We start from the raw sequence: 47,361 nt of genomic DNA, 5'->3' as shown, positions 1-47,361 counted from the left end.
ATGAGCTCCTCCTGCATTCGGATCAAGGCTGGCACTACCAGATGAAGCAGTATCAACATGCTTTGAAGGAACGGGCGATTATCCAGAGCATGTCACGCAAAGGAAATTGTTACGATAACGCAGTAATGGAGAACTTCTTTGGCATTATGAAGTCAGAATTTCTCTATCTTAATGAGTTTGAAAGTCTAGATGACTTCAAGCAAGAACTAGCACAATACATCGATTACTACAATCACAAACGCATTAAGTCAAAATTAAAAGGCATGAGCCCGGTACAATACCGAATTCATGCCATACAGGTTGCATAAAAATATTTGTCTAACTTTAAGGGGTCACTTCACGATACGTCTGGTTTTATTTTATGAAGGGCGAAATAAACACGTCTAGTTCACGTATAAATACATGAAGTACTTGTTCCCTGTTTACAGATCAGCCGTACACAACTGCATTCCACTTAAATGGTGAGAGCGAATGCTTAACAGACGTGTGACTTGTTCCACTTCGTCGAATGGAATCCACAGGCTTCCGTGGACTGTCCGTAAGGAGAGAATGGAAGCATCGGCTGTACGTTCCGGAAATCCAGTTACCGTTTGTCCACTTGTATTACGAACGATGATTTGTTGTTTGCGTCGAATGGCAATTTCTACCTCTTTTTTCATATGTCATTGCTCCTGGTTATGGAATAGTAATTCGATATGTCAATAATTTCAATGGTTAATTTGTCTTCTTTATCTAGTCTATCAGAACTAGGTATAGATTTCCAGATCAGAAATTAAATTTTACATAGGTGAAAGGACTTATTATGTGCTCTGCGTTTTTGAAGAAGCAACCAGGGTTATATAAGGGTAAAAGGAGGGGGATGTATAATGACACAATTGCTGATCGGACTCGTACGCACGGAGAATGAAGCCATTATCATGTTAAATAAATTGAAAGAGGAAGGTATAGCAGATAAATATTTGGGTGCGGTAGCCAAAGAACAGGTTAATCTCGAAGTGGTAAGCGAGAAGACTGGTTTGCCTATGCCTCTGAAGGGCGCAGGATCAGACGGTGCACTAGGCGTGCTTAAAGGGGTGCTTGCTGGTCTGGGCAAGCGGATGGATCAGACGATATCCATCGGAAAAGCGGTACGCAAACTTGCAGGCAACGAGATTGGAAATGAGACGGATGATCTGGTGCTTACCTTAACAGAAGCAGGGGTCTCTGAAGAAGATGCTAATTACTATGAAGATTGGCTGGTGCAGGGGCATATCCTGGTGGTTGTGGAGTGCAGCGAGGAAGAGGCAGCCCGAATTGAACCTATTCTTCTTTTTTAGTTTAATTTAAGCCTGATTTTAGGTTTCTTTAATGTTGGGGAGGTATTCTTATTTCACACCTCCCTTAATATAGATGGTTTAAAGAAAGTTCGGGACCGCAACTCGATCTTTCTAGGCACTGCTCGCTAACGCTGGCAGTGCCTGTTTCATTTTTTTTGGATAATTTTATATTAAGGTATTGCAAAGCTATAAATTTCATGGTAAGATATTTCTTGTCGCCAAGAAATACATACCCATGCCGGGGTGGCGGAATTGGCAGACGCACAGGACTTAAAATCCTGCGGTAGGTGACTACCGTACCGGTTCGATCCCGGTCCTCGGCATCTTAAGAAAAGATCGCATGACACTTGTTAAACAAGTTGTTCATGCGATCTTTTTTTTGTTTGGAAATTTTAATTTTTATGATTTTCTGCTGTACCATTCAGTTCATAAACATTAAAAAACGATAATACATATCAGATGACATCTGTGGTGCTGCCCGTTAGGAAGACATGCAACGATAGTGTATACTATCCGTAGGCATAAATTACCTTTAACTTTGAACTTGAAGAACTCAAGGTTGCATATCAAACTAAACAATTTTATGGACGGAGGACTCGACCCATGTTGAAACAGCTTAAGCCCTATAAGGTGCTGCAGGAACGCAGAATCGAAGAGTTGAAGTCAGATGCGTATCTCCTGGAACATCAGAAATCCGGAGCCAAAATTGTACTCTTATCTAATCAGGATGATAATAAAGTGTTCAGTATCGGTTTCCGTACTCCTCCGGAAGACAATACAGGTGTAGCTCACATTCTGGAACATTCCGTACTGTGTGGCTCCAAGAAATTTCCGGCCAAGGATTCCTTTGTTGAGTTGCTGAAGGGTTCTCTTAATACATTTCTGAATGCGATGACATATCCAGATAAAACGATCTATCCGATTGCAAGTCGGAATGATCATGACTTCCATAACCTGATGGATATTTATCTGGATGCGGTACTCCACACAAATATTTATAATAATGAAAAAATATTTCTACAGGAGGGTTGGAATTACAACCTGACCTCAGCTGAAGATGAGTTAACCTATAACGGCGTTGTATATAACGAGATGAAGGGTGCTTTTTCTTCACCGGAACGGATTGTACGCAGGGAAGTTCTGAATTCACTTTTCCCGGATACTACATATTCCTGTGAATCAGGCGGATTTCCCGATGCCATTCCCGATCTGACTTATCAAGGTTTGCTGGATTTCCACTCCAGATACTATCATCCGTCCAACAGCTTCATTTATTTGTATGGGGATATGGATATGGAAGAGAAATTGCAGTGGTTAGATGAGAACTATCTGAGTGAATATGATCGAATTGAGATTGATTCTGCCATTCAGCTTCAACCTGCATTCGGAGAAAGAGTGGACGCAGTCAAGACATATTCTGCCGGAAGTACCGAATCAGAAGTGGATAACAGCTTTTTGACCTATAATGCGGTCATTGGAACAAGTCTGGACAAGGAATTAAACATCTCGTTTCAAATTTTGCTGTACGCATTGCTTAACGCTCCAGGAGCGGTTCTGAAGCAGGCTTTATTGGATAAGGGCATTGCGAAAGATGTATATGGTACGTATGATGACAGCCTGTATCAGCCCGTGTTCACCGTTGGATTGAAGAAGAGCAATCTGGCGAGCAAAGAAGATTTTCTGGGGACGGTAAAAGAGGTGCTTGAGCGTGTTGTGAAAGAAGGTTTTGATCCAAAAGCGCTGCTCGCAGGTATCAATTCCTATGAGTTCAACCACCGTGAAGCGGATTATGGAAGAATGCCCAAAGGATTAATCTACGGTTTCTCCTCATTGCAAAGCTGGCTGTATGATGTCGAAGCGCCATTTACTCATTTGGAAGCGAATGACGTATTCGCCGAGCTCAGAACGAAGATGACCGAGGGTTACTTTGAGAAGTTGATTGAGACGTATTTACTGCAAAATACACATACTTCTTTCGTTGCTGTCACGCCGGATAAAGGATTGAACGCACGCAAAGAGGAGGCGCTGAAAGCACATCTGAAATCAGTTCAGGCTGGACTGAGTCAGGAAGAGATTCAGCAACTCATTCAGAGAACCGAGGCTCTCGCCGAGTACCAGAATGCACCATCAACCAAGGAACAACAGCAGGTCATTCCGACGTTGTCGATAGAGGATATTGAACCGAAAGCATCGACGCTGTATCAGACGGTAAATCAGGTCGAAGGTACAACGGTACTGCACCATAATATCTATACGAATGGGATCGGTTATCTGAGACTGTTGTTCGATATTAAGGAAGTCCCACGGCGTTTGCTGCCGTATGTTGGATTGCTGAAAAGTGTGCTCGGTTACGTCGACACTCAGAATTTCTCATTTAATGAATTGTCGAATGAGATTCACATTCATTCCGGGGGCATTCATAGTGGCATCGGTACGTATGCGAACGCGCAGGAGCACCGTGATTTCAAGGCTACGTATGAATTCAACGCCAAAGTACTCTATGACAAACTTGGATTTGCTTTTGACATGATCAAGGAAATTGTGTTTACGTCCAAATTTGATGATTCGAAGCGTTTATACGAAATTATTGCCCAGTTGAAAGGTAACTTGCAGCGCAATCTGATCAGCGGAGGGCATTCAGTGGGAATTGGCCGTTCGACCTCTAAACACTCGGCTGTCGCAGACTTCAGGGAAGCGGTTAGTGGCATCGCCTTTTACCAGTGGCTTGAGGAGCTTCAGGCGAACTTTGAGGCTAGAAAAGAAGAACTGTCGACCAGCCTTCAATCGTTGACTAGCTTTATTTTCAGACCGGAAAACTTGCTGGTGAGTTACACTGCGGATGATCAGGGATATGCGGGCTTGGAGAACCAGGTATCCGATTTGAAAGCGAAACTGTTCACCCAAGATGTTGCCAAAGAAAAAGAGGCATTTACACCTGTACATCATAAAGAAGGATTCAGATCTCCATCTGAAGTCCAATATGTCGTTCAAACAGGTAATTTTATCGATAAAGGGTATTCGTACACCGGCTCGCTGCGTGTTTTGCAGGGGATTCTATCTCTGGATTACTTGTGGAATAATATCAGAGCCAAGGGCGGAGCATACGGCTGCATGTCAGGTTTCAGACGTAACGGAGACAGCTATGTAGCATCGTACCGCGACCCGAATCTCGAAAAAACATACAAAGTTTATGAAGAGATGCCGCAATACCTGAAGGATTTCAAAGCAGATAAACGGGAAATGACAAGATATATCATTGGCGCCATCCAGGACCTCGATACACCAAGGACCCCTTATGGCGAAGGATCATTCTCTCTGGAATGTTATCTGTCTAATGTCACCGAAGCCGATCTTCAGAAAGAACGGGATGAAGTGCTAAGCACAACAGAAAATGACATTGTAGGTTTTGCGGAAGTGGTATCCGCCATATTGGAACAGCAGCAACGCTGTGTTATCGGTAATGAAAACAAGATTGAGGACCAGAAGCAATTATTTGACGAAACCCTTGATTTGATCAAGAATTAATTGAATGATGCATCTAAGTCAAAGTATGAAGTAATAAACATCTGATCCCAAAGGGCGCTTTTATGAGCTGTAATAGCTTATAATTGCCGCCCTTTTCTTGTTATATAGGGGTTATTTCCCAATCAATCTGATCCATCAGCTTCTGTTGAAAATTTAGGTGACGGCGAGCATATTATAGATCTTTAACGTACGCAGATCTTCTTTAGACATTTTTAGCTCGTTATATAACTCCTGATTCTCAGGCAAGGGCGTTCGAGAGAATAGCATTTTTAAAGCGATGGGCATAAAGGGACGGAAGGATACACCTGCCATCAAACCCCACTTTTTCTCGGATTCCTGAAAAGATGCCAGAATGTTAATATACAGATTCTCCAGCGGTGTAGCCTGATTTTTCAGAATCAGCGTGGTGAGTGTGTCGTAATGCTCAGTGTGGCCCCAATACATATTTTCGCATTCCTGATAATTCTCAAAATTCTTGACGTTCATATACATCACGGTTCGATAACGATTCGCGTCCGACTGTGCCATCATGTCAATGACACAACGAATGAGGCTGTTATTGCGCCCGTCATAAAAATACGAATAAAACCGCGTGGAATTTTTGAAAAAGCTGGACGGTACCGTATTCATAAGAGGAGAGGCTTGCTTGGGTTCAATATACAGCAGCTGCTCCACCTGAATGTTCAATGAATCAGCAATTTGATGCAGCGTAACCACATCAAGTGTAATATCACCGCTCTCATATTTGGACAGAGTAGCTTTACTTTTGTGAATCTGATCCGCCAGCTGCTGGACCGTTAACCCTTTCCATTTGCGAAAATTACGGATTTTCTTGCCCACTTCTTTGTTGATGGTGTTCATATCGAATCTCCTTCTGTTAAGTTTCTTAAGAATATGAGAAAAGGTGAAACCCCTTGGTAAAATCAATCTATACGAAAAATATAACACTTTTTTCATGAAAATACCTATTATGACGAAACATTAAAGTGGATTTGTTTCTTCTGAATAGATTCTATTGCGTTTGATGTAACTTCTAAGCCATGAAATAATGTGTCTAACAGAACCTCATCCCAGGATGGAGAACAGAGAGAAAGAGGCGCAGAAGGCTATGAAGTATGATTTCGATGAGATTATTGATCGCACAGGAACCAATGCCATGAATACGGATGGTTTCCGTCAATATATTTTTAATGCAACAGAAGATATGAAATTTCCCTTTAAGGATGAAGAATTTATTCGCATGTGGATTGCAGATATGGAGTTTGCCACACCTCCCGAAATACGGGAAGCAGTTAAGGAGCGTTTGGACCGGAAAATTATGGGGTACTCCCAGGTGTTCGATCCGGCATACTACCAAGCTGTCTCCAACTGGATGAACAGATACTATGACTGGTCCTTTCCCAAGGAGCATCTGGAGACATCACATGGGATCATTCCTGCTCTATATGAATTAGTTGAATATATTTGCAAGCCAAATGAGAAGGTGCTGATTGTGACGCCCTCCTATGGTTATTTTAAATCGGCTACGGAGCATAATCATATTGAACTAGTTTGCTCAGATTTGATCAACGAGCAGGGACATTATTCAATAGACTTTGCAGATTTTGAAGCCAAAGCCAGTGATGAACAAGTTACGTTATGTATTTTTTGCAATCCGCATAATCCGTCTGGACGCGTATGGACAACAGAAGAGTTACAACGTGTGGGTGAGATCTGTCTGAGCCATAACGTGTGGGTAATATCGGATGAAATTCACTGTGACTTGCTGCGTACAGGTAAGAAGCATACGCCTCTTGCCAAGCTGTTCCCGGATACGGATCGAATCATTACCTGTATGTCTCCAAGCAAAACGTTCAATATGGCGGGCCTAATGTTCTCCAATGTGATTATTGCAAATGAAGGACTCCGAACGATCTGGCAGAAACGGCATTATGGGTTCAAAAATCCGCTGAGCATTGCAGCGACTCAAGCGGCTTACGAACATGGCGACGAATGGCTGAAACAGTTGAAAACGTATCTTGATGACAATTTTGCCTTTGTGGATCAATATGTGAAGCGTTATCTGCCACAGGCGGTATTTCATATTCCGGAAGCTACGTATCTGGCATGGATTGATATTACGGCATATGTCCCCGCAAATGTAAACCTGCCTTTATTTTTCGCTGAACAAGCGGGGGTATTACTTGAAGATGGACATATGTTTGTAGCTAATGGAGGCGGGTGTATCCGTCTAAACTTGGCATGTCCGCGTTCGTTTCTTGAAGAGGGACTCAGAAGAATAAGCACTCTATTGGTCAATAAAGATGAGGGCGTACCCGTTCAAGTCTGATTAAGTTATCTATAAACAAGGTACTGGATTGCTTTAACTCTGTTGTACAGATTCAGAGCGCATCAATTTACAACGATAGATATTCCATGCTCGGTCTGAAGTAACGTTAGTTATAGAGGCAACCCTATCCCCTGATGTACACTTCTGGTCTGCTGTCCCCGGTTATGTTAAAATGGTGGATAGTCTATGAGTCGTAGGATACGGCTCACGCAGGTGGCAGTTCGTTATGTGGACTGCACGGATATGTATTCATCAGGGAAAGGAGCCTTTACATATGTTTGGAAATGATTGGGACTCTGTACTTCAGGAAGAGACTGAAGCCGAGTATTTCAACAACATTCGTTATGCACTCGCCGCCGAGTATAAAACACAGACCATCTTTCCACCCAAGGAAGATTTGTTCTCGGCTCTTAAACTGACCCCGTATCATAAGGTCAAGGCCGTTATTATCGGTCAGGACCCTTATCACGGAGCGGGTCAGGCTCAGGGATTAAGTTTCTCGGTCAGACCGGGGGTGCGCGTTCCTCCTTCTTTGAAAAATATATATAAGGAGCTTCACGCGGATCTGGGTCTGCCGATTCCGAATCACGGATCGCTGGTTCATTGGGCAGAGCAGGGCGTGCTGCTGCTTAATGCGGTTCTGACGGTACGGGAAGGGCAGCCGAACTCCCATCAGGGACTGGGATGGCAGACGTTTACAGACGCTGTCATCCGGGCATTGAATGAACGTTCAGAACCGATGGTATTTATGCTTTGGGGCAGTCATGCCCAGAAGAAAGGGGCATTCATTAACCGGGATAAACATCTGGTGTTGGAGTCTACGCATCCAAGTCCGCTTGCAGCACATCGTGGCTTCATGGGCAGTCGTCCTTTTTCCAAAGCCAATGAATTTTTGACCTCCAAAGGTATTGAACCGATTGATTGGACGATACCGGAAAACTAGACAAACGGGGGGCGATGGCATTGCGACATTGGGTAGGACGGAAAGTAGCCGTATATCGTGCAACCGGCATACGAGAGCCACTGAAAGGAACACTGGTCGAGTGGGATGAAGAAGCGGATTGTGTACGAATCGGACCCAAGCGGATCAAGGTATCGTTCGACAATATCGCAATGATCCGGCCTCTGCCTGAAGAGAGCCTTCCCTTGAAAAAAGCGCGATCCGAGGTGCATAAGGTTGGATATGTGATGAAAAAGGCCGTACAATTTGAAAATGCCATCTATTTCAAATCACAGGTTATGATTTGGCGTCGGGCCAAAATTGTAGCATTATCCACAACGATTATACGGCATGATGATGATCAGGTTGAGCTTGCAGACGGCCGGATTCTTCGTAAGGACAAGCATATGTTTGTGGTGCGCTCACGGCGTGGAATACGATAAGTCGGTTGATATTTAATATTCATTTCATGCAAAGATCATATGGATTTAATGTTTGGCCTTTATAGTAAACATTAACAACCCCTTCTAAATGATGTGTACTAATTATGGGAGCCCGACCGGCTGCAAACGGTCGGGTGTTTTTTTATTCACTTGAGTATGATGAGTGATGTAACATAGTATTTACATTCATGTTATACACTAATGAAATAGATCATGAGAAGGAGTGAAACCCATTGAAACGTATATGTGTTTTTGCAGGCTCCAACCCGGGAAATCACCCCGATTACACACAGCAGGCTATTAAATTGGGTAAACAGATCGCCGATAGCGGGTACGCACTCGTCTATGGGGGGTCATGTATGGGATTAATGGGTGCAGTCGCGGATGCTGCTCTGGAGCAGGGTGGAGAAGTAATTGGTGTCATGCCGACTGGCTTGTTCCGGGGAGAGGTCGTACATGGAGGTCTTACGCAGCTGATTGAAGTGGGAACGATGCATGAACGCAAGGCAACGATGGCCGAGCTGTCCGACGGATTTGTGGCTCTTCCTGGTGGTATGGGTACATTTGAAGAACTATTTGAGGTTCTTTGCTGGGCACAAATTGGCATTCATCGTAAACCCGTTGGTTTGTTAAATGTAAACGGATATTACGAGCCGTTGATGAAAATGGTTGAGCATAGCGTGCATGAAGGATTTTCCAATACCTCACATCTCAGTCTATGGAGTCTGGAATCTGATCCGGCTGAACTATTGAATCGGATGTCATCCTATATTCCGGCACAGTTGACCCAGAAGTGGTCACAGCTTCAGGATAAATAACTACCCGCTCCAGCGGAAAACTTTCCGATGTGCCCAAGCAAGTTCCCTCCCCAAACATAGTCTATAGTGTACTTTCTTAAAAGAGGGGAGTGTCACTCATGAGCGAAATCAAAGGCACAGGATACGGTTACGGATACGGCGGCTTTGGTGGTGGAGCATGGACATCAACAGGCGCGATTCTGGTGTTGTTCATCCTACTCGTTATCATCTCTCGTACATTCGTTCTGTAATTCGAGCAGCCATTCCGGGACGGTGACATAATCGCCGGGGCAACGCCCGATGAAGAAATGGCCTTTCCAAAGAGACGCCGGTACGGTCGGCGTCTCAGGGGAACGGTTTTTTTCTGTCTGCAAAAAAAAGAACTCCGCCTCTATAGAAAAGAGAGACAGAGTGGGCAAGGGGAGTTAGACCGTTACCTCAGTATCACCCGGCAAACTGAGTGTTCTCCATGCAATGTATAGTCCAATTGCGGCTGCAATAAGAGCAAGGATGGCAGCGATAAAAGCCAACTTATCCAGTTGACTCTGTTCATCCAGAACGGATGATTGATTACTTGTTTTGTCGGGAACAGACAGCCCTCGAACGGATGCCTTTTTCATGTATTGGCGTGGTCTGGGGGGCGTTCTAGTTTTACTGCTGGGTTTGCCGGATCTGCTTTTGGCAGAAATTCTGGGCAAGGGAGCTTTTTTGGAGGAAGATTTGGGAGATACAGATCTGTTCTTCGTTAGGGGTTTCAATGGGCGACCTCCTTACAGCGGAGTGCAGTTGTCTATGACTGATACTATATTATGTCTGCTTTACAGATTGAGTTCACAAAATGAGTGAATCCCCAGCCCTCCAAGATGTTGCCCTATACGCGGACGGAGCATACAATTAAACGCTCTGTTAATACAGGTATGACAAACTGCGTTTATAGTGAGAATCATAGAGTTAATGTTGAACTCAGGAGGCGCTGGAATGAAAAGAATTGAAAATATCGCCCATAGGGGAGCATCTGCCGTATGCCCCGAGAATACGATGGTGGCGTTTGAACGCAGCTTGCAGCTTGGAGCGACAGGCATTGAAACGGATGTCCAGCTTTCCAGTGATGGTAGCCTGGTATTGATACATGATGAGACGTTAAGTCGTACTGCCGGAGCAGAAGGCTGGGTCAAGGATAAATCAGTTGAAGAATTACGTACTCTTGACGCAGGTGCTTGGTTCCATGCCGATTTTGCTGGAGAACGTATTCCATCTTTGGATGAATTATTTGATTTGGTTCGGGGGAAAGACATTCTACTTAACCTGGAATTGAAAAATGGTGTTATTAGTTATAAGGGAATGGAAGAAAAGTTGATACAAGCGATTCGGAATTGGGGCATGGAACAACAGGTCATTCTATCCAGCTTCAATCATGCCTCGTTAGTGAGGTGCAAACGTCTTGCCCCGGAAATTCGCACAGCAATTTTATATATGGAAAAGCTGTACCGCCCATATGATTATGCTGCCAAACTGGAAGCTTCTGCTCTGCATCCCTACAAGGTTGCTGTAACACGAGAAGAAGTTGCTGCTGCGTTGGCTCAGGGAATTGCAACACACCCGTTCACGGTGAATGATCCTGCCGAAATGCAGGAATTGATCGATATGGGTGTGAAGGGACTTATTACAGATGTGCCGGATGTGCTGGCAGCATTGACTGCTGTGCATAGTCGTTAAATCATATGTAAAACCAAGGTGCTGCATTGGAGTTCTTATACTCCATGCAGCTTTTTTTAGTACAAAAATTCATTTATGCAATAAACTTGTCCCATTTGTCCATTGCCAGAGACAGCTAGTTGACATACAATGGTCTATGGGAATGAGAATCAATATCAGTTATGTATTAATAGAGAGGTGAATGTTATGTACATAGGATCTGTCTACACCACTCATAACAAGGGTGGGGACATATGAGTTCGAAAGTTTCACCGGCAAGTCAACCTACGGAATCACCGACAGCCAAAATACACACTCGTCCCTGGGCTGCCACATTGATCCTGACAGGGGGGATTCTGCTGCTCGCGCTGGGTATGGCGCTGTCCATTTCGTTTGGGGCTGCAGATATCAAGCTGGGCGTTGTATGGGAGGCAATCTTTAACTTTAATCCTGAACTGACTCCGCATCAGATTATATGGGAGATTCGGTTACCGCGTATTCTTGGCGGAGCAATGGTGGGTGCCTGCTTCGCAGTAGCCGGTGCCATTATGCAGGGGATGACCCGTAACCCGCTGGCAGATTCCGGTTTGCTCGGATTGAATGCTGGCGCAGGATTTGCGCTCGCTGTCTGCTTTGCCTTTTTCCCAGGCATGCCATATATGTATATCATTCTGTACTCCTTCGTTGGTGCAGGACTTGGGGTTCTGTTGGTCTATGGTTTCGGTGCAGCGTCCAAATCTGGACTTACACCTCTCCGGCTGGTTCTGGCGGGGGCGGCAGTGTCAGCGATGCTTTCAGCACTCAGTGAAGGGATTGCACTGTATTTCAAAATTGGACAAGACCTTGCTTTCTGGACAGCTGGCGGTGTCGCCGGGACGAAGTGGTCCCAGTTGGAAGTCATGTTCCCTTGGGTTTTAGCTGCGCTTATTGCAGGGATTATTATCTCCCGTTCCATTACGCTGCTTAGCTTGGGAGAAGATATCGCCGTTGGGTTGGGTCAACGTACTGGCCTGATCAAGCTGGTTGGTCTGATTGTTGTACTAATCCTCGCAGGTACGGCCGTATCCGTGGTGGGTGCTGTTGGTTTTGTAGGGCTAATAATTCCCCATCTCACACGTAAATTAGTTGGGGTCGATTATCGCTGGATTATTCCATGTTCCGCAGTGATGGGCAGTCTGCTGCTCGTATTCGCGGATCTGGCTGCACGTATGATTAACCCGCCATATGAGACGCCAATTGGCGCCTTGGTTGCCCTAATTGGGGTACCTTTCTTCCTCTATCTGGCGCGTAAAGAAAGGAGGACTCTGTAACGATGGAATCCTCAACTTTGGTTGGAGCAGAACGCAAAAAGAGAACAAAAAGCACCATTGTCATGATTGTGCTTGGTGCGTTGATTATTACAGCTTTTATTATCAGTATGAATACAGGGTTCACTCGGCTTTCTCCACTTGAGGTGATGCGGACCCTGTTTGGCGGTGGGACAGCTAAGCAGGAACTGATCTTGTTTGAATTCCGTTTGCCGCGTATCGTCATTTCGGTTCTGGTCGGTGCGGGACTTGCGCTATCCGGTTGTATTCTGCAGGGGGTATCCCGAAATCCTCTGGCTGATCCAGGGATTCTCGGTATCAACGCTGGTGCCGGATTGGTTGTTATGTTGTTTGTTTCCTTCTTCCCGACAACAACGGCGGCTCCGGTATTTTTGCTGCCAATCCTGGCCCTGATCGGTGCAACTTTTGCTGCATTTCTGATTTATGTGCTCTCTTACAAAAAGGGAGAAGGTCTCATGCCTACGCGCATGTTGCTTACAGGGATTGGTGTAGCGGCAGGAATCAGCTCAGCCATGATCGTACTAACACTTCGGCTTAGCCCGGAGAAGTATCAATTTGTGGCCACCTGGATGGCAGGTAGCATCTGGGGTTCCAACTGGAAATTCGTAACGGCGTTGCTGCCGTTCCTCATTGTCCTTGTGCCGCTTGTTCTGTATAAAGCCCGTGTGCTCAATGTACTGAACCTTGGCGACCAAACAGCAAGTGGTCTCGGCGCTCCGGTGGAACGCGAAAGACTGATCCTGCTGGCTGCAGCCGTGGGACTGGCCGGATCATGCGTATCCGTCAGTGGCGGCATTGGTTTTGTGGGTCTGATTGGTCCACATTTGGCACGTCGTCTCGTGGGACCAAAACATCAGTTCCTTTTGCCTGCATCCGCACTGGTCGGATCATTGCTTGTGCTTGTTGCAGATACGCTGGGACGCGTAATCTTGCAGCCTTCAGAGATTCCGGCAGGTATTCTGGTTGCCATCATTGGTGCCCCGTACTTCCTGTATCTCTTGAGCAAAACGAAATAGAAAGCAATCATGTTGTATGGTTGCTATAAGGAGGACTTCAGTCCATGCTTCGCCGTTTCTTTGCCTATTACAGGCCTTACAAAAAGCTGTTCATTCTGGACTTTAGCTGCGCGATTTTCGTAGCTCTGCTAGAACTGGCCTTCCCGCTGGCAGTCAATAGAGTCGTGGATGACCTTTTGCCAGGGGGACGCTGGGACTGGATATTATGGGCATGTCTTGCGCTGCTCGCGATTTATCTATTAAACTCGTTCCTCAACTTTGTTGTTACATACTGGGGACATAAGCTTGGTATTAATATCGAGACCGATATGCGTAAGGCACTTTTCAATCATGTACAGAAGTTATCATTCCGTTTCTTTGACAATACCAAAACCGGACACCTGGTTTCTCGTATGACCAATGACCTGATGGATATCGGCGAGATTGCCCATCATGGTCCGGAGGATGTATTTATCGCAGTAATGACGTTGATCGGTGCATTCAGCATCATGATGAGCATTAACGGAAATCTGGCCGTGTTAACATTTATTATCGTGCCGCTCATTATTTATCTATCCTTGTATTTTGGCAGCAAGATGTCCAAGGCATTTAGCCGAATGTTCGGAGATATAGCAGATTTCAACGCACGTGTAGAAAACAATGTAAGTGGTATTCGCGTGGTTCAGGCTTTTGCTAATGAAGAGCATGAAAAAGCACAATTCGCTGTAAACAACAGCCGTTTCCGTCAAACCAAACTGATCGCGTACAGAATCATGGCCTGGAACTCTTCCATCAGTTACATGCTGATGAAGCTGGTATCCCTCTTTGTACTGGTATGCGGCACATGGTTTGTCATTCAAGGCAGTATGAGCTATGGTCAATTTATTGCATTTATTATGCTGTCCAATGTGTTTCTTACACCCATTCAGAAGATCAACTCCGTTATTGAGACGTATCCAAAAGGGATTGCGGGTTTCAAACGTTATACGGAATTGCTCGATATGGAGCCGGACGTTGAAGATCGACCGGGTGCCACTACGGTATCTCATCTGCGTGGAGATATCCGATATGAGCAGGTGACCTTTGGCTATTCGGATCAGGAGCCTGTTCTGAAAGGGATTGATCTGAATATTCACGCTGGTGAAACAGTGGCCCTTGTTGGACCATCGGGTGCAGGGAAAACAACGCTGTGCAGTCTGCTGCCTCGTTTCTATGATGTGCTGGAAGGTCGCATCACGATCGATGGTCAGGAGATTCAAGACATGACGCTGGATTCATTGCGCAGTCAGATCGGAATTGTTCAGCAGGACGTGTTCCTGTTCGATGGAACCGTTCGTGAGAATATTGCGTATGGCAAGCTGGATGCAACAGAAGAAGAAATCTGGATGGCAGCTCGTCGTGCACAGATGGAAACACTGATCACATCCATGCCGGAAGGAATGGACACGTTAATTGGTGAACGCGGTGTGAAACTGTCCGGCGGACAGAAACAGCGTTTGTCCATTGCACGTATGTTCCTGAAGAATCCTCCGATTCTAATTTTGGACGAAGCTACATCTGCATTGGATACTGAGACAGAAGCAGCGATCCAGCAATCCCTTGCGGAATTGTCCGAAGGACGGACTACCCTGGTTATTGCCCACAGATTGGCTACGATCAAAAATGCGGATCGCATTATTGTTGTTGCCGAGCAAGGGATTACTGAGCAGGGCAGACACGAAGAATTGCTTGAAGCAGGTGGAGTATACAGTCGTCTGCATTATGCACAGTTCGGTGCCTGAACGTAACAGAGAGTTTGTGAACGTAATATAAGAAAGCTGCATAAGGAGTAAAAAATAACGCCTTCGTCTACTCATGATCCTGAGTAAGCAAAGGCGTCTTTTCTACTTTTTAATATCACGTTGTGCCAGCTGGCAAGAGAACTGAATCATGCAAACTAAGTCAGCGGATGGTTTAAAATACGTGGCATGACTTTGAGCAAACGATCTCTTGTGATCGGGTCATCGAAGTTCCATTTGGCGTTTGTAGTATACGTGTGTGCACGAACAGAGGCGGGTAGCTCGGCCCAGCTGGTCTGATTGAGAAGTTGTCGCAGATGGGCGTCATGACGACGGTTGCTGGAGGTTAATACGAACAGGCGGTCACCTGCATAGTCGGCCACTTCATGCTTCTGAATTTTGAGAAAACGAACATCGTTCTTCATCAGGGAAGCCACGGTATCGGGAGGGCTGAACCCAAGGGGATGATAGAGTGTCAGTGGGAACCCCTGAACCCCCATCACATACCACTCTCCATCCAGCTCAAGCAGCACGCTTGCTGTTTCTCCCGTGCCTGTACTTCCGCCAAGGCGTCTCCACATATGTTCGTGTTTTTCTTCATAGTGGGCAATCCACTGTTCCGCTTTCTGCTCTTCACCCACATGTTTGGCAATACAGCGCAGTTGCTCGGCTGTATTGCTTGCCGGATTGATGGTCAATGTGGGCGCCACCTGCTCAAGCAATTCTCTCATCACGTCCGAACGGTGCTCATAGACAATAAGGTCAGGTTCCAGACCAGCGATAGCGGAAGCATTGTTGATTACACCCACATCTTCAATGTGCTGCAGTTGGTTCCGGTACACGACTTGATGACGGATAATGGTGAGCTCTGCGCCAACGGGCCGAATTCCCAGTGTCAGCATGTGTCCGACCATACTGCCCATCGTGACAATTTTGGGAGAGTGTGTTGTCGGTTTAGACTGCACAGGGTTAACAGCAACGGGCAGAATTGATGGAAAGGATGAAACAAGTGCATTAGTTGCATTAGGTGCATTCTCTGAGTCGGATGGTGCCAGTGAGGGGGAAGCGGACGATATGTTTTCCGAGTCAGAGTCAGGTGAAGTTCGGGATACGTTCCAAGTGGATAAGAAATTCCTGTCGCTTCGATGCTGACGAACATATTGTTTGGGTGAAAACCCCGTCATCTGGCTGAATCGCCGATTGAAATAGTACTCATCGCTGAACCCTACGCTGCGAGCGATCTCACGTAAAGGATCATCTGTGCGCATCAGCAGAGTCTTGGCCTGTTCGATTCGTAAGCGGGTAATATAGTCCAGCGGCTTATATCCCGTTATGCTCTGGAATCGTGAACTATATTGTGAGCGTCCCATACTGGCCTGAGTTGCAAGCTGTTCAACTGTAATTGATTCTGTGTAATGCCGCCCAATGTATTGAATGGTGGCGCGCACCGATTCGTCTGGATGAGTACTTTTGCGAACAGTTTGAGCATTTTCCAGCAGAAGCACGATCATTTCCTGTAAAATAATCTGTTGTCTGAACTGTTGCATCTCATCTGATGCGTTTTCCCCAAATCCAACATGTTGTTCAAGCAAATGAACATATTGAGAGAACGGACGAATAGGTATAGGCTGTCCGTAAGGAAAAAGACGGTCCAAGGCAGATGCCGGTTCCTTGCTACCTCTGGCAAACACGTCAAAAGAGATATAGATTCCGTCTAACTGTCCATCACCGGTTAATTGAATCTGACTCTGGGGATGCAGGAGCATGGTGGTTCCTTTTTTGACGGGTACAGGGATGTCCTGTACATATAAAGTTCCTTTTCCCGAAGTAAACGAGAGCAGGGAATGCTTTTCAAGAACGGAGGAGATGCTCGGTGTCAGCAGTTTGCTGAGCAAATGGGATCGCGAGTTGGCATAGGATAGGGACAGAAGATCCGGAGTATTCTGGGTAGGTCGTCTCAACACGGAATCCTCTTTTCATAGCATATTTATTGAGAATAGTTATCAATTATAGTTGATTGTATATAAAGGAGCACTTTTTTTCAATGGCAAATAACCGGAGGCTCCTGTGTGTCAGGAACTGCACCGGTCATGAGTGGAGGGCAGTAGCCCTACAGATAATGCTTCTCTAGCAAAATGGTTTATCCTGAAGATCCTAACGCTTCTTGAATTGATGTGTTATTTTCCTAGTATGGAAGGCAGTTCGTCCATCAGTCGTTCTTTGGTAATCGGATCATCAAAGTTCCACTTGGTATTAAGATAGTAGACTTTATTGTTTTTAACAGCCGGGATGGACTTCCAGATGTCGGTCGTCATGATGGAGTCACTGTTATTTCGCTCTTCCTCTGATAGATCCGTGAGGACAAACAAGTATTCACCTGCATATTCCGGCAGCAGCTCGCTGGAGATGTTGGCAAAACGTTCATTTTTATCAATCAAGGATTCTTTAACTTTGGGAGCAGGGGTGAATTGCAATGTATCATACACAGTTTCGGCAAGTGCGCTGTTGCCCATCACGTACATATCTTTGCCAAGCTGGAGAAAGACGGATGCGGTTACACCTGTGGGCAAATCAAGCTGATTTCGTACTTGCTCGGATTGCTCTGCATAGGTTTTAATCCATTCCTCGGCTGCTTGCTCTTTCCCTAGAATGTCACCGAAGACTTTCACACGTTCATTGGTTGATAGACGGTCATAGGTTACTGTCGGAGCAATCTTCGATAACAAAGTATATTGGTTCTCTTCATAATAACTGCCGCCAGCATCCAGCAGGATCAGATCAGGACTTAATGAAGTGATTTTCTCCAGATCGCCTTGCAAGTCGCCTACATCTTCAATCCCATCCAGCAATTCGGGATAAGCGATCTGATCACCAATGATGCCTAGGGCTGCACCTACTGGTTTAACATCCAGGGCAAGCAAATCTCCCAGATCACTGCCTGTGAAAATAATACGTTTCGCGTTGACCGGAATCTCTACCGTGTGGCCCAGGGAGTCGGTGTAACTCTTGGTTTCACTTTGTTCGGACTGCGCTCGAGTTGAGGTGGTCGATTCACCTGATTCTGCTTCAGCGGTCGTAGTGGGTGGTTCTGCTTTGCTGCCACAGGCAGATAGCAGTGCACCAATCAGGGTAATCATGAGTATAAGGGTACCGAGCTTACGTGTTGCGTTCATCGTTATGGTTCCTCCCGCATAGGTTACTTATTAGATAATGATAATCATTATCAATTTAGTTCGAATGTGATCAGTTTATCGAAAGCGGGTTGGCAGTACAATGGACAAACAGGCGGAAATCCTTTGTACAAAAATAAAACGATTCTAAGTGGAGGAGGCGAACGTTATGAACATTATGCTGGAAATTCTCATGACTTGGCTCATATTGATTTTGATTCTAACCATCTTGGTGCAAGGTATTAGAAAGAATTCGAAGGAAGGAGCCAAATCCGTCTTCAGACGTTGGGGAGGACTATTGATTGGATTATTTGTTGTAGGGACTGTACCTTTGGGCTTTGCGATGTATACAGAGTGGGGTGTAGAGCGGCTGGATGCCAACATTGGATTGGGACTGGCTTTGTTTTTTACCTGGGCATACTGTGCCCTCTTGTTATGCGTGGCATTAGTGATCTGGGGGAGGTACTGGTACAAGCAATACGGGAAGAAGTGATTTTGTTGCCCGCATGATTATGATAAACGTATGTTTGCATGCAACAATCAGCATATATTGAACGTTGAAGGTAGAAATAGGTGTTAATAAAGGGGGATTTACATATGTCCCATCTTCGTCGAGTTCTGATATCGCTCTCAATCCTGATCGTATGCCTTACTGGATGTTCAGGACATATCGATTGTAATTCAGTTCAAACTCAAGCGAATACACCAAGTGAAGATGGATTCACTGGTTATGTGGTTGCCCGCGAAGGCAATTCCATTCTAGTGGTTGATCCTGCATATGAAGACTTCGGTGCGAACAAAGGAGAAAGTCGGTATTATCCGGCAAAATGGTTCTCCAATGCGCCTAATCCGCAGATCGGCTCCTATGTTGAGAATCTGGACGGATGGCAGCCCGGAAAATCAGCCCTATCCCGGTCAGGCCAGAGCGGAAACGATTGCTGTATCCTGTCCGGCCACCCCAGATGGTGCTCATATGAGTGAGGCGGATGCCATCCGGGCTGGATTGTACTCATCAGACGGAGAGCAAGTACGTATTCCTGTAATTGAGAATGTCGATTTTAATGAGGATATAGGAACATGGACCATTCGTATGCGAGATGCAATGTCAACGTCGGATACTCAGGATCCAATAGAAGTAAAAGTAGAAGACATTGAGCCATTAGGGGAGCAGGAGTAAGGATGTAGGATTTCAATGTTGGATGAAAAGAGGAGATAGGTCTGAATGTTAGAGAATGGCTTCCCCGCGACAAGTCTGATTTTGAAGCGGTGCGTAAGTTAAGTGAATTAGGTAATGAAGAGTTGCGAGATATCATTCCTGAGCTTACGGAGTGGTTGCAGGATGGGAATTGGCCCATTTTCAGATCCGTAGAAGATTTACTTTTAAGATTTGGAGAAGAACTTATTCCTCATATTCAAAATGTATTTAAAATAAGAGACTCTACATGGGAATATTTTATGCTGACGGGACTAATTAGTAGATTGCCTTCTAAATATTTGATTATGTTAAAGGGCGATTTAGAAAGAATATTAGAAAATCCTACGGAGGATGAGATGCTTGAGAAATTGGATGAGGTTATAATACCATTGCTGAATAAAATACAATAACAAGCAGTTCAGTGATTCAGGAAAGTTCATATTGAGGAGCAGCCCTTAACAACCTTGAACGGCTTAATGCCTTTCAGGGTTGTTTTTTTGTCAAAAACAGATCCGTACTTTAAAGTACAAGTCATAGCTACATATAACATGAGTGATATTTTTTCTGAGTTGAACTGACGATCTACATGTATTTAATTTGGAAGCCACAAAATAAAGAACGTATGTTTTACAAATGAATTGACTTTTTGTCCTGACAATAATACATTAATGTCAGGACAAAAAAAGAGGTGAAGCGATGTCCTCCAAAAAGATGGGGCGTCCTAAATCTGACAAACCCAAAAGCAAGACGATCGAGATACGTGTCGATGATGAAATTATGAACAAGCTCGATGCTTCGGCTGAGAAGCTGAATACGAACCGATCAGACATCGTTCGCAAAGGGATTGAGAAGATTTACGACGAACTCCAAAAATAAAAAAAAGAAAGCAGCGTTCGTCCCACGAAGAACAGCGCTGCTTCCTATCCCGCAATCACTATCAATGAGCTGACTGCATAAATATCCTACCATGTGCAGAACGCTCATTCAAGTCGATGCGAATCCATTTCTGGGAGGATGCACATGAATTCAATTCTGGAAGCACTTTATAGCGGGCGACTTCGCCCGGATGAGACGATGATGCCGACACATCCTGAATACCAATTATTAGGGCGGCAAATTGCGTCTCTGACGGAACAATGGAAGAATCGATTGAGCGAGGGAGAATTCCGTGAGCTAGAACAGTTGTTTGACTTGTGTGGTCAATGTGATGGTATGCATAGCGAAGCTGCATTTGTTCAGGGATTTCGACTGGGGGCCAACATGCTGATCGAAGTGATGAGTCATGAGTCAACGTGAGTCCTGCAAATTGTAGTGTAGGAATGATTTGATGATGTAGAAGTTTATTGAAAAAAGAAGGTGTGATTTTGATTTTGTATCAAGGAAAGTCAAGAAAATTCATCATTGTATTGTTATCGTTGTATACTTGTTTAACATTGTATTTCTTATTCCTGGGCTTCGATAGAAGCTCGGCCAGTCCTGATCAGGGCTGGCGATACAGCTTCACCCCTGAAGGAATTCCTTTACATTTTCCAATGGGGAGAGATTTTAAGATATGGTTTTTTGAAATGGGGAACTTTGTAGCATTCATCCCCTTCGGGATGGTCATTCCGCTCCTCTTTCGCTGTGGGTTTATTCGCTTTATCAGCATATTCATTCTCTGCATTACGATGTTAGAGACAGTGCAAATGATCTCCCGTTTAGGTGCGTTTGATATAGACGATATCCTGATTAATACTTTAGGGGCTGCCGTTGGATATGGAGCACAGCGGATAGTAAAGCATCATCGGAATACATTAAAAGGACTTATTCGAATCTTCCTGACAGCGATTATTTTTTCAATAGGTACGATCACTGTTGTTGGCGGCCTCAATCATTATTTAGATAACGTTGACGGAAAAAGTGTTGCACTGAATGAACTTGTTTCGAGCGATGGGGCTGTAGTATGGGATGAAGAACTCTCCAGTTTTACAGTAGGACAAACAAATGTCGAGCCTCAAATCAATCTGTACAGTAGAGAAAAACAAAAAACGAATGAGTTTTCATATCTCTTAAATAAAAAATACAAAAATATGAAAGGTTATTTCGCTATACCGGACGATGTTGTCCGAAGAACAAGCCATGAGACTATTACAATAAGCTTTATCGCCGATGGCACAGAAATTTATTCCTTGGTTGTATCAGCAAACAGCGGGGAGAACCATCCTGACTCTTTTCAAACTCCGTTAAAGGGAGTTAATGAACTGACTATAAAAGTAATAACCGATGGTTCAAATCCGGTGACCAATATAGTGATGTGGGACATTGCATTGACAGAGCCAAACACAGGGCAAAAGTTCATCAACAGCATTAAATCCATGTTTTAATATATCAATAATAGCCCTCGATCCTGCCACTGAAGCAGCAAGATCCGAGGGCTTAATCCATTTTCATGCCATATCAACAACAACTAATACATCCACTACAACAAAGCTTTCTTAATCCGCAATATTTCCCGCCATCTTCAGACGACGTGCAATTTCCTGGAAGTCTTCCTGCGAAATACCTGGTGCGAATTCTTCTTCCACCGCAGGAGCTTCAGGAATCGGATACCCTTCAGGTACGCCTTGAATGACTTCCAGCGGTTGTCCATCTTCGGGGTGTGTTCCTTTCCAGATCTGACTGATTGCAGTAAAGTCTTTATCACTATAGGTATACAGCTTAGTGTGTAGGCCCTTTTCTTCGTATTTCCAAGCCTCGTTAAAGGATTTGTTGCTCAAGGAGGGAATTGGCACCAATTTGGTTACATTCACTCCGGTTGCGATTTCAAGCGCTTTAGCATAAGCGACCACATGCACACCGCCGCGTACCAGCAAATAGCCAACAACTGCCCGGGCTGCGGGGTGATCGGTCATTTCATAAACTTTCATTTTATGTGTACGTGCTCCGCATTCAAGAAAAAAGTTATGCAGCAGATCTTCGACCAGATTTCCACTGTTAAAAACATGGGCGCCTGTCCATGGATTGCCCATGGAGTCGAAAGGCATTGCTCCCTGTGCGCCAGCCAGGAAATGATAGGATAGACGCGCATCCTTCACGGAACCAAGTGGTGTATCGTCAGGCTCTTTGTAATCAGTGGAACCTCTGAGGCATTTGTTAATGCCATGAGACACAAGCTCTACATGACCCAATTCTTCGGCGGTGATACTCATCACCAGATCGTAGAAGGGTTTCAATTTTTCTTTGGAGCGAAAATTAAAGGATTGATAGAGGTAGTTGTTCAACGTTGACATCTCTCCGAATTTACCACCCAGCAATTCTTGTATCGCTGCCGCTGCATTCGGGTCCGGTCTCTCGACATTAGGGATTTCAATTGCGATTTCATCCATACGTTTGAACATTCGGTGTAACCTCCTCGAAATGATTGTTCAGAATAATGAATTGATTCTGTCATGGCCTATTACACGTTTATCGAATACGCTAAACCCATAATTTTGCAATTGAGGCTTAAGGCGTATGTAGTTAAGTCTACATTTGTTATTTCCAATCCCGTGTTATTTATGTACAATCAGGACGAATGAAGTTAAGTATGGTTGTCATTATCTGATTTAAATGAAGGAGAAACTGAGAGTGCGCAAAAGTTGGATTATGGTAGGATGGGGTATCCTGCTGCTTGTCGTTTTTGGATGTAGCGATGTTACGGCAGCATATGCAGATTATCCGAGTGAGTTGGATCAACAAAGAAAAGATGAGCTTATAGAAAAGTACGGTTTGGAAAAGCCGGAAGATCCACCACCGCGTAATCTTTTATTGGAGGATGACTGGGGGATAAGCTTCAAATCACCAATCGAACGGTATAAGATGGCGATCAGTACGATTCAATCGCTCCAGCAACCGATTACGTTTATCCTTCGTCTACTGGTGTAAAATAAACTTCTACAGGGCAGGCTAACGTAAACATTGTCCCGAGGAGTGAATGATATGAGAATGCTCATCGTAGCCCTGATGACGGTGATACTAAGTTTAAGTGGACTAGCAACAAGTTCAGCAACTGCAATTCCGGATTATGCGAAGTGGGGAATCATTGCAGTGAAAGAAACACAAACCAAGTACAACGTGGATATTTTGGATTACAAACACATCGGTCGCACCTCACTAACAGCAGACCAATCCCGTGAACAGTTCAAGTTATGGGTACGTAACAAAGACGGTAAACAATTTGCTGTATTTGTGAATGTTGATTTTAATCCGTCTACCCAGCAGCTGAAAAAAGTACAATTCACGGAATCGGATCGACGTTGAACTGAACATGCACTGCATAGCAAGGCAGGATAGGAACCAGACTTCCCTATGAGAGGGAGTGAGTCTGGTTTTTTTATTTCAAAAAAATCCTTTTTTTAGTTGTTGAATAAAGAACTTATGTTCGCATATAATAATAAAACAAACACATGTTCTTATTGGAGGGATGATTATGCTAGGGAAATATATTGGTCAGATGGTGGAGCTCGTCTACATGGATCGTGCAGGGCATATTACACAGCGGCAGATTCGAATCAACAGTGTACGGGAAGGTAAGATTAGAGCATCCGCAGGGAAAGAAGGGGCACCCCGAACATTTCTTGAACAAGGTATTCTTGCATGGCGTCCCGTACTCCATAAGGAAGGGAAGGAAGAAATATGCTGAATGATTTTGAACGCAAAATTTTGCGTATTATTGTTAATTATGCGGGGCAGCGTCGTCGAGTACCACGAATGGATGAGCTGGAGAATAAGACGGGCAGAACCAAGGCGTTCATTCATGAGTCACTGCTGGAGCTTGAGCGCAGGCAGCATATTGTGTGGGAGAACAAGTCTACGCTGGAAGGCATACTAATTCTGCAAGCATGGGAGCAGGAATCACAGCCCATTCGCAAAAGCCAGCCTGCTGGCGATGCCGTGAAATATTTTACCGAATATTAAAACGTAAAAAACGCCAACCCGGAATGCCGGATTGGCGCCATGTTAATCAGCATACATCTATTAGAAGATAGGAAGTTGATCAAGGTTATTGGTTGGGTCGCCGTCTGCGTCACCGCGAATGTACATTTCGCCGTCTTTGCCTTTAAAGACATTCACACCTGCAATTGATCCTGCTTTTACTTCTGCCAGTGCTTGTTGGTAATCCAGCACACGTCCGGATGAAGTTTGAAACGCCGTCAGATCGCCGTCACCATTTTTTTGTACTGCTGTGAAGCTTTCGCGTGTCGTTTGATCCATGATGTCACACTCTCCTTATCTGACCAAATAGGAATCTGGTTACCTCTTTAGCCTGTCCGGATCAAAAAAAAGTATGCACAACATAGCTTCATATCGCACGCTGAGGTTATTTACAGGCTCTTTTGCATACGAACGTGCAGAATATCTGCATCATAAAAAGGCTCTTCCGAGATCACTTCATATCCGAGCTTCTCATAGAACTTCTGCGCCTGGCATTGTGCGTCCAAAACAGAGTAGGCCAATCCCAATTCGCGTGCTCGTTCTTCCATGGCTAACAGAAGCACACGTCCGTAACCGAACGAACGATGAGATTTGAGTACAGCGATACGCTGCATTTTGGCGGTATCCTTGGTGTAATAGATCAGACGCCCTGTGGCTACAGCCTGTCCATCTTTACTCAACAATACGTGATGCACATCAGGACTGATGATATCATATTGATCGATCTCAATGTCAGCAGGCACCTGCTGCTCGATTACAAAAACATGATTGCGAATATCCAATGCTTCCTGGAGTTGTTCTTCAGTCGTTACATAACTAATCTCAGCTGCCAATTCCATACCTTCTTTCTGCTCTACGCTATCAGACTGAATTATACAAAAAAATGCTTTTCCTGTATAGTTAAGACTGGAACATACTGGGAGAGGAGGGGCGCACCATGGGTATGGCAGGAGTGATGGCAATCACCCTTTTGATGGCGGCAGGAATGATTGCTTTGTTGTATTATGTGACTAAGAAGGCGTACTCCAAAAAGTGGGACGAAGACGAGTGAAATGCAATTTGATGTTCCTCAGGGTAAGACTTCAACATTGCCTTGTGGGGAGTAAACGTCATGCACAACAGACTTGGAATACACATCCAGCCAAACGGGCAGATCATCATTCACCTCATGGGGCTCTTTTAACTGTTGGAATTGTACTGTATGTTCATCCCGTTCCAAACTACAACCGACAGAAACGTATATTAATGCAACAAGCGCAATCAAACAGGCTAAGTTTTTGGCTATGATAAATAAACGCAGCTTACGTTCTTTCATGTTCCTCATATGGAAGTCACCTCGTCATCAAAATGGTAATCATTCCTTTATTGTGCACCAATTCAAATAAAATATTACCAATATAACGATTGACAATGAACACGGTTACTTGGTATGATACTGTTACTCGATTGGAAAACAATCAGATATCATGATCTGTTAGCTCAGCTGGGAGAGCACTATCTTGACAGGGTAGGGGTCAGTGGTTCGAGCCCACTACAGATCATACGCGAGAAGCCTTGCAGAGCAAGGCTTCTTTTCCTTATAGAAGAAACTACACTATAATTTTGTGTTCATTAAAGAGAAATGGTCAATTTTTGGTCAAGATCATGTTATTTTGCTAAGTATCTCGTTAATTAAATTGCTTTCTACAAGTTCTGTTATTGATTATCGTTAAAAAAATGCCAACGTCACATTAACTGTGAGTTGGTATTTTTTACGTTAACCGAAAAGAACAGTGTTTAACTTTTCAGCTGTTTCTTTTGCATGCGTATGTCGCATTCCGTGAAATTTAATTATTGGAATGTTCCAACAGAAACCAAAAGTATTTAATCACTTGGCAGAAATAATTATAAATCGACTATTTGCCGTCAAAAGCCTCCATAATGAGAAAATAACTGCTTATGATGCAGCGATCCAGCACCGGCAGAATTAAAATGAACAATTGCAGAATACCGGCGTTCTGATTATATATATAAAGTTTTCTCACTGTGTAACATTCCCTGATTGTAAGTGTTCATTTATATATAGGGAAATTAAAATTACAAACAAAGTTTTTCTCAAGTAAAGATCAGGGTGCATTTTCAAGCAGACCAAAAATAACTTGAATAAAACAACACTAATCATTCAACTTTAGGAGGATATTCTTATGAGAACGAAATCACTAAAATTAATTACAGTTGGTGTGATTTTTGCTTTAGGGATTGGAATAGGTGTCTATGGATGGGGAGCTGCATCTGCTAATACTAGTCCCTCTGAAGATCAAATGGAAATCAATGATAAAGGTGAAACATATGGTTCATTTGTTTATCATGATGGAAAAGAAATAGATTTAGTTAAGGCTATAGGTGTAAACGGAACGGAAGGTTACATCAAGACTTCAGATATGAATCAAGATTTGCCACAAACTCCCGAAGAAGCAATTCAGAGTATGAATGAACTAAAAGTCGATAAGTATATAAACTTGTACGATAGCAACGAGAATATTATCGGAAAATTTTTACTTGAGAGTTCAGAAGATTAAAACTAAACTACACTACTCCCCCAAAAGATGCTCTCCATAATGATTGCGAGCACTTTAAAATTCCAACAAGTAAATTCAGTTCACGTACTGCTCCACTTGTAGTATTCTACTGAGAATATACATAAAGCTTGCAGCAGTTTGACTAATTCTTCTGCAAATCAGCAAGATTCTGTCTACCCCAATCGCAGAGAATCTCCAGCACGGGCATCAGCGTTAATCCTTCACGAGACAAAGAGTATTCTACTTTTGGCGGTAATTGTGGGTACTCTGTACGGATGATTAATTGGTCGGCTTCTAGTTCCTTCAGTTGAGAGCTTAGCATTTTATGCGTAATTCCATCCAAAGCTCTTTTCAGTTCTCCATATCGCAATGTTTCTTTTTTCCATAACCAAAATAAGATATGCATTTTCCATTTTCCACCGATCAACGACATGGCATGTGAAAATGGTTTAACGTTTACTTCCTCAGCAATTTCCATATTCCACTCTCCTTTTAGTTAGTATCTACCTTTTAAGTGCATACTATACTCTTTTTTCACCCTACTATACAATAACTCATGAAACAGAGACAAGGGTGGACATGCCTAATAAAAGGAGAGAATATATATGGAAAATAGTAATCGTAATTTCTTGCAGCCTTATACATTTGCGAATGGTTTTACGTTGAAAAATAGAGTGGTCATGGCGCCAATGACAACAATGTCCAGTTTCTTCGATGGTTCCATCACCAATGATGAAGTCGATTATTATGCCGAACGGGCTGGAGGCCCTGGAATGATCATTACAGGTGTTGCGTACGTAACCGATGGGGGAAAAGGCTTCGAAGGTGAGCTCTCCATCGCAAGTGATTCTACAATCAAAGGACTGTCCAAAATTGCAAGAGCCATTCAGAAAGACGGAACGAAAGCCATTGTGCAAATCTTTCATGCAGGGCGCAAAACGAACTCCAAAACGCTAAGAGGTGTACAACCCACCAGTGCGAGTGCAATCGCTGCCGCTCATCCAATCGGCTCGGAGACGCCGCGTGAATTGACTCCTGAGGAAATCGAAAACATTATTAAGGACTTCGGCAGAGCAACCTTACGAGCCATTCAAGCTGGTTTTGACGGGGTAGAGCTTCACGGGGCCAACACATATCTGTTGCAGCAATTTTTCTCCGTCAATTCCAATCAACGGTCCGATCAGTGGGGTGGCAGTTTTGAAAATCGTATGCGATTTCCGCTGGCAGTCATTCAGGAGGTTGCATCGGTGATCGATGCTCATGCGGATAAACCCTTTATCCTCGGTTACCGGATTTCACCGGAAGAAATTCATATGCCGGGCATTCAGCTCGAAGACTCCTTGGCGTTTGCCCAGGCGCTGACAGACACTCGGGTTGATTACATTCATCTGTCGATGGGAAGTTACAAACGAACATCTTTAAACCACCCACATGATAAAGAGCCAATCTTGACTAAATTCGTCCGAGTTTTGGATCACAAAAAACCTCTGATTGGCATCGGATCGATTGAGCGGCCGGAAGACGCGGAAGAGGTCATCAACGCCGGGGCAACTTTGGCTGCACTCGGACGGGAATTGATTCGTGAGCCAAAATGGGTACAGAAGGTGAAAGCAGGTGACCTTGGCAGCATTCGTTACCAAATATCCCCGTCGGATATGGATGAGTTGCGCATTCCATTGGCGATGCAGACTTATCTGGAAGGTTCGTTTCGGGAGGTCATGCACTTTACTACCGACAGTCAGGAAGGGACTGACTACCAGAATTCACTTGCACCGATGGAGGGCTTTGAGAAGAAAATGTAAAAGCTAAACTATATTAGGTAGATTCAACTTTTGGATCAGTGATAGATATTTATCAATTACGGAGCAACCATTTCCTGCTATTACAAGAGGGAATGGTTGTTTTTAATTTTATAATAATGATTTACAAACACAATTAAATTGTGTACAATATAATTGTTAGCAAAACAAAAGAGACATCATCTTCACAAAATAAAATCTAAATTACAGAGGAGCCAATACTCATGAAAACATTATATGAAACTACAGTTATCAATACAGGTGGACGTCAAGGGATTGTGCAATCGCCAGATAACGTATTTATGCTTGATGTCGCTGCCCCACCTGAACTGGGAGGCAAAGTGACGACAGCTACGAATCCAGAGCAATTGTTTGCAGCAGGCTACAGTGCTTGCTTTAATTCAGCGCTGGAATTTCAGTTAAAGAAACACAAAGTCGAAATTGAGAGAAGCACAGTATCGGCTACGGTTATGCTTGTGACGGACCCTACGGATAATGGTGTGAAACTGGAAGTGGAACTTGAAGTTAAAATTGAGGGTTTGGATGAGGAGACAGCACAGAAATTTGTGAAACTTGCGCATGACTACTGCCCATATTCCAAAGGAATCAAAGGGAACGTCAATGTTACCGTGGGACTAGCCTAATTATTGAGCTGAGTCGATCGAACGGTTTCGTTTCGAACTTCGTGTTGAAGTCTGAAGCATGTATTTAAAATAATTTCTAAAAACTGAAGGCCTCCGAAAAATCGGAGGTTTTTTTGATATGCTCTTAATTCTGCAGCGATAACCAACCAAATAATAGATAAAGAAATCAATTACGGTTGAAATATACCCATATGGGGTATATTATAGGTGTAGAAATCGAAAGTTTAAAGGAGTGCAACTCATGAAAAAGTATGCAATAATATTGCTGACTACGGTGATCACGGGCAGTCTGATGTTAAGTGGATGTGGCAAGAATGCTGAGCAGGATAATAGCAGTAGTGACAGTCATGCAGCGAGCACAGGAGAGATGCACCACTCGGATTCGGGAGAATTACCGGAAGGACTTCAGGAAAAGAAAAATCCTACATATCCAGTGAGCAGCCATGTCGTGTTGAGTACGGACCATATGGCCGGAATGAAGGGTGCAGAAGCAACAATTGTGGGAGCCTATGAGACAACAGCTTATACAGTCTCGTATACACCAACTACAGGGGGAGACACTGTAAAAAATCATAAATGGGTCATTCAAGAGGAAATTCAGGACCATACGGATCAACCGTATGCAGCAGGAGCAGAGGTTGTGCTGAACGCTGACCACATGCCAGGAATGAAAGGTGCTAAGGCAACGATTGACTCCGCTGAGCAAACGACGGTATATATGGTTGATTATACCCCGACCACAGGCGGAGATCCGGTGAAGAATCATAAATGGGTCATGGAAGAAGAATTGTCTGCTAAATGAGAGAGCTTGAAGTAAGTGCCTGAAGTAATAGTTGTTAAGCCTCACATCCATGCGTATAACTTGTGTTAGTCATTATGTGATTACCAAAACCACCCTCCTCACTTTTTAAGTGAAAAGGGTGGTTTTATATATAACAACGCAAAACTATCTTTTGAAAATCTCCAGTTACCAGACAATCGTTTCTGGAGTAACACCAACCGGGAATGTTTCCTCAGCTTTATCTTTCTCCTCATACATATCATACCAAGCGTCAGCAATGTATTTAGGATCTGTTGGTGTATCCGGCTTGATGAATACACCCAAGGAGAGGTGACCCACATAAATGCCTTTCGGAGCGAGGTCCGTATGCAGATTGTTGGCATAGTTTCGTAATCCGCCCAAAGCAATCCCCACGTTACCCATCATCGGAATTGGATATATAGCGGAAAGCCCAGTGGTGAACAGAATCGCTCCAGTCTGACGTTCCAGCATAGCTGGTAATACCTGTTGCACACTATGAATTGCACCAAGTACCAGACCCTGGAACTGATCCAATGCATTATCCGCAGTAACATTCATGGCAGGTGTCGGAGGGAACTGTCCAACAGTAGGACTGAATTCGAGCACATCAATAAAACCGTACTTCTCTTTGATTTGGTCAAAAGCTTGTGTCAATTGTTCCGGGTTATATAGATCGGCTGCGAAGCCGGATGCTTCAATACCTTCTGATTTTAACTGGGCTGCCAGGTTATCGAGTTTGTCTTGGTGTCGTGATACCAGAGCTACTTGAAATCCGTTTTGTCCAAATTTCTGTCCTATAGCCATCCCGAGTCCGGGGCCTGCGCCAACAATGACGATGGTTTTCATATCATGTTTCTCCTTTTCATTCTTAGATTGTAAATAGTAGACTAGACAACTAAAGTAATGTAAACAACGCTTGTTGTTAAGCATGCTATACTAATCCAATCAGGCTTACAATCAGCAAAAATGCAGAATCGTTGCGTAGACAACAGTTCCTATATTTTTGTTGCGAACATTATACAAAAGGCGAGGAGACGTTCGAATGACGATTAAAAATAACCAGGATCCTCGTGTCATTCGGACACGTCAGCTCCTGCAGGATGCGTTCCTATCCCTATTGCAGCATCAGGACTTTGATTCTCTGACCGTGGGGGATATTACCGAAAAAGCTACGGTGAATCGAGCCACATTTTATGCACACTTCACCGATAAATTTGCCATTCTGGATTCGACCGTTACGTATTCATTCATGGAGAAATTGAATGATCGAATGGATCAGGGTGATACATTTAATGAAGAAGTTTTGAGAAAAATATTAACAGCCCTGTGTGAATTTCATGCTGAAGTCAGTACTCGCTGCGAACGAAGTTACAGGTCACTGGGAACCGTACTGGAACTTCAAATTAGAGAAAAAATCCAGATTATTATTTTGCAACTGTTGAATCGTCAGAAAACCTCCACACCGGGGCAGAACTCTCGTAAAGAGACAGCAGCAGTTCTGTTAAGCTGGGGGATGTATGGCGCGGCTTATCAATGGAACCTGCAGGGTCGGAACGTGCCTATGGAACAATGGATTAATGACACGCTTCCTCTACTGTTGTATGGAAATAGCATCTTTTTTGAAAATTAATAAATTTATGCTTATTTATGGGTTATAATGGAACCATAAGATTAAAGCTGCTGGAAAGGGGAATGTATATGATGGACTTTAGCAAGCCGCCCCATGCCTCAGAATCACATACACACAAACAGCGCCATGAAGAAAATGAACAACAGCTTTTAGCCGGAGGGAAAAGCATTTGGTGGGAAATTAGCAACTGGCTAATTCTCGCTGGGATTCTTGCGGTAATCTTCGTATTGTTTAAGTTCGTTTTCTAGAAAAAGAGAAACATTAAAACTTTGGATAAGGGCCATATTAAATGGGCTCTTTTTTTCTTTACGCTCTTACATATAAATCATCAAGCGAATAACAAATGACAAAAATAAATATTTGTCATTTGTTATTCGCTGTGTTAATCTAATTTCAACGGAGGTGACTTGAGGATGGTGTAACCATCTTAATTATTATGGAAAAGGACAAAACTTCTGAATTTTTAACCAAGGAACAAATTATTGGAGCAACGCAGGAAACTCTCCGGCGCTTCGGTGTTGCCAAAACATCTGTTACGGATGTCGCTAAATTGCTTGGAGTTAGTCACGGTACGATTTACAGGCACTATAAAAGCAAGAAAGAATTACTTGAAGGCGTGACCGCACAATGGCTCGAAGATGAGATTATTGCGCCTTTGACGGCAATAACTAAGGATCAGAGTTATAACGGAGAGGGAACACGTCATCTGAAAGTATATATAGAAGCATTAATTGCTCGTAAACGTCATTATGCCGAATCCGATGCAGAGTTGTTTGAGATGTACGCACGGGTAACTCAGGAATCCGCAGATATTATCAATAAACATGTGCAACATCTTGTACGTCATTTGAGTGAGATTATCCAGCAGGAGAACCATTTCCAATTTAACAACCCAGACGTGGTTGCAACGGCGATCCTTCAAGCTACAGCCCGTTTTCATCATCCGGCACACGCCTATGAATGGCAGAGCCCTACAATTGATGCGGAATTTGCACAGGTATGGTTGTTGATAGAAAAGGGATTATTACATTTTGAACAAGAGAGGGAGTAATCGTAAATGAAAAAGCTAGCAGGTAAAGTAGCCATTGTAACTGGCTCATCCCGGGGGATCGGACGTGCTATAGCAGAGCAACTCGCTGAATTGGGCGCGGATGTCGTCATTAACTACGCGAGCAGCCCAGACAAAGCAGAGCAGGTGGCAGATATTGCTCGCCAAAAAGGAGTCCGTGCCATTACCGTTCAGGCTGACCTTGCCCGAAAGGAAGATGTGGAGCGTTTATTTTCCGAAACGATTAGCCAGCTTGGAAAAGTTGATATTCTGATCAACAATGCAGGCATCATGAAGACAACGCCTTTGGCAGATGTGACGGAGGAAGAATTCGATCAGCAGTTTGCCATCAATGTGAAAGGTACATTTTTTGCTTGTCAGCAAGCATTGAAACACATGGAGGAGCAGGGCCGAATTGTTAACTTCTCCACTTCTGTAACCGGACAGATGTTTCCGGGATACAGCGTGTACGCAGGTACCAAAGGAGCAGTTGAACAGATTACTCGTCAGCTTGCAAAAGAATTTGGCTCCAGACAAATCACTATTAATGCTGTTGCACCAGGCCCGGTGAATACCGAGTTGTTTTCTGTAGGGAAGACGGAGCAACAGCTCGAAGGGCTACGTAAAATGAATGCATTTGGTCGTCTAGGTGAACCGGAGGACATTGCAAATGTGATCTCTTTCCTTGTCAGTGAAGAGTCGCAATGGGTTACAGGACAGACGCTGCGTACAAACGGCGGTTTCATTTAAACGATATCATGCACGAAGTTTATTGCTTTTGACACACAACCGGGCGAATCCCCATATGATGCATTACATCAGCAAGCAATTGGGGAAATGGGGAATCCGGGATGGCAAAAGCAAAGGGAAAAAAGGCTCCCGCGTTAAAGAGTGACAAACTTCGTGTATCCATGAAATTGGTTACTTCGGATGTATGTGAGCGTTGCAAGACCCCCTGTACACGAGGAATGGATTATGCAGCACGGATGCGAACCGATGGAGCTGTAGGCAAGGGCGTACCTTGTATATTGACTCGTCATACTTCGTAGTCCGCTTCATAATAAGTTTGACCTACAAGAAGTTCGTATAATTACGTATTGCCAACAACTATACTATAGGGGCGTCCTTTAACAGGGAACGCCTCTTTTTGATCGTTCCAAGGGGTGGAAAATATTCTGGATAAAAAATGAAAAATGATGAAAAACAGCGCAACTTTGTGGATGAACCTGCAGTATAAATGTACAACAGCTAGCAGCAGGGGAGGGAATATTGACGGAATGAAATGGAAAAGAATTTTGCTGTGTGTCACGGTATTCTCCTTGCTCGGCGGGTCTTTATTGTTTGCAGATTCAGTGAACGAGAAGATTCGGGTTCTCATTAACGGCAAGGAAGCAGCTGACGGTGGTTATCTGATCGACGGAACGACCTATGTACCTGTAAGAGAAGCGGGCGGAATCGCCAGATGGGATACCACAAACAAGAGAGTAACGGTTATCAAACCGAATGTACATATTTTTCTCTTCAAGGGAGATACCGTGTTTGGCAACGTGAACGTGGGTAAGTTGAAATTTAATGTGTTCTCACAAGTCGACAGTTTGACAACAGATATAGCTGCCGTGAAGGTGACGATTACCAATCCAAGTGGTGAGGTTAAGGATATTCAGTCTCAGGAGCTTAAGACACAGAAGGATAACTTCTGGTTCCGAACGTACGATTTTACGTATGATTTCAGCCGAGCTGGCAAGTATCAAGTCGGTTTTTATATTAAAGAAAATGCAAACAGTAATTATGTACTGGCAGCCGAGAAAATCATTACCGCGCTGAACGATTGAAGCAAAAATAACCTTGTCGGTTAAATTGACCTGGACCAATGAACATGTTACGATATGCAAGGTTACACAATTTCTATTTATAAAGCGAGGTATATCAATGAGCGATCACACACATGAACACGGCGATGCCTGCGGATGCGGTCAAGACCACGACCACGACCACGAGCATGAAGAAGTTCTTCTGACACTGACAGACGAGAACGGAAATGACGTGGAGATGGTTTTGGTGGAGACGTTTGACGTGGAGAAGCATGTTTATGCGCTCCTGCTGGAACGTAACAATCCTGAAGCTGACGGCATCATTCTGCGTATGGAAGAAGAAGACGAGGAAATGGTGCTCTACAATATTGAAGACGAAGAAGAGTGGACCCGTGTTGAAGCGGCGTACAACGAACTCGTTGCAAGCCAAGAATAGTCATCCTTTTGGAATAAAGCAAGAAGGCTCCTTAATTATAGGGGGCCTTTTGTTTGCTTTTTATTAGGTGTATATGCTGTTTTTTCTTGCGATAAGGATAGTGGAATAGGTGGAAAAATGCAAACGATACAGCGATCATAAGCCCAAGGCAGGACAAGTCTGTGTGGAGAAAAAATAAAAAGACCAAGCATCCCGCTTGGTCCTTAGAGATCGATCAACCTCATGCAGAGGTGGCTGTTCTAGAATATTGCATCTGCTTCCACGATGACTTTCACGTTGGTTACGCTCCGGTCTTCAGGTCCTTTTACAGGCAGTCCAACTTCAACATGATCAATGATGTAATCGATGTTTTCCTGAGTGATAACCTCACCTGGCAGCAGAATCGGAATTCCTGGTGGATATACGTAGATGAATTCCGAAATAATCCGACCTGCGGATTCCTTGAAAGGAATGACTTCGGTATCACCATAGAACGCATCACGTGGAGTCAGCATCAGCTGTGGTACATCTGGAACCTTGACCACCAGCTCATGGGCTGGATTCACCTGATAATACGTACGGGATAGATCCTGCAGGGCGTTCAGCAAGATTTCTACGGAGTCATCCGTATCTCCCGGTGTGATGAGGCACAGAATATTATACATATCACTGAGCTCCACCTCGATTTTGTAATGCTCACGTAGCCAGTTCTCTGTTTCGTAGCCTGTAATTCCAAGGTGGCGAACATGAATGGTTACTTTGGTTGGGTCGTAATTAAAGGTAGCCTCTGTGCCCAGCAGCTCTCTGCCGAAGCAATATAGTCCGTCCATATCATTAATGGAGCGTCTTGCAAACTCAGCCAGATCAATGGCTTTCTGTGCCATCTGATGGCCATTCAGAGCCAGATTACGTCTCGACGTGTCGAGCGAAGCCAGCAGGATGTAAGAAGTCGACGTTGAAGTCAACATACTCAGAATGGTTTGTACACGTTGTGGATTCACATATCCATTCTTCGTGTTCAGATTGAGTACAGAACTCTGGGTCATCGAACCACCGAGCTTGTGTACACTCGTTGCAGCCATATCAGCCCCGGCGGCCATGGCTGAGAGCGGCAGATCTTCATGGAAATGAATGAGTACGCCATGCGCTTCATCCACAAGTACTGGGACTTGATAGCTATGCGCCAGTTCAACAATTTCTTTTAGATCGGTACATACGCCGAAGTACGTTGGGTTAATGACGAGCAAAGCCTTGGCATCGGGATGACGCTCAAGAGCACGTCGGATCGCGCCTGTAGTGACACCGTGATCAATCCCTAGATTGGCATCCTGCGCAGGAGAGACGAATACGGGTTTCGCTCCTGAGAAAATGATGGCAGACATGACCGATTTATGCACATTACGGGGCACAATAATCTTGTCACCCGGTTCACATACCGACAGAATCATGGTCATGATGGCACTGCTTGTGCCTTGTACACTAAAATAGGTATAATCGGCTCCGAAGGCATCGGCTGCCAGAATCTGCGCTTCCTCAATGACACCGGTTGGCTGATGCAAATCATCTAGCGGTGCGATGTTAATCAAATCTATGGAGAGGGCATTATCGCCGATAAATTCACGAAATTCGGTATCCGTTCCCAATCCTTTTTTATGTCCCGGAATATGAAATTGCACCGGATTGAGTGCCGCGTGATTTTTTAAAGCGGTAAACAGCGGCGTACGGCGGTGATCCATCAGTGCTGTCACAACCTTTCCTAATTATAATTTGTAAGAAAAACGTCTTTCGACGTAAATTCTATGAAGACAGACCGCTTGTAGCGGATGTTTTTCTTGCGATCACGGATTTAGTTCAGCTTCGCTGATAACTTATCATTTTGTAATCTCAAACAAATTTGAGTATAGCAAATTAAGAACCGAATGCAAGCAATATTGCTTGACAATTTTTCGAATTGCTGAGATTTGGACACATCCCCGAGGGTTACAGTAAGGATAGGAGATGGGCAAGCAAGCATCGAAAGGGGAAAAAGAATGCAAACTAATACAAAACCAGCCAAAATTCTGCGATCACCTTTCTTTATCGCCATGTGGCTAACGCTTTTTCTAGTTGAAATTATTAAAGGTGCCCTGCTGGTCGCTATTTTGCCCGTGTATATGGACAATATTCTGGGTTTGTCCGCTGGCGTGATTGGTGTGGCCTTTGCCCTTCAATATTTGGGAGATAATCTGTTCCGGGCTCCCTCTGGCTGGGCAGCAGAACGGATCGGGTTCCGCGCGACAATGGTGACGGCGCTAACTTGTACATTAGTTGCTGTAATCATGATTATATTCTTCAAAAGTGCATTTGGCCTTGCCATGGCTTGTCTCATTCTTGGAGTCGGTACGTCACCCCTTTGGCCTTGCGCTATGACAGGCGTGACTGCGATGTCAGGGCCGCAGAACAAGAACGGTACAGCCATGGGTGCGCTGGAGATGGCGGCACTTGGGGGGACTGGTCTAGGGCCGATCGGAATGAACTGGCTATTGGAGCGGACGCATCACGATTATCGCACCATTTTCTTGGTGTTGATGGGTGTTGCAATTCTGGTCATTCTGGTCGCCTTGATTTTACCCGGACGTGTCATTGTTGAGGGAGAGCATGCGGAAAGTGAGACGAAGCGGTCAGATATGAAATATCCGGCTAAACCGAATATTTTCACGCCGTTCATCCGACTCAAAAACAGTGTACAGGGTACATTGCAACGGGTACGCAGCACCCTTAATGTTAATCCGCTCGTATATCCTGCACTATTCATGCAGTCTTTTGTTATTGGTCTGCTCAGTCCCGTGATTACGCTATACACTCGCACAGACCTGCACATCTCGCCCAACCTATACAGCTTGTTGCTGATAGCGGGTGGAGGCATTACGGTCATTGCATTGCTGCCTGTAGGGAAAATGGTAGACCGGTTTGGAACGGCACCGTTCCTGAACATCGGTTTTTTAATGGCAGCAGTGAGTCTGTTTGCTTTTTCTTCCATTACGTCTATTCCAGTTGTGTTCGGTATCGTCATGTTGGTTGGCGTCAGCTATGCGATGATTCTCCCGGCTTGGAATGCGTTTGTAGCCACATTGATTCCCAAAGGAGAACGCGGAGCGATCTGGGGTTTCTTCCTGACCCTTCAGGGATCAGGCATGGTCGTAGGGCCGATTGTATCCGGACTGCTGTGGGATCACATTAGTCATCCGGCTCCATTTATCGGAAGTGCTGTCGTTATGGCTGGACTTGCCGTTGTGCACTATGTGTTATCCCGTAAACCGTATCGTACAGCTCCTGCCAAATGATGCGATTGAAGTCTGATAAGGTGGATCCAATAAGAAAAGGGAGTTCCAACAACCATACAGGTTGTGGAACTCCCTTTTTATGTAGCATGGTGCAACCATTGCATCCATTCAGCTAACGACGGGAAGATTATTCTGCCCGCCGGAGTGATCAACTCTGGGAACTAATCGTTCAACGTACTTAAGACAAAGACATCTTATAGAGCGGCAGCAGTGTTTTGAACGTTGAACGAACCGTTTCCAGGAACTTGACCCATCTGCAGCAAGGGCATCATCCCGATCAATTCGCAGTCCGCACATAACCTCTGCATACCTTCATTTCGCGTCCATTATATCATGAAAAACGGGGGCTTGCCCCTGTGCATCTGCGGAAAGCTGCGATCCTTCGGATCAATCGGTGAAAAATAGTCAAATAACCAAGTACCCTTACATAAAATGAAGTATAAAATAGGGTAAGCCGATTGAGTAGAAGCGATTGAAGAAGATGGCCGGAGCATCTCCGGTACAGATGGAGGGAGTGCCGTGAATAAGAGTTATGAAGTTGAATATTGCAATCTGGAGCTGCGGTTCAACCGTCGGCATATCCAAAATTTGATCAAAGACCTTATTCGTGAGGGGTATTCACTATATTGGAGCGAGGACGAATCCTTTTTTATTCTGTCAGTCCGCACCGGACGCAAGCTGGTAAAGCTCCGTTTTCAACAGACGCGCAGTGGGAATTACAAGATGACCGGAGATTATATTATCAAGGACGCAAAGCTTGCGGAATGGTTGGAGAAGCTGATTGGGGATACACGCGGGCATGCCGTTGTGAAACGGTTTAAGGATCAGCAGATGACCGTGGAGAATATTTTGTTTGGTGAAGTCATTCGTCTCGTTGAAGTATCCGGGTTCAAACAGCGTGTTATTTTTCAAAAGGAACCTGCGCCGACGGCGGAAGAGATGGAAGAAATGTTCCTCTCGCGCGAAGGCGAGGAGCGACTCATGCTGCTGCGCATGGAAGTGGATGATGAACTGGAGCGTCTGTATGCCGCCATTCAGATGGATAATATCGAAAAAGCAAATGTCTGTCGTAAAGTCTTAAAGCAGTTGTCAGGGCACATGTTGATGCTGGAAGGCTGAAATATAACGCTGTATTTATGAAAATACGATGAACACCTCAGGTAATTGGGGTGTTTTCTCGCTGTGCGACCATGGTCCGGGGTTCACTTCTATGCGTAAAACCGTTAAAATGGGGGTATTGTTGAGAATTCATTTCAATAAAATTAATTGGAGCAAAGGATGGAGGACCAGATGGCGAAACAACAGATCGGTGTCATTGGACTTGCAGTAATGGGCAAAAATTTGGCCCTTAACATTGAAAGCAGAGGTTTCACGGTATCGGTATTTAACCGTTCTCCGGAGAAAACCAACGATCTTCTGAAAGAAGCCGAAGGTAAAAACCTGACAGGCACATTCTCTATTGAAGAGTTTGTGGCATCCCTGGAATCCCCGCGCAAAATCCTGATCATGGTACAAGCTGGTTATGCAACCGACGCTACCATTGAACAACTGCTTCCTCATTTGGATGAGGGCGACATCATCATTGATGGCGGTAACGCATACTTCCCTGACACCCAACGTCGCAGCAAAGAGTTGGAAGACAAAGGCATTCGCTTCATCGGTACAGGTGTATCCGGTGGGGAAGAAGGCGCGTTGAAAGGCCCTGCAATTATGCCAGGTGGACAAGAGAGTGCGTACAAGCTGGTTGAACCGATCCTGACAGCCATTTCGGCCAAAGTCGGTGACGATCCTTGTTGTACATATATCGGACCAGATGGTGCTGGACACTATGTGAAAATGGTGCATAACGGTATCGAATACGGAGATATGCAGTTGATTGGTGAAGCTTACCACCTACTCAAATCCGTGTTGAATGTGTCCGTTGAGGAGCTTCACGCCATCTTTACAGAATGGAATCAGGGAGAGCTGGATAGTTACCTGATCGAAATCACAGCAGATATCTTCTCCAAATACGATCCGGAAACGGGCAAACCAATGGTTGATGTCATTCTGGATGCAGCTGGACAAAAAGGAACAGGAAAATGGACAAGCCAAAGCGCGCTGGATCTCGGCGTACCATTGTCCATGATTACAGAATCCGTATTCTCCCGCTTCCTGTCTGCGATGAAAGACGAGCGTGTGGCAGCGAGCAAAATCCTGAACGGACCTGCGGTTGAAGCATTCTCCGGTGACAAAAAAGCGTTCATCGAGAATGTTCGCAAAGCGCTGTTTGCAAGTAAAATCGTATCCTACGCACAAGGTTTTGCCCAAATGCGTGCAGCTTCCGATGAGTACGGTTGGGATCTGAAATACGGCAACATCGCCATGATCTTCCGTGGTGGTTGCATCATCCGTTCGCAGTTCCTGCAAAACATTAAAGAAGCGTATGACAAAGATGCAGCACTGAAAAACCTGCTTCTGGATCCATACTTCCAAAACATTGTAGAATCCTACCAAGGTGCATGGCGTGAAGTTGTAGCTGCTGCGGTAACTCAAGGCGTTCCGGTTCCTGGGTTCTCCAGTGCGTTGTCCTACTACGATAGCTACCGTACAGAGCGTTTGCCTGCGAACCTGTTGCAAGCACAACGTGACTACTTCGGTGCTCATACGTTCAAACGTCTGGACAAAGAAGGCAGCTTCCACCACAATTGGATGGAATAGTAGCGCATATCGCAAGTCCGTGAGATTTGGCTAAAGTCCTAAATCAGGGGCCTTGGCTGGAAGAAGGGCTTGGACAGAAGCTTAGATAGGGGACTTGGAGAGTCGGTTCATACCGATGAACTCCAGGTCTCTTTTTTTACCGTATGTGTAAGCTGGTCCTACATCTTACGAACCTGAGATGCTCTAACTCGTGGATATGAACCTTTTCTATTCTCTAACAAATGCAGAAGGTCCTATTAAGAACATTTGGAGCGGAATTGCGCTGTTTTTATGCTGTTTTTGTAAAATAAGTTTTCTGAGATTCGTTAGAATTTTAAAATTGCCTATATTTCAAAAATAAGCTGATCTGAGTTCGTTAAAATCGTTTGGAGTACATGGACATGCTTCGATATGATCTGGAAGTGCTTGCGGATGCTTGGAGGGAAGTGGGCCACACTATGGCCTTCCCCCGTCCGCAGGGCTGTGTTATGATAGGACAAAAGTGCTCACGAATTGCTTGAATTAAAGGAGTGTACACCTTGAGCAAGTCTAACAATATTATTCTCATCGGCATGATGGGAACTGGCAAATCAACCGTTGCTGACATGCTCGCACGCGAGCTGGGTTACCGACTGATTGATGTGGACGCCGCGGTGGAGAAAGAGGAAGGCTGTACGATTCCTGAATTGTTCACAGGCAAGGGAGAGACATATTTCCGCGACGCCGAGAGTCGCATGTTGTGCTCGGTGTTAGAGAAAAAGGCGCAGGTGATTGCAACCGGAGGCGGTGTGGTTCTGCGTTCGGACAACTGTGATGTTATGTCGAAGAACGGCTGGGTGGTTGCCCTGACTGCTGATCCGGCAGTGATAGTAGAACGTGTCAGCGGCTGTGAGAACCGTCCGCTCTTGGCAGGCAATGCGGAGGAACGCATTCAGACCATTATGCAGGAACGGAAGGACGCATACCGGTTTGCGCATTACACGGTGGATACGACCGAGTTATCCGCTTCTGAAGTGACTCGTTTAATTTTAGCGCATTACCGCGTCTAAGCTTGTAATTATTTCATTTTCTCTTCAGTAAGTGTATGGATAGACTGTACACATGAGTGCAGGGTCGATGCATGGAGAGAGGGATACATTTCGCATGTGGAAGAAGATATGTCGAAGGGTTTAAGTGGTGAATGGAGCCATGTGATCGTGGAACGATGTGAAAAACGGGCCGATTGGCCCGTTTGACTTCCTGTAAGGATCAGGATGCACATTGGTTACCGAGAACTGCTTATTGCAGATATCCTAACCATTAACCTCGATCCTGATGTTGTTTAGTCTTCCTCTTGCCATTGCAGCATGCCGCCAACCATATTGGTGCAGCCATCATATCCGAGCTGCTGTAAGTACTCACAGGCACGCTCACTACGGTATCCACTGCGGCAGATCAGAACAATCTCACCGGACTTTTGAATTTCGGACAGTCTGTCCGGAATCTGTCCAAGCGGGATGTGTTTCGCTCCCTCAATCATGCCTTGTGCGACTTCATCGTCCTCACGGACGTCTATCATCTGCAGCTTCTCTCCCGCCTGCAAACGGCGGCGTAGCTCAGAAGTTTCAATTTCAGCAATTTGTGTCATATTCAGGTCCTCTTTTCTGTATGGACTTAACGCCTATAATGATACCCAAGCGATGTATGGAATGTCAATTTGGCAGTACAACATCACCGCATGTATCCTGAATCAAATACGTAACAGAATCATCTAACGAAGCACATTATAATCAATGAAGGAGAATTTCATCCATGGACGTTATCGTTAAACCAACCCCATCCCTGAACGGGGAAATTGGAGCTTTGTCTTCCAAGAACTACACCACACGCTACTTGCTAGCTGCTGCGCTGGCAGAAGGCACAAGTACGATCCATTACCCGGCTCATAGTGAAGATAGTGACGCTATGCGCAGATGTATTCGCGACCTTGGAGCGGTGCTTGAAGAAGATGATAGCAAAATCGTTATCCAGGGCTTCGGCAGCCATCCACGTGATGTGCGTGAATTAAATGTAGGCAATGCGGGTGCAGTGCTTCGTTTCCTGATGGGGGTAACGGCACTTTGTCCTGATGTGACGTTTGTAAATACGTACCCGGATTCTCTGGGCAAACGCCCACATGATGACCTGATCGATGCGCTTGGTCAGCTTGGTGTTGAGGTACAGCACGAACAAGGGCGCTTGCCAATCACGATCAAAGGGGGTCAGGCTAAGGGTGGACATATCCGTGTATCCGGTTCCGTCAGCTCCCAGTATTTGAGCGCGTTGCTGTTTGTAACTCCTCTTCTGGAAGAAGACAGCACAATTGAAGTATTAAACGACTTGAAATCCAAAGTGGTTATTGGCCAGACGCTGGAAGTATTGGAACAGGCGGGCATCGTCATTCATGCGAGTGATGATTACATGTCCTTCCGCGTACCTGGCGGTCAAGCCTATAAACCACAAACATATACGGTTCAAGGAGACTATCCGGGTTCAGCAGCTGTCCTCGCGGCCGCGGCTGTCACCCAATCGGATGTTAAAATTTTGCGATTGATGGAACAGAGCAAACAAGGTGAGCGTGCCATTGTAGACGTTCTGCGCATGATGGAAGTGCCGTTGACGCATGAAAACGATGTGGTACACGTGCAAGGTAACGGTACATTGAAAGCCGTGGAATTCGATGGAGATGCCGCGACAGACGCGGTTTTGGCCATGGTAGCGGCGGCAGTGTTTGCGGAAGGCACCTCACGGTTCTATAATGTAGAGAACTTACGTTACAAGGAATGTGACCGAATTACAGATTATTTGAACGAACTGCGGAAGGCAGGAGCCAACGTAGAAGAACGTCAGGCCGAGATTATCGTACATGGTCGTCCGGAAGGCGTCGAAGGCGGCGTTGAGATTAACGCTCACTACGATCATCGCGTAATTATGGCACTGACCGTTGTCGGTCTGCGTTCCAAAGAACCGCTTCGTATTCGGGATGCACACCATGTAGCCAAGTCTTATCCGCAATATTTCGATCATTTGCAGGCGCTTGGCGCCTCGGTTCAATGGGTAAAAGAGTAAAATAACACGTTTAAGAGGTTGTTCAAAAAACCGCTTTTGATTACGAAGGATGCCTGGAGGCATCATCAGCATCGAATATGGAATTCAGCCGAAATGTCCGTTGCTCACGTAGTTTTCCCTACGCTCCGCTACTCCATTTCTAGCTTCATCCCATCTTCTCGGTACTGAAAACCGGTCTTTTTGAACACGCACTTTAAGCAGAAAAGGATGGTGCTTGAACATGGAATTTAACAATCCTACTCGTGAAGAAATTGGACAACTTTTGCGCAAGGCAGGCAACATCGCAGTCGTCGGCTTATCGGACAAATCAGATCGCACTTCCTATATGGTAGCGGAAGCCATGCAAAGCAGAGGTTATCGTATCATCCCGGTAAATCCACAGGTACAAGGTGAGATTCTCGGTGAGACGGTATATGCGACCCTCGCAGATATCCCTGAGCCGGTAGATATCGTGAACGTATTCCGCCGCGATGAATATTGTGCAGATGTCGCTCGTGAAGCTGCGGCGATCAAAGCGAATGTATTGTGGCTTCAGCTTGGTATCCACAGCGATGAAGCCGTTCAGATTGCAGCTGAGAACGGCATGACAGCGGTAACGAATCGTTGTATCAAGGTAGAGGATTCCATCGTTCTGCGCGGTGCTGGACGCGGTTAAATCTCGATTCCTAAAAAATCCCGTTAACCTCAAGTTGACGGGATTTTTTCTGTTGTATAATTGGAATATAAAATATACTTTGCAGCTTAGAAGACCGCATGAAGTTAAATCCAAGTGGTATTCCGCTCCATTTAATTATTGGGGGAACAAGGAAATACGCTCCTTTTTGTCATGCCTGGCGGGAGAGAAATACAAATTACCAACAGGTTACTGTTTTGTTTTGACAAAACGTTGCGTAAAGCTTACCATCTAGGATAGAAAGGAGAGGTCGCCATGAATTGGCTCGGATCCTTGCAGCAGCTCGGACGAGCGGTAATGCTGCCTACAATGGTCCTGCCCGCCGCCGCAATTTTGCTGAGTGTTGGCAGTTTGCCCTGGGACGCCTGGGGATTGAAAGTTGTTGGTGAAGTGTCTACCGTGGCCGGACACGGTATTTTTTATTTTTTGCCGTATTTGTTCGCTGTCGGTGTAGCGCTGGGACTCTCCAACCAGGCCGGACAAGCGGGACTCGCTGCTCTGGCTGGTATTGTGATATATGATCAGGTGACTCGCAATTTCGGGGATGGCACCGTTCAACCTGCTTCCTTAATCGGAATTATTCTCGGCGCACTTGCCGGGGTGACGCATAATCGCTTCAAAAGTATTAAACTGCCCGAAATCTTACAGTTTTTCGGTGGTTCAAGGTTTGTTTTACTCATAGTTGGACTTTGCTCGGCACTGTTCTCCTTCTTTATGTTATGGATCGCACCCATTTTGCAACATGCATTGAACGCCATCGCCACCTGGGAATACAGTCTCGGCGGTTTTGGGCTGTTTATATATGGGGTCTTGTACAGGGTGCTGGTGGCCTTCGGACTGCATCATCTGCTTAACAATGTATTCTGGTTCCAACTGGGGACGTATGAAACAGCAGACGGCAATATAGTGCAAGGGGATTTGCCGCGATTTTTTGCGGGTGATCCAACAGCAGGGTATTTTATGGCCGGGTTATTCCCGATCATGATGTTTGCGATTCCAGCGATTGCCTTTGCCATTATTCAGGAGGCAAGGGAAGATCTGAAGCCGAAAATCAAAAAAACATTTCTCACTTCCGCACTCGTTTGTTTTCTGACAGGGGTATCGGAGCAGATTGAGTTTGCCTTTTTGTTTGCGGCACCTTATCTGTTCATCGTGCATGCAGTCATGTCAGGACTTGCGATGTGGATCAGTTACTGGCTTGATATACGCCATGGTTTCTCCTATTCGGCTGGCATTATCGACTACATACTCAATTTCCATCTATCGGAGAATGCTTGGAAGCTCATTCCGATTGGCATACTATACGGGCTAGTCTATTATTTCCTGTTTAGGTGGGCGATTCGCACGTTCAAGATTCCAACTCCAGGACGCGAAGAGGGGTCCATGCTGGAAGATTGGGTAGGTAACATTCCTTATCAAGCTCCTCTTATTTTGGAAGCATTGGGCGGGAAAGAAAACATTGTGCAGGTAGAGGCTTGTATTACACGACTTCGTCTCACCGTGCATAATGATCGATTAATCGATACAGGTGCAATGAAGAGTATGGGGTCCGCAGGGCTTATCAAGCTGGGTGGCGGTAACGTACAAGTGGTATTTGGCACCTATTCGGAATTAATCCGGGAAGAGATTGCGAAGCTGCTCGAACGTGATCTGCAACAAGTTCTGTTCTGTGCTCCTGTGCAAGGCAAAATGCTGCCGATTGAAGAGGTACCGGATCAGATATTTGCAGCCAAGCTTGTGGGTGATGGTGTAGCCTTTGTCCCGGAAAAGGGAGAACTGGTCTCACCCGTGTACGGAACGATTATGCACATGTATCCAACGATGCATGCCTTGGGCATCTCCACTCGGGAAGGGCTTGAGGTCCTGTTGCATATCGGTATCGACACATCCCAACTGAAAGGCCACTTTGAAGCCTTTGTTCAGGAAGGGGATACGGTGGAGCCCGGTCAGTTGTTAATCAAGTTTGACCTGGCTGTGTTGCGAGCCGAGGCGGCATCGCTGACGACACCGATGGTCATCACGAATCCCGATCGTGTCAAATCATGGAGCTTTGCTCCATTTAAGCAAGTTAAGAAAGGTCAGGCATCCGTTATGTCCGTGGTGCTCTATGACAGGAACGTTGGAGGGGTAGAATGAAGATACAAGGCATCAACGGCGCTGCAGGCATAGCCATCGGCAAAGCATTTGTCCTGCCCAGTTGGGAATGGGATCTGCCGGATCAGAAGATGGATTCGGTGGATCTCGCCCAAGAGTTCGAACGGCTGTACGAGGGCATACGGACATCGAAGGATGAGATTGAATATATCAAGAACGAGTTCAAGGAAGTCGTCGGTCCTGAAGAGTCCAGCATCTTTGATGCGCATCTGGCCATTCTGGAAGATCCGGTGTTCATGAACGAAATTCGTGGCATTATTGAACGGCAGTACAA

General features: G+C 45.0%; 56 protein-coding genes and 2 tRNA genes (1 of these 58 only partly in view). 44 read left to right on the top strand and 14 right to left on the bottom strand.

What is annotated here, in order from left to right; all coding sequences use genetic code 11:
- Positions 1 to 308, top strand: a 308-nt coding sequence (locus tag BUA17_RS25445; RefSeq protein ID WP_139295733.1) for an IS3 family transposase, incomplete at its 5' end; no start/stop codon positions are given.
- Between the two features lie 114 nt (positions 309 to 422).
- On the opposite strand, the gene BUA17_RS25440 is transcribed toward BUA17_RS25445, so the two are convergent.
- On the bottom strand, positions 423 to 659 hold the full coding sequence (locus tag BUA17_RS25440; RefSeq protein WP_053784208.1) for a hypothetical protein: 237 nt from the start codon (positions 657 to 659) through the stop codon (positions 423 to 425).
- A 207-nt stretch (positions 660 to 866) separates the two neighbouring features.
- Here BUA17_RS25440 and BUA17_RS25435 point away from each other — a divergent pair, with 207 nt between their 5' ends.
- From BUA17_RS25435 to BUA17_RS25425, 3 genes are all read left to right on the top strand, one after another.
- Positions 867 to 1,316 carry a general stress protein gene (locus tag BUA17_RS25435; RefSeq protein WP_072735386.1) on the top strand — a complete coding sequence of 150 codons (450 nt, stop codon included), beginning with the start codon at positions 867 to 869 and terminating at the stop codon, positions 1,314 to 1,316.
- Between the two features lie 237 nt (positions 1,317 to 1,553).
- Positions 1,554 to 1,639, top strand: a tRNA-Leu gene (locus tag BUA17_RS25430).
- Between the two features lie 280 nt (positions 1,640 to 1,919).
- Positions 1,920 to 4,841 carry an insulinase family protein gene (locus tag BUA17_RS25425; RefSeq protein ID WP_072735385.1) on the top strand — a complete coding sequence of 974 codons (2,922 nt, stop codon included), beginning with the start codon at positions 1,920 to 1,922 and terminating at the stop codon, positions 4,839 to 4,841.
- Between the two features lie 153 nt (positions 4,842 to 4,994).
- Here the strand turns inward: BUA17_RS25425 and BUA17_RS25420 are convergent, their stop codons facing one another.
- Positions 4,995 to 5,702, bottom strand: a complete 708-nt coding sequence (locus tag BUA17_RS25420) for a helix-turn-helix domain-containing protein (RefSeq protein WP_072735384.1) — start codon at positions 5,700 to 5,702, stop codon at positions 4,995 to 4,997.
- A 247-nt stretch (positions 5,703 to 5,949) separates the two neighbouring features.
- Here BUA17_RS25420 and BUA17_RS25415 point away from each other — a divergent pair, with 247 nt between their 5' ends.
- The 5 genes from BUA17_RS25415 to BUA17_RS31490 all read left to right on the top strand — a co-directional run bounded on the left by BUA17_RS25415 (position 5,950) and on the right by BUA17_RS31490 (position 9,601).
- Entirely contained in the window at positions 5,950 to 7,170 is a 1,221-nt protein-coding gene (locus BUA17_RS25415) for a MalY/PatB family protein (RefSeq protein WP_072735383.1), read from the top strand.
- A gap of 274 nt (positions 7,171 to 7,444) precedes the next feature.
- On the top strand, positions 7,445 to 8,113 hold the full coding sequence (gene ung / locus BUA17_RS25410) for a uracil-DNA glycosylase (protein ID WP_072735402.1): 669 nt from the start codon (positions 7,445 to 7,447) through the stop codon (positions 8,111 to 8,113).
- Positions 8,114 to 8,127: 14 nt separating this feature from the next.
- Positions 8,128 to 8,553: a hypothetical protein gene (locus BUA17_RS25405; RefSeq protein WP_125477324.1), complete on the top strand. Its 426-nt coding sequence runs from the start codon at positions 8,128 to 8,130 to the stop codon at positions 8,551 to 8,553.
- A gap of 233 nt (positions 8,554 to 8,786) precedes the next feature.
- Entirely contained in the window at positions 8,787 to 9,371 is a 585-nt protein-coding gene (locus tag BUA17_RS25400) for an LOG family protein (RefSeq protein WP_072735382.1), read from the top strand.
- A gap of 98 nt (positions 9,372 to 9,469) precedes the next feature.
- The gene (locus BUA17_RS31490) at positions 9,470 to 9,601 is read left to right on the top strand and encodes a YjcZ family sporulation protein (RefSeq protein ID WP_211754062.1); all 132 of its coding nucleotides are present in this window, start codon (positions 9,470 to 9,472) and stop codon (positions 9,599 to 9,601) included.
- Between the two features lie 174 nt (positions 9,602 to 9,775).
- Here the strand turns inward: BUA17_RS31490 and BUA17_RS31485 are convergent, their stop codons facing one another.
- The gene (locus tag BUA17_RS31485) at positions 9,776 to 10,108 is read right to left on the bottom strand and encodes a hypothetical protein (RefSeq protein WP_063565536.1); all 333 of its coding nucleotides are present in this window, start codon (positions 10,106 to 10,108) and stop codon (positions 9,776 to 9,778) included.
- Positions 10,109 to 10,328: 220 nt separating this feature from the next.
- Here BUA17_RS31485 and BUA17_RS25385 point away from each other — a divergent pair, with 220 nt between their 5' ends.
- The 4 genes from BUA17_RS25385 to BUA17_RS25370 all read left to right on the top strand — a co-directional run bounded on the left by BUA17_RS25385 (position 10,329) and on the right by BUA17_RS25370 (position 15,149).
- A complete protein-coding gene (locus BUA17_RS25385) occupies positions 10,329 to 11,066 on the top strand; it encodes a glycerophosphodiester phosphodiesterase (protein WP_063565537.1) in 738 nt (245 codons plus the stop codon).
- A gap of 233 nt (positions 11,067 to 11,299) precedes the next feature.
- Positions 11,300 to 12,355 (top strand): FecCD family ABC transporter permease, encoded by a 1,056-nt coding sequence (locus tag BUA17_RS25380; protein WP_063565538.1) that lies wholly within the window; start codon positions 11,300 to 11,302, stop codon positions 12,353 to 12,355.
- Positions 12,356 to 12,357: 2 nt separating this feature from the next.
- On the top strand, positions 12,358 to 13,389 hold the full coding sequence (locus tag BUA17_RS25375; protein WP_024631187.1) for a FecCD family ABC transporter permease: 1,032 nt from the start codon (positions 12,358 to 12,360) through the stop codon (positions 13,387 to 13,389).
- Between the two features lie 44 nt (positions 13,390 to 13,433).
- The gene (locus BUA17_RS25370; RefSeq protein ID WP_063565539.1) at positions 13,434 to 15,149 is read left to right on the top strand and encodes an ABC transporter ATP-binding protein; all 1,716 of its coding nucleotides are present in this window, start codon (positions 13,434 to 13,436) and stop codon (positions 15,147 to 15,149) included.
- Between the two features lie 155 nt (positions 15,150 to 15,304).
- On the opposite strand, the gene BUA17_RS25365 is transcribed toward BUA17_RS25370, so the two are convergent.
- Positions 15,305 to 17,107, bottom strand: coding sequence for an AraC family transcriptional regulator (locus tag BUA17_RS25365; RefSeq protein WP_072735379.1), 1,803 nt, complete (start codon positions 17,105 to 17,107; stop codon positions 15,305 to 15,307).
- A 216-nt stretch (positions 17,108 to 17,323) separates the two neighbouring features.
- A complete protein-coding gene (locus tag BUA17_RS25360) occupies positions 17,324 to 18,319 on the bottom strand; it encodes an ABC transporter substrate-binding protein (RefSeq protein ID WP_072735378.1) in 996 nt (331 codons plus the stop codon).
- Between the two features lie 166 nt (positions 18,320 to 18,485).
- Between BUA17_RS25360 and BUA17_RS25355 the strand changes: the two genes are divergently transcribed.
- From BUA17_RS25355 to BUA17_RS25330, 7 genes are all read left to right on the top strand, one after another.
- Positions 18,486 to 18,809 carry a hypothetical protein gene (locus BUA17_RS25355; protein ID WP_240321449.1) on the top strand — a complete coding sequence of 108 codons (324 nt, stop codon included), beginning with the start codon at positions 18,486 to 18,488 and terminating at the stop codon, positions 18,807 to 18,809.
- Between the two features lie 104 nt (positions 18,810 to 18,913).
- Positions 18,914 to 19,297 (top strand): hypothetical protein, encoded by a 384-nt coding sequence (locus tag BUA17_RS31000; RefSeq protein WP_139295732.1) that lies wholly within the window; start codon positions 18,914 to 18,916, stop codon positions 19,295 to 19,297.
- Positions 19,290 to 19,493 carry a hypothetical protein gene (locus tag BUA17_RS30995; RefSeq protein ID WP_139295731.1) on the top strand — a complete coding sequence of 68 codons (204 nt, stop codon included), beginning with the start codon at positions 19,290 to 19,292 and terminating at the stop codon, positions 19,491 to 19,493. Before BUA17_RS31000 ends, BUA17_RS30995 begins: the two co-directional genes overlap by 8 nt.
- Before the next feature lie 35 nt (positions 19,494 to 19,528).
- A complete protein-coding gene (locus BUA17_RS25345; RefSeq protein WP_079694232.1) occupies positions 19,529 to 19,921 on the top strand; it encodes a DUF5071 domain-containing protein in 393 nt (130 codons plus the stop codon).
- Positions 19,922 to 20,207: 286 nt separating this feature from the next.
- The gene (locus BUA17_RS25340) at positions 20,208 to 20,387 is read left to right on the top strand and encodes a ribbon-helix-helix protein, CopG family (protein ID WP_063565545.1); all 180 of its coding nucleotides are present in this window, start codon (positions 20,208 to 20,210) and stop codon (positions 20,385 to 20,387) included.
- Between the two features lie 144 nt (positions 20,388 to 20,531).
- Complete coding sequence (locus tag BUA17_RS25335) at positions 20,532 to 20,807, top strand: DUF6809 family protein (protein WP_063565546.1); 276 nt, start codon at positions 20,532 to 20,534, stop codon at positions 20,805 to 20,807.
- A 47-nt stretch (positions 20,808 to 20,854) separates the two neighbouring features.
- On the top strand, positions 20,855 to 21,874 hold the full coding sequence (locus BUA17_RS25330) for a VanZ family protein (protein ID WP_244552224.1): 1,020 nt from the start codon (positions 20,855 to 20,857) through the stop codon (positions 21,872 to 21,874).
- Between the two features lie 111 nt (positions 21,875 to 21,985).
- Here the strand turns inward: BUA17_RS25330 and BUA17_RS25325 are convergent, their stop codons facing one another.
- The gene (locus BUA17_RS25325) at positions 21,986 to 22,888 is read right to left on the bottom strand and encodes a manganese catalase family protein (RefSeq protein WP_064636522.1); all 903 of its coding nucleotides are present in this window, start codon (positions 22,886 to 22,888) and stop codon (positions 21,986 to 21,988) included.
- Positions 22,889 to 23,117: 229 nt separating this feature from the next.
- On the opposite strand from BUA17_RS25325, the gene BUA17_RS25320 reads away from it, so the two are divergent.
- From BUA17_RS25320 to BUA17_RS25305, 4 genes are all read left to right on the top strand, one after another.
- Positions 23,118 to 23,414, top strand: a complete 297-nt coding sequence (locus BUA17_RS25320) for a hypothetical protein (RefSeq protein WP_072735375.1) — start codon at positions 23,118 to 23,120, stop codon at positions 23,412 to 23,414.
- 54 nt (positions 23,415 to 23,468) lie between these two features.
- The gene (locus BUA17_RS25315; protein WP_064636525.1) at positions 23,469 to 23,789 is read left to right on the top strand and encodes a DUF3889 domain-containing protein; all 321 of its coding nucleotides are present in this window, start codon (positions 23,469 to 23,471) and stop codon (positions 23,787 to 23,789) included.
- A gap of 169 nt (positions 23,790 to 23,958) precedes the next feature.
- The gene (locus BUA17_RS25310) at positions 23,959 to 24,171 is read left to right on the top strand and encodes a hypothetical protein (RefSeq protein WP_064636528.1); all 213 of its coding nucleotides are present in this window, start codon (positions 23,959 to 23,961) and stop codon (positions 24,169 to 24,171) included.
- Positions 24,165 to 24,446, top strand: a complete 282-nt coding sequence (locus tag BUA17_RS25305) for a hypothetical protein (protein WP_063565552.1) — start codon at positions 24,165 to 24,167, stop codon at positions 24,444 to 24,446. The genes BUA17_RS25310 and BUA17_RS25305 overlap by 7 nt, the downstream gene beginning before the upstream one ends.
- Before the next feature lie 60 nt (positions 24,447 to 24,506).
- Here BUA17_RS25305 and BUA17_RS25300 read toward each other — a convergent pair whose 3' ends face one another.
- The 3 genes from BUA17_RS25300 to BUA17_RS25290 form a co-directional block, all read right to left on the bottom strand.
- Entirely contained in the window at positions 24,507 to 24,743 is a 237-nt protein-coding gene (locus BUA17_RS25300) for a DUF3892 domain-containing protein (RefSeq protein WP_063565553.1), read from the bottom strand.
- Positions 24,744 to 24,853: 110 nt separating this feature from the next.
- Positions 24,854 to 25,297 carry a GNAT family N-acetyltransferase gene (locus BUA17_RS25295; protein WP_063565750.1) on the bottom strand — a complete coding sequence of 148 codons (444 nt, stop codon included), beginning with the start codon at positions 25,295 to 25,297 and terminating at the stop codon, positions 24,854 to 24,856.
- A gap of 236 nt (positions 25,298 to 25,533) precedes the next feature.
- Complete coding sequence (locus BUA17_RS25290; protein WP_063565554.1) at positions 25,534 to 25,788, bottom strand: hypothetical protein; 255 nt, start codon at positions 25,786 to 25,788, stop codon at positions 25,534 to 25,536.
- Positions 25,789 to 25,932: 144 nt separating this feature from the next.
- Between BUA17_RS25290 and BUA17_RS25285 the strand changes: the two genes are divergently transcribed.
- Positions 25,933 to 26,005, top strand: a tRNA-Val gene (locus tag BUA17_RS25285).
- Between the two features lie 354 nt (positions 26,006 to 26,359).
- Here the strand turns inward: BUA17_RS25285 and BUA17_RS31915 are convergent.
- Positions 26,360 to 26,488: a hypothetical protein gene (locus tag BUA17_RS31915; RefSeq protein ID WP_280174373.1), complete on the bottom strand. Its 129-nt coding sequence runs from the start codon at positions 26,486 to 26,488 to the stop codon at positions 26,360 to 26,362.
- Positions 26,489 to 26,647: 159 nt separating this feature from the next.
- Here BUA17_RS31915 and BUA17_RS25280 point away from each other — a divergent pair, with 159 nt between their 5' ends.
- Positions 26,648 to 27,022: a hypothetical protein gene (locus tag BUA17_RS25280; RefSeq protein ID WP_072735374.1), complete on the top strand. Its 375-nt coding sequence runs from the start codon at positions 26,648 to 26,650 to the stop codon at positions 27,020 to 27,022.
- 142 nt (positions 27,023 to 27,164) lie between these two features.
- Here BUA17_RS25280 and BUA17_RS25275 read toward each other — a convergent pair whose 3' ends face one another.
- Positions 27,165 to 27,500 (bottom strand): winged helix-turn-helix transcriptional regulator, encoded by a 336-nt coding sequence (locus BUA17_RS25275; protein ID WP_063565556.1) that lies wholly within the window; start codon positions 27,498 to 27,500, stop codon positions 27,165 to 27,167.
- Positions 27,501 to 27,627: 127 nt separating this feature from the next.
- On the opposite strand from BUA17_RS25275, the gene BUA17_RS25270 reads away from it, so the two are divergent.
- The 3 genes from BUA17_RS25270 to BUA17_RS25260 all read left to right on the top strand — a co-directional run bounded on the left by BUA17_RS25270 (position 27,628) and on the right by BUA17_RS25260 (position 30,267).
- Complete coding sequence (locus tag BUA17_RS25270; protein ID WP_072735373.1) at positions 27,628 to 28,824, top strand: NADH-dependent flavin oxidoreductase; 1,197 nt, start codon at positions 27,628 to 27,630, stop codon at positions 28,822 to 28,824.
- Between the two features lie 221 nt (positions 28,825 to 29,045).
- On the top strand, positions 29,046 to 29,465 hold the full coding sequence (locus BUA17_RS25265) for an organic hydroperoxide resistance protein (RefSeq protein WP_064636540.1): 420 nt from the start codon (positions 29,046 to 29,048) through the stop codon (positions 29,463 to 29,465).
- A 241-nt stretch (positions 29,466 to 29,706) separates the two neighbouring features.
- The gene (locus BUA17_RS25260; protein ID WP_072735372.1) at positions 29,707 to 30,267 is read left to right on the top strand and encodes a YdhK family protein; all 561 of its coding nucleotides are present in this window, start codon (positions 29,707 to 29,709) and stop codon (positions 30,265 to 30,267) included.
- Positions 30,268 to 30,432: 165 nt separating this feature from the next.
- On the opposite strand, the gene BUA17_RS25255 is transcribed toward BUA17_RS25260, so the two are convergent.
- A complete protein-coding gene (locus BUA17_RS25255) occupies positions 30,433 to 31,113 on the bottom strand; it encodes an SDR family NAD(P)-dependent oxidoreductase (RefSeq protein WP_072735371.1) in 681 nt (226 codons plus the stop codon).
- A 196-nt stretch (positions 31,114 to 31,309) separates the two neighbouring features.
- On the opposite strand from BUA17_RS25255, the gene BUA17_RS25250 reads away from it, so the two are divergent.
- The 7 genes from BUA17_RS25250 to BUA17_RS25220 all read left to right on the top strand — a co-directional run bounded on the left by BUA17_RS25250 (position 31,310) and on the right by BUA17_RS25220 (position 35,192).
- Positions 31,310 to 31,897: a TetR/AcrR family transcriptional regulator gene (locus BUA17_RS25250; protein WP_072735370.1), complete on the top strand. Its 588-nt coding sequence runs from the start codon at positions 31,310 to 31,312 to the stop codon at positions 31,895 to 31,897.
- 68 nt (positions 31,898 to 31,965) lie between these two features.
- Positions 31,966 to 32,145, top strand: coding sequence for a hypothetical protein (locus tag BUA17_RS25245; RefSeq protein WP_064636548.1), 180 nt, complete (start codon positions 31,966 to 31,968; stop codon positions 32,143 to 32,145).
- Between the two features lie 188 nt (positions 32,146 to 32,333).
- Positions 32,334 to 32,948 carry a TetR/AcrR family transcriptional regulator gene (locus BUA17_RS25240; RefSeq protein WP_072735369.1) on the top strand — a complete coding sequence of 205 codons (615 nt, stop codon included), beginning with the start codon at positions 32,334 to 32,336 and terminating at the stop codon, positions 32,946 to 32,948.
- Between the two features lie 6 nt (positions 32,949 to 32,954).
- Complete coding sequence (locus tag BUA17_RS25235; protein ID WP_072735368.1) at positions 32,955 to 33,695, top strand: SDR family oxidoreductase; 741 nt, start codon at positions 32,955 to 32,957, stop codon at positions 33,693 to 33,695.
- A 101-nt stretch (positions 33,696 to 33,796) separates the two neighbouring features.
- Positions 33,797 to 33,994: a hypothetical protein gene (locus BUA17_RS25230; RefSeq protein ID WP_072735367.1), complete on the top strand. Its 198-nt coding sequence runs from the start codon at positions 33,797 to 33,799 to the stop codon at positions 33,992 to 33,994.
- Between the two features lie 228 nt (positions 33,995 to 34,222).
- Positions 34,223 to 34,777, top strand: a complete 555-nt coding sequence (locus BUA17_RS25225; RefSeq protein WP_063565565.1) for a hypothetical protein — start codon at positions 34,223 to 34,225, stop codon at positions 34,775 to 34,777.
- Positions 34,778 to 34,874: 97 nt separating this feature from the next.
- Entirely contained in the window at positions 34,875 to 35,192 is a 318-nt protein-coding gene (locus tag BUA17_RS25220; RefSeq protein WP_063565566.1) for a DUF1292 domain-containing protein, read from the top strand.
- Between the two features lie 239 nt (positions 35,193 to 35,431).
- Here the strand turns inward: BUA17_RS25220 and BUA17_RS25215 are convergent, their stop codons facing one another.
- Positions 35,432 to 36,907, bottom strand: a complete 1,476-nt coding sequence (locus BUA17_RS25215) for an aminotransferase class I/II-fold pyridoxal phosphate-dependent enzyme (RefSeq protein WP_063565751.1) — start codon at positions 36,905 to 36,907, stop codon at positions 35,432 to 35,434.
- 294 nt (positions 36,908 to 37,201) lie between these two features.
- Here BUA17_RS25215 and BUA17_RS25210 point away from each other — a divergent pair, with 294 nt between their 5' ends.
- The 4 genes from BUA17_RS25210 to BUA17_RS25195 all read left to right on the top strand — a co-directional run bounded on the left by BUA17_RS25210 (position 37,202) and on the right by BUA17_RS25195 (position 42,222).
- The gene (locus tag BUA17_RS25210; protein ID WP_072735366.1) at positions 37,202 to 38,494 is read left to right on the top strand and encodes an MFS transporter; all 1,293 of its coding nucleotides are present in this window, start codon (positions 37,202 to 37,204) and stop codon (positions 38,492 to 38,494) included.
- A 519-nt stretch (positions 38,495 to 39,013) separates the two neighbouring features.
- Entirely contained in the window at positions 39,014 to 39,613 is a 600-nt protein-coding gene (locus BUA17_RS25205) for a hypothetical protein (protein ID WP_063565568.1), read from the top strand.
- A 171-nt stretch (positions 39,614 to 39,784) separates the two neighbouring features.
- Entirely contained in the window at positions 39,785 to 41,194 is a 1,410-nt protein-coding gene (gndA, locus tag BUA17_RS25200) for an NADP-dependent phosphogluconate dehydrogenase (RefSeq protein ID WP_064636561.1), read from the top strand.
- A gap of 518 nt (positions 41,195 to 41,712) precedes the next feature.
- A complete protein-coding gene (locus BUA17_RS25195; RefSeq protein ID WP_231952443.1) occupies positions 41,713 to 42,222 on the top strand; it encodes a shikimate kinase in 510 nt (169 codons plus the stop codon).
- A 272-nt stretch (positions 42,223 to 42,494) separates the two neighbouring features.
- On the opposite strand, the gene BUA17_RS25190 is transcribed toward BUA17_RS25195, so the two are convergent.
- A complete protein-coding gene (locus BUA17_RS25190; protein ID WP_063565569.1) occupies positions 42,495 to 42,800 on the bottom strand; it encodes a rhodanese-like domain-containing protein in 306 nt (101 codons plus the stop codon).
- Positions 42,801 to 42,964: 164 nt separating this feature from the next.
- Here BUA17_RS25190 and aroA point away from each other — a divergent pair, with 164 nt between their 5' ends.
- The 4 genes from aroA to ptsP form a co-directional block, all read left to right on the top strand.
- The gene (gene aroA, locus BUA17_RS25185) at positions 42,965 to 44,260 is read left to right on the top strand and encodes a 3-phosphoshikimate 1-carboxyvinyltransferase (RefSeq protein ID WP_063565570.1); all 1,296 of its coding nucleotides are present in this window, start codon (positions 42,965 to 42,967) and stop codon (positions 44,258 to 44,260) included.
- A 220-nt stretch (positions 44,261 to 44,480) separates the two neighbouring features.
- A complete protein-coding gene (locus BUA17_RS25180) occupies positions 44,481 to 44,915 on the top strand; it encodes a CoA-binding protein (protein WP_053784277.1) in 435 nt (144 codons plus the stop codon).
- 273 nt (positions 44,916 to 45,188) lie between these two features.
- A complete protein-coding gene (locus tag BUA17_RS25175; RefSeq protein WP_063565571.1) occupies positions 45,189 to 47,069 on the top strand; it encodes a glucose PTS transporter subunit IIA in 1,881 nt (626 codons plus the stop codon).
- Positions 47,066 to 47,361, top strand: partial view of a phosphoenolpyruvate--protein phosphotransferase gene (gene ptsP / locus BUA17_RS25170; RefSeq protein WP_063565572.1) — the 5' end (the start) only. 1,465 nt of this gene lie beyond the right edge of the window; the window shows 296 of its 1,761 coding nt (coding positions 1-296); the start codon lies at positions 47,066 to 47,068; its stop codon lies off the right edge, out of view. Before BUA17_RS25175 ends, ptsP begins: the two co-directional genes overlap by 4 nt.

The sequence above is a fragment of the Paenibacillus sp. ov031 genome (assembly GCF_900143165.1).
GTDB classification, from domain to species: Bacteria; Bacillota; Bacilli; order Paenibacillales; family Paenibacillaceae; genus Paenibacillus; species Paenibacillus marchantiae.
This window is presented reverse-complemented; position numbering and strand designations above follow the sequence as displayed.

Excerpts from the sequence above, each read along its gene's own strand:
- BUA17_RS25415 (WP_072735383.1), top strand. The coding sequence starts at position 5,950 with ATGAAGTATGATTTCGATGAGATTATTGATCGCACAGGAACCAATGCC.
- BUA17_RS25230 (WP_072735367.1), top strand. The coding sequence starts at position 33,797 with ATGGCAAAAGCAAAGGGAAAAAAGGCTCCCGCGTTAAAGAGTGACAAA.
- BUA17_RS25250 (WP_072735370.1), top strand. The coding sequence starts at position 31,310 with ATGACGATTAAAAATAACCAGGATCCTCGTGTCATTCGGACACGTCAG.
- BUA17_RS25300 (WP_063565553.1), bottom strand. The coding sequence starts at position 24,743 with ATGGATCAAACGACACGCGAAAGCTTCACAGCAGTACAAAAAAATGGT.
- BUA17_RS31490 (WP_211754062.1), top strand. The coding sequence starts at position 9,470 with ATGAGCGAAATCAAAGGCACAGGATACGGTTACGGATACGGCGGCTTT.
- BUA17_RS25380 (WP_063565538.1), top strand. The coding sequence starts at position 11,300 with ATGAGTTCGAAAGTTTCACCGGCAAGTCAACCTACGGAATCACCGACA.
- BUA17_RS25325 (WP_064636522.1), bottom strand. The coding sequence starts at position 22,888 with ATGTTCAAACGTATGGATGAAATCGCAATTGAAATCCCTAATGTCGAG.
- BUA17_RS25370 (WP_063565539.1), top strand. The coding sequence starts at position 13,434 with ATGCTTCGCCGTTTCTTTGCCTATTACAGGCCTTACAAAAAGCTGTTC.
- BUA17_RS25435 (WP_072735386.1), top strand. The coding sequence starts at position 867 with ATGACACAATTGCTGATCGGACTCGTACGCACGGAGAATGAAGCCATT.
- BUA17_RS25440 (WP_053784208.1), bottom strand. The coding sequence starts at position 659 with ATGAAAAAAGAGGTAGAAATTGCCATTCGACGCAAACAACAAATCATC.
- BUA17_RS25225 (WP_063565565.1), top strand. The coding sequence starts at position 34,223 with ATGAAATGGAAAAGAATTTTGCTGTGTGTCACGGTATTCTCCTTGCTC.
- BUA17_RS25260 (WP_072735372.1), top strand. The coding sequence starts at position 29,707 with ATGAAAAAGTATGCAATAATATTGCTGACTACGGTGATCACGGGCAGT.
- BUA17_RS25275 (WP_063565556.1), bottom strand. The coding sequence starts at position 27,500 with ATGGAAATTGCTGAGGAAGTAAACGTTAAACCATTTTCACATGCCATG.
- BUA17_RS25420 (WP_072735384.1), bottom strand. The coding sequence starts at position 5,702 with ATGAACACCATCAACAAAGAAGTGGGCAAGAAAATCCGTAATTTTCGC.
- BUA17_RS25385 (WP_063565537.1), top strand. The coding sequence starts at position 10,329 with ATGAAAAGAATTGAAAATATCGCCCATAGGGGAGCATCTGCCGTATGC.
- BUA17_RS25340 (WP_063565545.1), top strand. The coding sequence starts at position 20,208 with ATGTCCTCCAAAAAGATGGGGCGTCCTAAATCTGACAAACCCAAAAGC.
- BUA17_RS25310 (WP_064636528.1), top strand. The coding sequence starts at position 23,959 with ATGCTAGGGAAATATATTGGTCAGATGGTGGAGCTCGTCTACATGGAT.
- BUA17_RS25180 (WP_053784277.1), top strand. The coding sequence starts at position 44,481 with ATGGAATTTAACAATCCTACTCGTGAAGAAATTGGACAACTTTTGCGC.
- BUA17_RS25290 (WP_063565554.1), bottom strand. The coding sequence starts at position 25,788 with ATGAGGAACATGAAAGAACGTAAGCTGCGTTTATTTATCATAGCCAAA.
- BUA17_RS30995 (WP_139295731.1), top strand. The coding sequence starts at position 19,290 with ATGAGTGAGGCGGATGCCATCCGGGCTGGATTGTACTCATCAGACGGA.
- ung (WP_072735402.1), top strand. The coding sequence starts at position 7,445 with ATGTTTGGAAATGATTGGGACTCTGTACTTCAGGAAGAGACTGAAGCC.
- BUA17_RS25235 (WP_072735368.1), top strand. The coding sequence starts at position 32,955 with ATGAAAAAGCTAGCAGGTAAAGTAGCCATTGTAACTGGCTCATCCCGG.
- BUA17_RS31000 (WP_139295732.1), top strand. The coding sequence starts at position 18,914 with ATGTCCCATCTTCGTCGAGTTCTGATATCGCTCTCAATCCTGATCGTA.
- BUA17_RS25270 (WP_072735373.1), top strand. The coding sequence starts at position 27,628 with ATGGAAAATAGTAATCGTAATTTCTTGCAGCCTTATACATTTGCGAAT.
- BUA17_RS25360 (WP_072735378.1), bottom strand. The coding sequence starts at position 18,319 with ATGAACGCAACACGTAAGCTCGGTACCCTTATACTCATGATTACCCTG.
- BUA17_RS25425 (WP_072735385.1), top strand. The coding sequence starts at position 1,920 with ATGTTGAAACAGCTTAAGCCCTATAAGGTGCTGCAGGAACGCAGAATC.
- BUA17_RS25305 (WP_063565552.1), top strand. The coding sequence starts at position 24,165 with ATGCTGAATGATTTTGAACGCAAAATTTTGCGTATTATTGTTAATTAT.
- BUA17_RS25240 (WP_072735369.1), top strand. The coding sequence starts at position 32,334 with ATGGAAAAGGACAAAACTTCTGAATTTTTAACCAAGGAACAAATTATT.
- BUA17_RS25255 (WP_072735371.1), bottom strand. The coding sequence starts at position 31,113 with ATGAAAACCATCGTCATTGTTGGCGCAGGCCCCGGACTCGGGATGGCT.
- BUA17_RS25215 (WP_063565751.1), bottom strand. The coding sequence starts at position 36,907 with ATGGATCACCGCCGTACGCCGCTGTTTACCGCTTTAAAAAATCACGCG.
- gndA (WP_064636561.1), top strand. The coding sequence starts at position 39,785 with ATGGCGAAACAACAGATCGGTGTCATTGGACTTGCAGTAATGGGCAAA.
- BUA17_RS25280 (WP_072735374.1), top strand. The coding sequence starts at position 26,648 with ATGAGAACGAAATCACTAAAATTAATTACAGTTGGTGTGATTTTTGCT.
- BUA17_RS25335 (WP_063565546.1), top strand. The coding sequence starts at position 20,532 with ATGAATTCAATTCTGGAAGCACTTTATAGCGGGCGACTTCGCCCGGAT.
- BUA17_RS25220 (WP_063565566.1), top strand. The coding sequence starts at position 34,875 with ATGAGCGATCACACACATGAACACGGCGATGCCTGCGGATGCGGTCAA.
- BUA17_RS25355 (WP_240321449.1), top strand. The coding sequence starts at position 18,486 with ATGAACATTATGCTGGAAATTCTCATGACTTGGCTCATATTGATTTTG.
- BUA17_RS25245 (WP_064636548.1), top strand. The coding sequence starts at position 31,966 with ATGATGGACTTTAGCAAGCCGCCCCATGCCTCAGAATCACATACACAC.
- BUA17_RS25375 (WP_024631187.1), top strand. The coding sequence starts at position 12,358 with ATGGAATCCTCAACTTTGGTTGGAGCAGAACGCAAAAAGAGAACAAAA.
- BUA17_RS25265 (WP_064636540.1), top strand. The coding sequence starts at position 29,046 with ATGAAAACATTATATGAAACTACAGTTATCAATACAGGTGGACGTCAA.
- BUA17_RS25175 (WP_063565571.1), top strand. The coding sequence starts at position 45,189 with ATGAATTGGCTCGGATCCTTGCAGCAGCTCGGACGAGCGGTAATGCTG.
- BUA17_RS25210 (WP_072735366.1), top strand. The coding sequence starts at position 37,202 with ATGCAAACTAATACAAAACCAGCCAAAATTCTGCGATCACCTTTCTTT.
- aroA (WP_063565570.1), top strand. The coding sequence starts at position 42,965 with ATGGACGTTATCGTTAAACCAACCCCATCCCTGAACGGGGAAATTGGA.
- BUA17_RS25315 (WP_064636525.1), top strand. The coding sequence starts at position 23,469 with ATGAGAATGCTCATCGTAGCCCTGATGACGGTGATACTAAGTTTAAGT.
- BUA17_RS25405 (WP_125477324.1), top strand. The coding sequence starts at position 8,128 with ATGGCATTGCGACATTGGGTAGGACGGAAAGTAGCCGTATATCGTGCA.
- BUA17_RS25190 (WP_063565569.1), bottom strand. The coding sequence starts at position 42,800 with ATGACACAAATTGCTGAAATTGAAACTTCTGAGCTACGCCGCCGTTTG.